The organism is Deinococcus roseus, from assembly GCF_014646895.1.
In the GTDB taxonomy this organism is placed as follows: domain Bacteria; phylum Deinococcota; class Deinococci; order Deinococcales; family Deinococcaceae; genus Deinococcus_C; species Deinococcus_C roseus.
In genome coordinates, this window is record NZ_BMOD01000001.1 from 1 (window position 1) to 57,671 (window position 57,671).

The following is a 57,671-nucleotide window of genomic DNA, read 5'->3' on the forward strand; positions in this document are numbered from 1 at the left end:
TGCACGCGTTGGGTCCAGGCTTGTTCATTTACGAGGTGCAGCAAACCAGCGACCTGACCTACCGGGTGTACGACTGGGACAGACCCGCCAGTGCTGGAAGGAAACTGCACCTGCAGGAATCTGCCGCCGTCACCCGCTCAGATTTCTCCGGTCAGGTCACCCACCAGCCCCCATTGGCAGAAACCGATTTGCAACCCGTGGTCCAGAGCGAATACTTCCTGACCGAACTGCTGCAAACCACCTCCTCTCCCCTGATTCTGGAAACCACTGGTGAAAGCTTCCATGTCATCACGGTGATTGAGGGCGAAGCAGAAGTGCAGTGTGGAACAGAAACCGTGGTTCTGAGGCAATTTGAGACGGTGCTGGTTCCAGCCCAGCCTGCCCGGTACACCGTGAAAGCCAGAACCGCTCAGGTGCGGGCACTGCGTTCCAGCTTGCCTTGAACTGGGTTTGAAACGCCTGCCAGGAGCACCCCTACATCCTCGTTTGAAATTTCTTCCATTTGGGCGAGGCCTGCCGTCTTGGGCTGTTCGAGGGACCGCATGTTGGTCCCTCGGCCCGCTCGCCCCTGCAGGTGTGGATCCAGATCTTCTGCCTTCAACCTTCTGCCTTCTTCTTGCCCTCAAGGACATCTGTCCAGCACACCTGAACCCTATAATCTCAGGATGACCCTGTTTTATGCTGCCCTGATGGGTGCCCTTGCGGTGGCTTTTGGTGCCTTTGGTGCCCATGCCCTGAAATCCATGCTTTCTCCTGATGTGCTGGCCACCTTTGAAACCGGGGTGCGTTACCAGATGTACCATGCGCTGGCTTTGCTGGCTTTAGGGGCAGCGCGCTTTCAGAGCAAGGGCATTTTGTTTTTGTTCATTGGAACCCTCATCTTCTCTGGCAGCCTGTATGTGCTGGCCCTGACCGGAATCAAGGTGCTGGGGGCCATCACACCCATTGGTGGGGTGCTGCAAATTGTGGGCTGGGTGATGGTGGCTCTGGATGCCCGCAGAGCCCGGATGTGAACCCCTTGAATGCCAATGATTTTGTGGCTGCTGTGCAAGAAAAGATGGAAGCCATGCGCGATCCTGAGCAGGCTGTTCCAATGCAAAAATACATGAAAGACAGGTTTGCTTTTCTGGGCATCAAAATGCCTGAGCGCACCGCCCTTTCCAGACCTCTGGTGCGTGCCCTTGAACCAGCAGAAGCCCTGATGGCAGCAGAAATGTTGTGGACGCTGCCTGAACGGGAACACCAGTATGTGGGGGTGGATGTGCTGGGCCAGCATGTCAAAGCTTTACAGGCCACAGACCTGCAAAGGGTGCGCTCGCTTATCCAGTTGCATTCCTGGTGGGACACCGTGGATGTGCTGGCTTCCCGGGTGGTGGGGCATCTGGTCAGACAGGATGCAGATTTGCTGCCCCAGATGGATGTGTGGAGCCAGGATCAGGATTTCTGGGTCAGAAGAACCGCCATTTTGCACCAGTTGAGTTACAAAAAGCACACCGATGAAGCGAGGCTTTTTGCATATGCCCTGCACAATGCCAGCGACACCGAATTCTTCATCCGCAAAGCCATCGGGTGGGCACTGCGGGAATACGCCAAAACCAGTCCCGAGAAGGTGCTGCAGTTCGTTCAGGCAAACCGGGCACGCTTCTCAGGGTTGACGGTCAGGGAGGCTTTAAAGCACTTTTAAGCGTTTTTTCAGGGCGCTGCAGGCTGGTCTTCTGCAGGTTGGGCTTCAGGTTGCAACACGTAAGAGATGTACACATCCGGGAAGAAAATTTTGCTGCCAGGAGCCACATCTGCCCCCACCCGGGCCAGCACCTGGTCCAGCACCTGCTGGATTTTCTCTGGTGTGATGGCCTGCACCTGCACCAGTTGTTCGGCGCTCAGACCGGGGTACATGGCTTTGAAACGCACCGGGTCCTGAAACAGGGTTTGCAACTGTCTGCCCAGGTCTGCCACCGGGTCCTTGTTCACCACAGGATTGCCATACAGGTTGACCATCTGCAGGCCTGCACTGTTCAGGCGCTCCAGCAGGGTGGCCTGCCCCTGAACCTGGAAAATCTGGGTGAAGGTCTTTGTGACCCCGTTGGCTCCGGTCACCTGGATTTCACTTTTCAGTTCTCCTTCTTTGATTTCCTGCAAGGGAATGAGGGGCTCAGAAATGCGGAAGCCCAGTGTGGAAGGTTTCAGGGCAGGGGTGAATTCTGCTGCGGAGTACACCTCTCCGTTCTGGCTGAGGGTGTATTTCACGGTCACGGGCATGGGCAACACCACCGAGCAACGCACATTGAAGTTCGCCTGCAAGAACTCGCCTTGCTTGATCTGCTGGATGGCTTCCCCTTTGACCGTGAACCAGGGCTGGTCTTTCAATTCAAAGTCACAGTGGGCCTGATCCACCCGGTCTGCGATGCCCTGGGCATTCTCCTGCTCTGATGCGCTCAGGGTCAGGGTCATGTACTGTTTGATGTTCTGGAAAGCTTTGGGGAAATTGCCCAGTTGCTCGTAAAGCACCCCGCTGTAGAAGTGGGATCTGGGATCCGGACTTTCTTCCAGGTCAGCAAGGGCCATCTGGGTGTCTTTGTAGCTTCCCAGACTGAAGGCATAATCGTAGGCCTGACGGGCACTTGCATCATTGCCCAGGGTGAAGTTGTAAAGCCCCAGGTTGTAGGCAGCAATTTCATCTTCGGGGTTGATCTGCAGGGCCTTGTTGGTGGACAGCAACGCTTTTAAAGCATCTCCTGTTTTGTATTGTGCCCAGCCCAGGTTGGTGTGGTACAGGGGTTTGTTGGGATTGATGGAAACCAGACGCTCCAGCACCGTGCGGGCTGCCTGAAAATTGTTCTGGTCAAAGGCCAGGAAACTGTATTCAGACAGGGCGTACTCAGAATGGGGCAAGAACTGGTAGAGGGCTTCACGGGTGTCTTTCACAGTCACACCGGTGTTCTTGAGGATCACGGCCTGTGCTGCAGTCAGCACACCCCTTTTCTCAGGCGGCCAGTTTTCAGGCAATTCCTGCCCACGGGTCATGGCAATCACTTCTGAGAGGGTGCGGGCATAGGGGAATTTGGATTTTGCCAGCAGATCCAGGGCTGCTGTGGTCTGTCCGTTCTGCTCCAGATACAGGGCCTGATAACTGACCAGGCTGGGGGCCTCTTTGACATCCAGATCCAGCAGTTGTTTGGGGCCCTGCAAGATGGCCTGATAGGCCACATCCAGGGTGTTTTTTGGGGCAATCAGGGTGTCAAAGAACGCCTTGACAGCGGCATCTTTGGCATCTTTGTAAGGGGCCACGGCAGAGAGCAAATCCAGTTTTTCCAGATCCTGCAGCGGTGCAGCCAGTGCTGCAGGAGCCAGTTTGGGGATCACCAGAGAGGTCTTCAGCAGTTCCGCCACTTTTTTGAGTGTGGCGGTTCTGAGGTTTTTGGGATCTGCCGTGACAGTAACTTGCTGGTCCTGGTCTCCCTGACGCAGCAGCAACACCACCTCTCCCCCTTTGACCTGACCCCCAATCACGGTCTTCACACCCAGTGCGTCTTGCAGCACCAGCAGGTGTTCTGGGAGCGTGGGTTCTGTAAAACCTTCCTGGTACAGCACATCCATGGGCAACTGGGGTCCCTGAGGGGTCAGGAGGGGGGCAGCAAACACCTGGGTCTGGTAAGGCTTCAACAGGCCAAAATTGACGGCCATATCATAAGACAACAATGCCGCTGTCTCAGCATCCTGAGGAGAACCAGGATGAAACCAGCTGACGGCTCCTCTGGACTGTGCAAAGGCGGCACCACTGAGCATCAAACTTAACATCAGGTGTTTTGCAAGCATGGTCCATGTTACCTCACCAGTTCGGTGAAAACGGTGTGCATTGCGGGATCTAAACCTTTCACAAGAAAGGCAGGCCTCTACAGCCTGCCCGTTCTGACTGAATTGAACTTTAAAGCTTCTGACAGGTGGGGCAGTAATGGGTTCCCCGCTGGGCCAGCCAGTATTTCTCCAGAGGGGTGCCGCACCGCTTGCAGGGCTTCCCATCCCTGGCGTAGGCCACATGGTCCAGCTGGAAATAACCAGGATTCCCATCCAGTTGCGCATAAGTCTGGTCTGAAAGGGTGCTGCCTCCGGCTTCAACAGCACGGGCGATCACCTGACGGATGGCGTGGTACAGACGGGTGGATTGTTCCTCTGAGAGGTTCACCGCTTCCGGGTGGATCTGGGCGTGCCAGAGCGCTTCATCGGCGTAAATGTTGCCCAGTCCAGCCACAGGTTTCTGGGACATCAGGTGGGGTTTGACCTTGCCTGCATGACGCATTTCCTTCACGAAGTCTTCCAGCTTGAAGTCATCGCTGAGGGGTTCTGGACCCATCTCATGCAGGGTGGGCAGGGCTGCATACTCCCCTTTTGGGACCACCTGCCATTTGCCAAATTTGCGGGCATCCTGGAAATACACGGTGCCTTTTGCGGTTTTCAGGGTGACCCGGGTGTGTTTGCCTTCCTGCAAACGGAAGCCTCCAGTCATGCCCAGATGGACAATCATCTCCAGGGGCTCTTCAAAGTGGGCAATGATGTACTTTCCACGGCGGGTGAGTTCCGTGATGCGTTTCCCGACCACATTGGCGAGGTCGGTGTAACGGTGGTTTTTTTCGTGGTCGATGGCCTCGATCACCTGACCGAGCACAAAGGGTTCGATCAGCTTGCGGGTGGTTTCCACTTCTGGCAACTCTGGCATAAGGGTTTTATTTTACGCCAAGAACATAGCAGAAATTGCAATCCGTGAGGGAATGGTCCCTGCTCAGGGAAAACGTGCCGTTCCCGGTTGCCAGGAACCCTGCAACCCTCCTGACCAGTGCACCTCTCCTGCAGGTCTGGCGTCCAGAATTCTGACCAGCACCTCAAGAGGGACCCGTCTGGCAAAACGGGTGCGGGCATGCCAGATGTGCAGGGCTTCCAGACGGTTGGTGGGTCTGGAGATCCTCAGGAAACCATCTGCCCGGTTGACGATGGTGTCGAAGAGACCATCCGGGGTGCTCAATTCAGCACGAACTCCTGCTGGCCCACTTCACGGATTTTGCCTTCTGCCATCCATTTCTGCAGCAACTGCTGGGCGTCCTGCTCAGAAAGAGGACTGGAATCCCGGATGTCCTGCAAGGTGATTTTTCTTTTGCGGGCCAGCAGGCGGAACAGCATGCGTTCCTGGATGTCTGCCCTGGGGGCAGCAGCAGCCTGCAATTTGTTGCCAAAAGCCTGAAACACCCACCAGCCCATCAGCAGACCAAAAAGCAGCTCCAGAGGAACCATGCGATAAGCCAGCGCTGGATCGGCAATGCCTGCATGGGGCCGGAAGTGGTTGTACACCGCTCCATAAGCCACCAGGCTGCCTGCCATCCCCACCATGGTTGTCAGAAGAACACGAACACTGCGCATTCCTTCATCTTAAAGGGTATATGGGCTCTCAATGTCCCGTACTCAATCTGTTACATTGTTGCTCATGGCTGTGAAGAAAATGGTTTTGCATCACCTCGGAGAACAGCGTTACGTGGGCATGAACGAAACAGGGCAACAGGTGCTCTTTGACAACAGTGATGTGAAGGTGGGCGTGCGACCCATGGAGGCCTTGCTGGGCGCTCTGGCCGCCTGCACCGCCGTGGATGTGGTGGAGATCATGCGCAAACGCAAGACCCCCCTCGCCACCTACCGCATCGAGGCCGAAGGCGAACGGGCCGAGGGCATCCCTGCCAGATACATCAAAGTCACCCTGAAACACATTGGCAGTGGTCCTGGGGTCACAAAAGAACAACTTGAAAAAGCTGCCCATCTTTCCCACGAAAAATACTGCTCTGTGGCCGCTTCCCTGAATTTTCCCGTGGAAGTGACTGCCGAAGTGGAAAACTGATCCACTCTGGAAAAGCAATCCAGGGCTGAAACACCCGGACATCCATTCCGGGTGTTTTTTGGTGTTTCGCTTTTCAAAATTCCACCTCCATGATCAGGACTGGCCTTTGCAACGCACCCCAGGGTCTGTTTTGTGGAACAACACCCCAGAGGGACCACCTCCTGTTCTTCTGTCAAATGCTTTACAGTGTCATCCAGAAGCAGCATTCAGGGCTGGCAGACGATCAGGTTTTTCTTCTGGAGGCAACACATGCACCGAATCAAGCTGGGCCAGACCACCCACCTTTTTGCAGACCTCAAAACCCTGCTGGCAAAAGCGTCTCCAGAGAAATCCGGGGACCATCTTGCTGGTCTGGCTGCCGTTTCCCAGACCGAACGGGTGGCAGCAAGGCACCTGCTGGACGAATTGCCCCTGACGGTGTTCCTGCAGGATTTGCTCATTCCTTACGAGGAAGATGAAGTCACCCGCCTGATTGTGAACTCCCATGATCGGGCTGCATTTCAGGAGATTGCTTCCCTGACCGTGGGCGAATTCCGTGAATTTCTGCTGGACCCCCAGACCACCACCGAAAAACTGACAGACCTCAAGTGGGCCATCACACCGGAAATGGCAGCAGCGGTGAGCAAACTGATGCGCAATCAGGACCTGATCACCGTGGCCCGCAAGTGCCGGGTGGTCACGGCTTTTCGCAGCACGGTGGGTCTGGAGGGGCACTTTTCGACACGGCTGCAACCCAACCATCCCACCGATGATCCAAAAGGCATTCTGGCTTCCATGCTGGACGGTCTGATGCTGGGCATCGGGGACGCAGTGATGGGCATCAATCCGGCACTGGATCAGGTGGATTCCGTCTGCAACCTGCTGAACCTGATGGACGACCTGAGGCTGAAGCTGGACTTGCCCACCCAGTCCTGTGTGCTGACCCATGTCACCAACCAGATTCAGGCCATCGAAAAAGGCGCACCCATGGACCTGATTTTCCAGAGCATTGCAGGCACAGAAAAAGCCAACAAGGGATTTGGCATCGATACTGGCTTGCTGCATGAAGCCCATCAGGCCGGGCTTTCCCTGAACAGGGGCACGGTGGGCAACAATATCATGTACTTCGAGACTGGACAGGGAAGCGCACTTTCTGCAGAGGCCCACCATGGCGTGGACCAGCAAACCCTGGAGGCACGGGCTTATGGTCTGGCCCGCCTGTACAATCCCCATCTGGTCAACACGGTGGTGGGATTCATTGGCCCCGAATACCTCTATGACGGCAAGCAGATCATCCGGGCAGGTCTGGAAGACCACTTCTGCGGGAAACTGCTGGGCCTTCCCATGGGTGTGGACATCTGCTACACCAACCACGCCGAGGCAGACCAGGACGACATGGACGTGTTGTTGACTTTGCTGGCGGCTTCTGGAGTGAATTTCATCATGGGGGTGCCGGGAGCAGACGACATCATGTTGCATTACCAGAGCACCTCTTTCCACGATGCCTGGTATGTGCGGGATGTGTTTGGACTGAGACCTGCCCCGGAATTTGAAGCCTGGATGGAACGCTTTCAGATCACCAATGGTGGCAAACTGGCCCCGAACATCCCTGCAAACCTGCTGAACCTGGCCCTGCCTTCAGGAGGACGGGCATGAACGACCCTCCAGAAAAACCTGCCTTCCTGGACCTCCTGAAACAGTTCACCCATGCCAGGGTGGGGCTGGAACGGGTGGGACATGCGGTCACCACAGCTGAGACCCTGAATTTCCAGCTGTCCCATGCTGCAGCCAGAGATGCCATTCACCAGCCGGCGGATTTTGTGGGCATACAGCAGCAACTGGAAGCCCAACATCTGAAAGTGCTGCAGGTGCATTCTCAGGCCTCAGACCGCACCCAGTACCTCAAAAGGCCCGATCTGGGAAGGTTGCTGCATCCTGAAGATCAAGAGAAACTGCAAAACATGCAACTGGCAACAAGAGATGTGGTGATCGTGATTGGGGATGGCCTGTCTGCCACAGCCATCAACCAGCATGCTGTCAGGATGGCCCTCAAACTGGTGCTGGCTTTGCAGCAAAACGGATTTTCAGTGGCTCCATTGGTGCTGGCTTCCCAGGCCAGGGTCGCCCTTGCCGATCCAATTGGGGAACTCCTGCAGGCCAGACTGTCCATCCTGCTGATCGGGGAAAGGCCCGGACTCTCTTCCAGCGACAGCCTGGGGGCTTACCTGACCTATGGCCCCAGACAGGGCCGCATGGATTCAGAGCGCAACTGCGTGTCCAACATCAACCCAAAAGGCCTTTCAGATGAAACCGCCATCCAGTCTCTGCTTTTTCTGGTCCGAGAGGCCCTGCGGTTGCAATTCAGTGGGGTGCAGCTCAAAGACGAATCTGGCACCCACATGCTCACAGATTGACCTGAAGCGCATGTCAAAAGAATGGATGGGCAAGGTCGGTGGAGAAGTTTACAGTTTTCAGCTTACAGTTCACAGCAAGATGGACCCTTTCCACACATCTTAAAGTGCCAATCCTTTAAAGAACGCCTTGCAACAGGCAATCCAGCCCGGGAACACTGAGAAGTTCGATGTCCACAGCCCGCACCAGAATGCCCCGGATGCCCTGCTTCTGGGGTTCAATCACATCTGCTTTGCGGTTGTCTCCCAGCATGGTCACCCGGGTGGCCTGAGGGTATTTTCGCAAGACCATCTGGTAACTTTCCGGGTGGGGTTTTTCGAATCCGGTGGTGCCACTGCTGAAGATGTGGTCAAAAACCCTGGACAGACCCAGATGCCTCACGATTTGCTCCAGTTCTGGCACATGGTTGGACAGGATCACCTGGGTGTAACCTTGCAAAGCCAGCGCTTCCAGCACAGCGAGGGTGTCCGGGTAGAGGTGCCACTTTTGAAGGTCACAGAACTGGGAGCGCACTTTCTGGCTGAGGGCAGGGGCCTGTTTCTGAAGGCCCAACGTTTCAAAAAGCTGGTGGTACACCTGTGCAATCTGGTTCCAGTAATCGTCTGGATGCTGGTTTTCATGGGGGGTTTCCCAGGTGTGCCAGGGAAAACCTGCACCCAGCATGCCGCCCGTATATGCAATTTCTGGATGGTGCTCTGCCAGAAGTTCTTTTGCTGTGGTGCTCCATGCCGTTTTGAAATCCATTTCCCGATGGCCCAGTGTTCCATCAAAATCCCAGATCAGAAGTTTCATCCATTCACCTTCATGCCTTCATTTTGACGCACAGGAAAACATGCTTCTGGACAACATCTGAACAGCACCCATGGGTGTTCATGCTTCGTTCAGGGGGTGTTCAACAGCGACTTTGTATCCTCTAAACAACAAAGAGATCTGAAGTTCCTTCCCTTCAACTTCCAGATCTCGGGCCACCCTTCTGAAGAGTTCAGGGGGGCAGAGGAGGAAGACCATGAAACAGCACATTCCAGCCTTCAGTGCACTGACCCTCACCCTCATTCTCGCATCCTGTAACAGCACCCCTCCCGTTGGGTCCACCACCGAAAACCAGATTTCCCAGCAGGCCGCCACCTACCTGGTGCGGGGCACCGACATGGGTCCCCTTTACCAGAACATTCGCGTGACCACCGGAGGCGTGGGTTACACCGGAGCCGACGTGCGGGTCAACACCATCAACATGCCCCACACCTCTGGCGGGCTGTACCAGGGCAATCTGGGCTCTGCAGTGGCTGTGGGCAACGGCATCACGCTGGCTGTGCGCACCCCGGATGGCATCGTGCAGGCCAGAGACTGGGTTCCCGGAGCACCTGTTGTGAACGCTCCGGTGGCTGCCACCACCGTGAATGCTGCTTCTCCCCTGCCCGTGGCCTGGAACAGCAGCTACGCCATCGACCCGGACCGCATCGTGGTGAGCGCCACCTGGTCCTGTGGTGTGGGATGCGGAACCGGCTGGAATTCCCCCGACCTCCCTGGCACCACCCACAACTACACCATTCCCGCTGGCACCCTGCCCGCCGACAAAGCCGTGAAAATCCGCGTTTACGCCTACAACGACGGCACCGAAACCTTCAGTGGTCCCTTTGCCAGCGGATCCAGAATGGCCATCCGCAACGGCAATGAAAAAGGCATCGACATCACCACTGCACCCGCCAACAGCACCATCTGCACCAGCTGGGGCGATCCCCACCTGACCAGCTGTGACGGTCTGGGCATTGAATTCCAGAGCACCGGTGAATTTGACCTGAGCCTCTCCACAGTGAACCCCTTCCGGGTGCAGGTGCGCCAGCGCCCCTGGGGCGGCAGCAGCACCGTCAGCGTGAACACCGCCGTCGCCACCTCCATGAACGGCTTCAAAGCAGGAATTTATGTCGGAGCCGCACCAAACCTGCACATCGGTCCTGCAGGCACCCCCACCAACATTCCGGCAGGCGGTTTGAACATGGGCGGAGGGTACATCGTCACCCAGGCAGGCAACAAGTACACCTTCAGCTACCCCACCGGCGAGAAGATGGAAGCCACCCTGAACGGCGCTTACATTGATGTGAAGCTGATCCTGCCCCCCAGTGCACAGACCCGCGTTCGTGGCCTCCTCGGCAACTTTGACGGCAACACCGCCAACGACTTCCAGCTGAGAAACGGCGTGGTGCTCCCCAACCCCATCGACTTCAACACCATGTACACCACCTACGCAGACAGCTGGCGTGTTCCTTCCCCAGCCCAGTCCCTGTTCTACTACGGTGCTGGAGAAGCCTTCGGCGGGTTCAACGTCCCCAACTTCCCCTCGGCCCTGCCTGCCATGACCTCGGTGCAGGAAACCAACGCCAAGACCCAGTGCCAGAACAATGGTGTGGTGGATCCCCTGCTGCTGCAAGCCTGCGCCATCGACCTGGTGCAAACCGGAAACCCCCAGTTCATCGACAGCGCCAAGAAAGCCGCTGCTCCCGTGATTCCCGTGAAGATCCTGCTTCCTGACCTGAAAGTGGCCGTCTCTGGACCCTCTGCAGCCCACGCTGGCGAAGACATCAGTGCCTTCGTGAAAATGACTGCCTACAACGTTGGAAACGGCACCGCCAAAGGCACCCTGACCGCCGGAGTGAACGGATACATGCTGGACCTGATCCTCTCCACGGACACCGTCACCCCCAACACCTGGGCCATCTACTCTCCAAACTACAGTGAAGATGTGCTGCTGCTGGGTGGCCGGGCCAGCAACACCGATGACCTGGGTGCCGGAGCCAGCAAGACCTACCCCATCGGCGCAGGCATCCCCAAAGACACCCCCACCGGCAACTACTACATCTGCGCCAAAGTGGACGCGGGCAACAAGATCACCGAATGGCTGGAAAACAACAACGGCAACTGCTTCAAGATCTTCATCCAGGGCAACTGATCTTCAAAATCCAACACCTTCTTCCGAGATCCCTCCACAGCCGTGGGGGGATCTCCTATACTCAAACCGTGACTGAACCTCATGTGAGTGAAGCTCCAGCTTCTCAGGGTGAAACCAACCTCAGGGTCTCCACCCTGGAACTGTTTTTTGATCTGGTTTTTGTGTTCATCATCACGCAGGTCACCCATCTGGTGGCCCATCCCCATGACGCTCTGGATTTTGCAAAGGCAGCCCTCATTCTGGGCGTCACCTGGTGGATGTACGGAGGTTACGCCTGGCTCACCAACAACGTCAGCACCGGACGCACCCTCAACCGTTTTTTGCTGCTGCTGGGCATGGGCAGTTTTCTGATGGTCGCCATTTCGGTGCCAAAGGCTTTTGATGGGGGTGGCTTTCTGTTCGGGGTGGCTTACCTGCTGATCACCTGCATTCACGCCTTCCTGTTCACCCGTGCACAGTCTGCAGCTTCTGCCAGGGCCATTTTCAGCATCGCCCCTTTCAACCTGATCAGTGCCGCTCTGGTTTTGCTGGCAGGTTTTGTTCATGCCGAATGGGACTGGTGGCTGTGGGGAGGAGCTTTCCTGATTCAGGTGCTCAGTCCCATCATCGGCAGGGTGCGAGGGTTCTCGGTCAGCAGTGCCCACTTTGTGGAGCGGCACGGACTGGTGATGATCATTGCCCTCGGTGAATCCATTGTCACCCTGGGCACAGGGGCCAGCGAAGAAACCCTGTCTGCAAACCTGATCCTGAAAGTCCTGCTGGGCCTGATGCTCACCGCTGCCCTGTGGTGGAGTTACTTTGAAACCGATGATCCCAGAGCCGAAGCGGCCATGGAATCCGTGGAAGGTCCAGCCCGCAGCGTGATGGCTGTTCGGGCCTATGGTTATGCCCACTACATCATGCTGCTGGGTGTGATTTTCAGTGCTGGCGGCCTGAACAACTTCCTGTCGCATAAAGAAGAACACGCCCTGATTGAACCCGGAATGCTGCTGGCCCTGGGGCTCTTCATTTACCTGCTGGGAGATGTGCTGTTCCGGTTCTGGCTGGGCATAGACCGCCTGAAGTTCAGATTTGTCTTCGCTGTGCTGGCGCTGGCGCTGGGTTTTGTGCTGCAGCACGTCGGAAATCTGGTGCAGCTTTCTGGATTCACCTTGCTGCTGGTTTTGATGCTGGTGCTGGAGAGCAAGTTGCAGAAGGCAGAAGGATGAAGGCTGAAGGCAAATTGCCGAGGGCCGAGAGCCAAGGGCCGAGGGCAAACGGCAGAAAGCAGAAGGCATACTGAATGATCTGGTTTTTGCAGTCAAAAGGGCCATATTGCAAAAGCTGCTGTCCAGCAAAGTTCTGAGTTCTTCTGCTTGCAACCCATCAAAACCATGGGAATGCCATGCCACCCCTGAAAAGCCTTGAGCTTTCAGCTCTCGGCCCTCGGCCCTCGGCAATTTGCCTTCTGCCCTCTGCCAAACCCACTCCCCCCCCTTTCCTGGCAAAAGTGGTACATTACCCTGTATGGTGACGCCCAACCCCTTCAAAACCGTGGTGATCGCTGGTGTGGGCCTGATTGGTGGCTCGGTCGCACTCGGACTCAAAGGCCGCTTTCTGGCAGACAAAGTCATTGGTTATGACACCAATGCCGAAACCCTGAAACTGGCCCTGGCCCTGGGCGTCATTGATGAGGGATATGTCACCCCCGGAGATTGGGTGTCCCAGGCAGATTTGATCATGCTGGCCACCCCGGTGGGATCGCTGGCCCGCATTGCCCGTGATCTGGCCGAACATGCCCGTGAAGATGCTGTTTTCACCGACGTGGGCAGTGTCAAAGGCAAAGTCACGGAACTCCTTTCCGACCTCAGAAACTTTGTGCCCGGTCATCCCATGGCGGGCAGCGAAAAGGCCGGGGTGACTGCAGCACGGGCTTCCCTGCTGGAAAACGCCATCTGGGTCCTGACCCCCACCTCCCGCACCTCTTTGCCCTTACTCAACCGGGTGAAGCAGCTGGTCAGCAAACTGGGAGCCAATCCGGTGGTGATGCCCCCCGATGCGCATGACCAGCTGATTGCCACCATTTCCCATCTGCCTTACATGACCGCCCTCGCCCTGACCCACATGGTGGCACGGGATGAGCGTCTGGCTTTGCTGGCTGCAGGGGGCTTCCGGGACATCACACGTGTGGCCAGCGGTGACCCCCGCATGAGCCGCGACATGGTGATCAACAACAAAGATGCACTGAAAGAAGCCATTTCCAGGTTCAGAAAAGAACTGGATCATCTGGAAGAGCAACTGGAAAGCCCGGAAACCCTGTTTGAATCTGCCATGGAAGGCAAGCGCACCAGAGACAGCCTGCCCATCGTGAAACGCAGCCTGATCCCTGGGCTTTTTGATCTGGTGGTGGCCATTCCTGACCGTCCCGGTGAAATTGGCCGCATCGCCAACATCCTGGGCGACAAGGGCATCAACATCAAGGACATTGAGGTGCTGGCCATCCGGGAAGAGGGCGGAGCTTTGCGTCTGGGCTTTGAAACTGGCGAATTGCTGGAAAAGGCCCATGGTGCCCTGAATGCCGTGGGCTACGAAACCCGACCCAGAGGTCTGGGGCAGTCTTCGATGTGAAGGGGTAAGGTGTTTGAGAGGGCGACCACGTGAGATCCCCCTGCCCATCGCTTTGCTCTGGGCGTTCCCCCTTAGGATTGGAGTGAAGATGAGCGTCTGGGAGCACTGAACGGCTAGATCCCCCTGCTTCTCGCATTCGCTCGAAGGTTCCCCCGTCAGCGTTGGGGAATTGGTGTAGGACAAGAGAAATTCCCCAACGCTGACGGGGGACAGGGGGATCTCACCCGCAAAAATCTCAAACGCACACCCCAACAAAACAGCAGGATCTTATCCTCGCACAATTTTAACCGCAATGGCCACCATGGCAACAGCCAGTTGCAAATAAGCAATGTTTCTCAATGTTTTTCCACTGTGGGTGCCTTTCAGGGTGGTGTTCACCAGCACCAGCAGGCCAGCAGGCACCACCACCAGCAGGGCAATCAAAACCCATAAAGCTTCATTCATGTGTTCTCCTTAAAGCAGGGGTTCTCTGTCCTGGGTGAGTTTGATGATCAGGTCGTAATCGTCGGGGGTGGGGTCGTCGAGTGCTGCTTTGTTGCGGGACACCTCGCCACACTTTTTGCATTTGTGCACGATGATCCAGCCTTTTTTGGCGTTGTGCTCTACAGCCACGGGTTCCAGCATGCCTTTGCAGGGGTTTGCACGGTCTCCGGGCTGGATGTCCACGTGCAAACTGTGCAGGCAACGGGGGCAGTGGTTGCGCACACTGCCGTTCTGCAAGGCTGGCACTTCAAAGCCGCAGTTCTGGCAGGTGAAATTCTGGTTGGTGCCCTGGACGGTAAATTTGCGTCCCATGTCAACAGAGGTGTTCAGGATTTGCAGGATTTGCAGAAGGGCCAGCGCAGGTCAGGGACCCGCCACAGCAGCCCTGGGGAACCACAGTGAAAGCCACATCCAGAAATGCTTCTTCACCTTCTGGCGCAGGATTGAAGTTGAAGTACACCTCTCTGGGAGAGCCCTCTGCACGAAGGCCCTTTCCTGGCATCAGCAGACGGATTTTTTCATAGGCTCCCATCAGGTTGCCTTCCTGCACCTGCTGGAAACTCAGGGTCACGAACATCTCCCGGTGGGCACGGTCTGATTTCAGAGAAATGCTTTCACTTTGTGGAACTGCATTTTCCACAGGAAGGCACAATTCCACGGCTCCAGCATCTTGCTCATTGACAGGCTCATGGTAAAGCACGAAAGGTGCCCCGCTGATTTCGGTCTGGTTCTGGGTGGCATGCTGGGCCAGTGTGGTGAGGCCCTGTTGCAGAAAGGCTGGCAACTCAAAAGCATTGACCACACCCTGCAGGCAGATCACCTGCTGCTCTGGGACATCTCGGTGTTGAACTCGGTACGGCAACATATCTTTTAACACTATACCGATTTTGTGCCTGCCAACAGGGACGTATTGCCCAGTTGTCCGGTCAGGTGTGGTCCTGAAACGCCACCTCAAACACAGGTTTTCCGCGCCTGCGCATCTCCTGCATCATGCTCCAGGTGCCTTTGGTTCCATGGTGCAAGCAGATCAGTGCATCTGCCTGATCTGCCATTCTGGAGTTGCGTCTGGCTGCAGCAGCTTTGCTGGAATCCAGAGGATCCCTGGCAAACACCTCCAGTGGAACCTGATGTGTTCTGGCCCACCCTGCAGCCAGTTCAGCCACACCTGTGTCACCTGTGGTCAGCACTGTAGTGATTTCGAAACAGCTGTCCGAAATGGCTTTCAGAAGGTCGCTGTCATCAAAGTGGTCATGGTCCCTGGATCCTGCCAGAATCACCCGCATGCTTCAGTTTAATCCAGGCTGTCCTGCCAGGTTGTCCTGCCTCACAACCTCCTCTTTAACAACCAAAAAAAGATAAGATGGTGTGAACCATGGGTGTGATTGTGCGGGTCACTGCGGAATTCAGGCCGGATGCTTCCAGAACAGGGCTGTATGTGTTTTCATACCTGATCTGGATTCAAAACCTGCATGCCAACCCCATCCAGGTGCTGGAAAGACACTGGATCATCCGGGATGCCCTTGGAGAAACCACTGAGGTGCAGGGCGAAGGCGTGGTGGGTTTGCAACCCATCATCGAGAGCAACACCCATTTTGAGTACAGTTCCTGGGTGCAGGTCAGAAATGTTCCAGCCCTGATGCAGGGCAAGTACCTGTGTAAGCACCAGCACGGAGAAAACTTTCATGTGGAGATCCCAGCTTTCACCCTGAGGCTTCCAGGGGAGTTGCTGAATTGAGTGGCACCAGATGAATTCCCTGCAGAAGTTAAACAAAGCTACAATTCAACATGAGGACCCCCTGTGTTATTGTGAAAATGAAAGGCCAGGGAAGCCATGAACCGCATAAACCTCACCCTCGTCATGATGCTCACCAGCAGTGCTCTGGCACTGAACCTGCAAGGCACCCTCAAGACACCCGTCAAGGCAAACGCCCGTCTGGCCGTCTTTGTGGTCAATCCTTCTGGCACCCCGCAATACGAGTGGAGCAGCACGGCCCTGTCAGGAAACGCTTTTTCACTGCAACTGCCAGATGATGCTCCTGCCAGAGGCCTCTGGTCACTGTCTGGCGACACCCTGACCTGGCCTGGTGTGGTGGGCAATGTCAAGGTCAGCAACAGCACCGCCACCACCGAACTGAAACTCTTCACCTACATTGACTCGGACAACAACAAAAAGTACTCCAGCAACGAAAAACTGCTGGACACCACCCTGATGACCGGCAAATCCAATGTGGTGATGGTGTATGTCGCAGACAACACCGTCATTTCTGGAGACAAAGGCCTGAATGTGTCCCTCAAAGCAGGCTGGAACATGGTCACCCTGGTGGGTGGAAAATCCATCACCAGTCAGGTGCTGCAAGAAATCAAAGATGCTTCACTGATGGTGCTGGAATAGCCCAAAACCCCCCTTCAACCAGAAAAAGACCCGCATTGTTTGCGGGTCTTTTTCTGGTTGAAGGGGGGTTTTGAAGGGGTGCCTTGAAATGTTTCAGGGTTTCCGGTTGAGTCGGATCTCTTTTTGCTCTGCCATGATGTCCCACTCTGGAGGCAAACCCCAGGCAGAGAGCATTTCAGAAGCAACATCCCGGAAGATGGGGGCCGCAAGCTGTGAACCGTGGTGGTTTTTCTTGGCCCCGTGCACCATCACCACCATGGTGACTTTGGGCTGGTTGCTGGGGAAGAAACCTGCGAAAACGCTGTTGTAAATTTCGCTGGAGTAGCGTCCGTTCACCACCACCTGGGCGGTTCCGGTTTTGCCTCCCAGCTGATATCCAGGAACACTGGCCGCGGTGGGAATGCCTTCCTCGATCACGTTTCTGAGCATGGTGCGCATGGTGCGGGCCGTTTCAGGGCGCAGCACTTCCCGTTCTTCCCGGATGCGGTCTGCACTGATCAGGTAGGGGGCAATGTAGCGTCCATCGTTGGCCAGCACGTTGTAGGCAGCCGCCATCTGCAGGGTGGTGGTGGTGAGGCCCTGACCAAAACCCATGTTGACTTTCTGGATCAGTTTCCAGTTCTTCCAGTTGTACAGGATGCCACCCTGGGCAGGCAAGGTCTCCAGCGGGATGTCCTGACCAATGCCGTAACCCTTGAAGTATTCGTACATCTGCTGGTCACTGTAATTTTCCACCAGGTGGCTGATCCCGATGTTGCTGGAGTAGCGCAGGATGTGCTGGGTGTCCAGTTTGGGGGGGTGAAACACCGAATCGTGGATGGTGGCTCCCCCAATCTTGCGGGCCATGGGGGTGTCATACCAGCTGTTTGGGGTGGTAAGGCCATCGTTCATCACAGCACCCACCGTGAGGGCTTTCACCACGCTGCCTGGTTCATAGGTGTCCATGAAGGGACGGTTTTGCCACTGCTTCTGGAAATCCGGGTAAGAGCGCCACTTGTTGGGGTCAAAGGGAGGCCAGGTGGCGGCCGCCAGGATTTTCCCGCTGTGCGTGTCCAGCACGATGGCACTGCCATATTCACCCATGTTTTCGGTGGCCTGGGTGTTGAGGTGGGCTTCCACAATCGCCTGCACCCAGGGGTCAATGGAGGTGATCACATCGTGCCCTGCCCGCAGTTCTTCTTCATAGAAGCGCTCAAGGCCCGAGAGGCCCTGGTCGGTGCCCATCACACCAATCAATTGTCCTGCCAGGGTTTTCTGGGGATAAATGCGTTTGAATTCACCGTATTTCGCACCTGGAATGGTCTGGGCCAGGATGGTTCCGTCTTCTGTGAGGATGCGTCCTCGCACCAGGTTGGGATTGAGGGCAGGCTGGTTGGGCATGTGCCATTCCAGCTTGGCGTAGGCATACACCAGAATCAGGAACATGAAGATGCTGAAGCCCAGCAGGACTCTAGAGCGGATTTTGATGCGTTTCAGTTCCACTGGGTCTCAACCTCCAGAGGTTTGGGTTGTGGGATGGTGAGGGTTTCCTGGGAGGGTGCTTCGAAGATGGCCTGTTCTTTTTTGGCGTTTGAGAAAGGAATCATTCCGTTTTTGACGGCCCATTCGCGGATGCGCAGCGGACTGGTGAGGGATTGCAGTTCAATGGAGAGGTTGCTGCGCTCGTTGTACAGCTGCTCTTCCTGGTCCTGCAAATCCACAATCCGGGTGGGAAGGTCGCGCTGAAAGTACCTCCAGGCCACCAGCACTGTGGCAAGAATGAAGTACACCAGCATGTAGCGCACCGCCCGGTCCTGCCAGCTCACGCCTGTCCCTCCTCGCTGCGTTCTGCCACCCGCAATTTGGCGCTGCGGGAGCGGGGGTTGATTTCCAGTTCTTCTTCGCTGGCCTCCACGGGCCTCTTGGTGAGGGGTCTGAAGCCGTGGTTGCCTTTGACAAATTGCTTCACGATGCGGTCTTCCAGGCTGTGGAAACTGATCACAGCCAGTCTGCCGCCCGGTTTGATCAGGGCTTTTGCTGCTTCCAGACCGTCTTTTAAAGCACCCAGTTCGTCGTTGACATGGATTCTGAGGGCCTGAAAACTGCGTCTGGCGGGGTGGATGCCTCTGGCATGCTGACCCGGGTAGGCCCGCTTGATGATGGCGGCCAGCTCGGTGGTGGTCTCGATGGGTTTTTTCTCTCTGGCTTCCACAATGTAACGGGCGATTCTGCGGCTGTGGCGTTCTTCTGCGTATTCATACAGGATGGCCGCAATGTCCTCAGGGTCGTATTCGTTGATGACCTCAAAGGCAGAGAGGCCTTCCTGGCTCATGCGCATGTCCAGCGGGGCTTCTTCGTGGTAGGAAAAACCCCGTGCGGAGTCGTCCAGCTGAAAACTGGAAACCCCAATGTCCAGCAGGATGCCGTCCACCTGGGTGATTCCGGTGGGCTGCATCAGTTCCAGCATGTCGCGGTAGTTGCCCTGCAAGACGGTGAGTCCGGGCAACTCAGGGGTGCGGCCAATCACGAAAGGGTCCTGATCGATTCCATACACCTGGGCGCCCTGTTCCAGCAGCAGTCGGGTGTGGCCTGCTCCGCCCAGGGTGCCATCAATGAACACCTTGCCAGGACGGGGATCAAGCCCCTCCACCACTTCTTTTGCCAATACGGGAATGTGACTGTACTCCATGATGCTCCTCAGGCGATAAAGTTGTCCAGCAGCTCGGGTTTGGGTGGCGAGGTTTGCACCTCGGAGAGCACCTGGTTCCAGCGCTCTGGATTCCACAATTCCAGACGGTTCGGCGCCCCGGCCACCACCACCGCTGTTTCCAGCTGGGCGAATTGACGCAGGGGATGCGGGATGGACAGTCTGTACTGGTTGTCCAGGCGGTTTTTGCTTGCTCCACTGTAAAAAAACCGCACGAAGGACCTGGAGGGGGCGTCTGTGAGGGGCAACTTTTCCAGTTGCTCTTCCAGGCGTTTCCAGACATCGAGCGGAAAGACGTAAAGGCAACCTTCCATGCCCCGGGTGATCACCATGCCATCTTCGATGAACTCTCTGAAGGCAGGAGGGATGACCACTCTACCTTTGTCGTCCATGGCGTAATCGTATTCTCCGAAGGGCATGTCAGCAGATCTCCACCACCCCTGTTGCATCTGAGCTTCAGGAGTAAGTTGAGTGACGTGTTATCTTTGTGTCACCTAAGCATCAAGCTACCACAATTCCCCCCCTTTTACCACAATTCCCCACCTTCTCCCCCACTTCTTCCAGATTCATGAAACTTCTTCCACTTTGTCCCCCCTGAAGGGCAAAAACCTCCCCTGAATTCCCACCCATTCCCCCAGCAGAATGGGGGTGGATGGCTCTGATTGAAACAAAAAACCAGCACTTTTCAGGAGCAGAATCGACCCAAAAAAGAACCCAGAAGCATCAAAGCCTCTGGGTTCTTTTGAAGGGGTTCTTTTGAAGGGGTTCTTTTGAAGGGGTTCTTTTGAGAACAGCTTGAAATTCTGGGTTTTACCAGGCGGCGCGAATGATCAGGCCTTTGGGGTCGCCGACTTCCAGGTAGGCGGCCTGCTGGTTCACATCGTCGTAAGCAAAACCGTAAGCCAGTTTGTTGTAGCTGTGGTCATGCCAGAACTTGGCGTAGTAGTTGGCCGGTCCAGCCAGGTAATACTGCGAGGGGGTGTTCCAGGCAGAGGGGGTCTGGTAAATGTGACGGTTCACCGCTGCACAGGCCTGGGCATTGGCTGCATTGCCATTGCACAGGAAGATTTCCTGGGTGTTGGGTTTGGTGGGGGTGGTGGTCCAGTACTGGTTCACATAGCTCGCAAAGTAGTTGGCCTGACTGCCCCCGGCTTTGAAGTTCCCGAAGATGGGGGCCACAATGCGGTAGGGAGATTGCAGGGTGCCCAGGTGTTTGAATTCGGCTGGCACCTCGTTCTGGTACTTGGTGAAGAGGCCAGAGCGGGTTTCGCTTTCCAGTTCACCCACGGTTTTGTCGTAGTTGCCTGCTTTGTTGACCAGCCTATGCTGGATGGGGAATCCGAAGCCGTCCACCCGGGTGGTGTTGCCGTGGTAACCGGTGGCGTCCACGGTGAACTCGATGAAGTCAAAGTAGATGCTGCGGTTGGGGTCGGTGGGGTTGTTGATGTCTGGGCCAGCAAAACCCGTGTCAAAGGTCTTGATGTAGCAGGGGCTTCCCACACAGAGGAACATGCGCCCGGAGGTGATTCTGGGCATGCTGACCCAGTTGGCCTCGCTGATGCGGGTGTAGATGTTGGCGTAGTTGATGTTGTTCTTGACCAGGTGGCCACTGGCATCATTCAGCGCGTTTGAGATGGGTTGCAGCACGCCATTGCGGTCCAGGTAGCTCCAGCGTCCGTTGGCAGGATTGATGCCCAGGATGCCCCAGTAGATGTTGTTGTCTGCGTAGGCTCCGTTGGTGCCGTTCAGCACCTTGAAGGTCATCACGCCGCTTCCGGTGGGGGCAGGAATGGAAGATGCAGCAATGGAGAAAATGGATCCCGAGGTCACGGGCGGGGGTGGGTTGGTGGTGCCTCCCACGGTGTAGGAGAACTGGGGGGTGTCGTAGGCAGGGGTGCCATTGTTGTAAGTGAAGTTGTAGGTGAGAACGTTTCCGCTGGCCACCGTCAGGGTTTTTTCATAGCGGGCAGTGCTGCTGTTGTAGGTCATGCGAAAATTTTGCTGGGCTCCACCGTTGACCTTGTAGTGCACATCCACCCAGGTGGTGTTCACCACAGATTTGAACCAGATGGTTGCTGTGCTGCCCGAGACCGCCACGCCCTGGGTGTAATCTGCGTTGGGAATGACTGTGCCTGCCTGAGAAGCTGAACCGGCGGGTGGGGTCGGCTGTCCACAGGCGGCCAGAGCGAGGGTCAGGGTGGCAAATAAAGCAACAGATCGAGAAATGTGCATGATGCTCCTTTCGGTGGTGCTGGCGAATGGGTCCTGCAAACTGAGTGACGTTCCCAGACCTCTCAGCACAATGGACCGCCTCGAAATCCTTCTGAAATCCCTTTGTGCGCTGCTGGTGCAAGCAGATTTCACCCCCTGCAGAAAGAACACAGCAGAGGCGACATTGCTGTATGGCAGCAACAGTACGGGGATTTTCGCGCGACCTGAAGTTCAGGCCACAGCAAGACATTGAGTTTTGATGCTTATGGTTATCAATTTACCGGTATATGAAAACGTTGTCAATAGGTGCCTTCCTCTGTGGGTTTTATGGAATCCTCACTTCCTTCCTACACACCTTTATCCTGAGGGAAATCCTTTTCTGTCCACCCTGGCCTGCTGCCCTGTTTTGCCAGGTTCACCTTCATCTGCCTGAATCCTGACAGACAGAGCCCCCGACAGAAAGATCTCAAAACTTGCGCTCCTGATGCAGCTTCTTTTAAACTGAAAGCAACTGAGGTGCAAACCTGGAGTCCAACCTCCATATGTTGGCCTGGCGGAGTCTGACGATCAGCCTCCGTTTTGGTTTTTCAGTTTCCTCAAACCTCCCCTTCTGAACAGGACACCTGCAACATGACCAGAAGCACAGCACACAACCATGCAGACCAGAAGCACAGCACCTTGCTGTTGCAACTGGTTTTGCTGGCACTGCTGGTTTTGTGGGCACCTGTGCGCTGGAAAGCAGAACTACAGCATCAGACCCTGCATCCCCAGCAAATTTCACAGGGATGGGCTGTGCATCTGGTGTACACCGTGCCCCAGCAGGGCACTCTGGCAGCGCTGCAACAGGATCGGTCAAACCCGGACCCTTCTTTTCTGCCCCTTCTGCCCTGGCAACCCACCCTTTCCAGGGTTCAGAAACTCTGGCTGCCCATGCTGATCCATTGCAAACCCGGAGTGCATTTTCAATCCCTGTGCAGGCTCCTGTTTTTTCAACGGCAACAACTGGATGCCCCCTGAAAATGCATCACACCTTATTCTGTCTCTTCTGATTTTTCAGATGGCATTTTGAAGTCCCCGTTTTTGGTCCCATCTTCGGGACAGGTGTTCTTTTTTGATCTGTTTTGATCTGGAGGTCTTTGATGATCCATGTTTCTCCCGAACTTTCCATTCTGGTGGCCGCATTGCTGCTGATTCTCAGCATTGTCACCAGCAAACTCTCAGGCCGTCTGGGTGTTCCCGGATTGTTGTTGTTTCTGATCATTGGCATGGTGGCAGGCAGCGAAGGGCCCGGAGGGATTGCCTTTGCCAATTACACCATCACCCAGTTTGTGGGCATCATCGCACTGGTGTTCATTTTGTACACAGGCGGAATGGAAACCCACTGGAAAAGCACCAAACCCATTTTAAGAAGAGGCATTGTGCTGTCCACATTCGGTGTGTTAATCACCACCGGGGTGGCAGGATATGCCGCAATGGTGCTGTTTCACCTGCCCCTGATGCAGGCCTTGCTGATGGGGGCTGTGGTGGCATCGACAGATGCCTCCGCGGTGTTCAGTGTGCTGAAAGAGCGGGCACTGGACCTCAAAGGCAGCATCAAACCCCTGCTGGAATTTGAGTCTGGCAGCAACGACCCCATGGCGGTCTTTTTGACCATCGGCCTGATTGAACTGATCAAACACCCGGACCACCCGTGGTATTCCATCATTCCAGAGTTCATTCAGGAGATGTCCATCGGGGCCATATTTGGACTGGTGCTGGGGCGCTTTGCCGTGATGCTGTTCAACCGCAGCAACCTGATGTTTGATGGACTGTACTCGGTGCTCAGCCTGGGTCTGGCTTTGCTGGTGTACGGCATCACCACGGTGGCTGGAGGAAGTGGTTTTCTGGCGGTGTATCTGGCCGCCATTGTGATTGGCAACAGTGAATTCATTCACCGCAAGAGCATCATTCACTTCCACGACGGCATTTCCTGGCTGATGAGCATTGGGATGTTCCTGATTCTGGGACTGCTGGTTTTCCCGTCCCAATTGCTTGCGGTGGCCCAGCCCGCCATGCTGCTGGCCCTGGTCCTGATGTTCCTGGCCCGGCCTCTGAGTGTTTACCTGAGCACGCTCTTTTCCAAAATGCCTTTTGCAGAGAAAACCATGGTGGCCTGGGTGGGCCTCAGGGGTGCCGTGCCCATCACGCTGGCCACCTTTCCCCTGCTGGCTGGCGTGGAACACTCCCAGACCATCTTCAATGCTGCTTTCTTCATTGTGCTTTCTTCCATTCTGATTCAGGGCACCAGTTTGCCTCTGGTGGCCCGCTGGCTCAATGTGGGCAGCAAAAGCTCCAAAGAAAAACCCATGCCTCTGGATTACACCCCGACAGGGCGCAACAAAAACGACCTGCAAGAAATCACCATCCCAGAACATTCTCCTCTGAATGGTGTGCGCATTGTGGATGCCCACCTGCCCGAAGAGGCCCTGCTGGTGCTGATCCTGCGCTCAGGTGAGTACGTGATCCCCAGGGGGTCCACAGAACTCCACACCGGAGACACCCTGCAGATCCTGGGGTCCAGGGCTGCCATCGAACTGGTCAAAACCATGCTGCAACCCATCCCCAAAAGCTGAACCCTCCCCTGAAGGCCACAAATGCCAGCAATGCTACTGAAAGATGCAGGACTTCTTCTAAGCTTCAGACAGCATGGAAGAAACCATCAAGCACTGGACCAACATTCTGGCCTTTGTGACCGAAGGGGTGGCGGGCCTGATCATTGGTTTTGCCATTGTGCAGGCTGCCTGGAAAACCCTGAGGGTGATGTTTTCCCGTCCTGGGGTTCCAGACCGCGGCCAGGAAGAAGTGCGTCTGAAGCTGGCCCGCTGGCTGGCAGTGGCCCTGGAATTTGAGCTGGCCGCCGACATTCTGCGCACCGCTGTGGCCCCCACCTGGGATGAAATTGGAAAGCTGGCCGCCATTGCAGCCCTGAGGACCCTGCTCAATTATTTTCTGGAACGGGAAATCCAGAGCCATGCCAGAGCAGAAGCAAAAGGCATTCAAAAAACCGAAGACCAGAAATTTTAAGCTTTCTGGTCTTCTTGCGTTGGGCTTTGTGGCCCTGTTTCTATTGCTCTGCTTTATTGCTCAACCGTTTCAGGTTTTTCAGCATCCTGGGTGTGGGTGGAGTGATCTGCCCAGGGGTCCAGCACGCACTTGATGCAGTTCTCGTGTTTGTGCTTGAAGATCTTGTATGCCTGCGGAGCCTCATCCAGGGGCATGCGGTGGGTGATGATCACCGAAGGGTCAATGTCCCCATCCTGGATGTGTTTGAGCAGGCGGTCCAGGTAGCGGTGAACGTGGGTCTGTCCGGTGTGCAGGGTCAGGGCCTTGTTCATCAGGGAGCCCAGGGGGATCTTGTCTCCCAGACCTCCATACACGCCAGGGACGCTGACCGTCCCTCCTTTGCGGCAGGCCATGATGGCTGCCCTGAGCGCATGGGGGCGTTCGGTTTCCAGCACGCGGGTGGTCTGCTTGACGGCATCTGCGACGCCCATCAGTCCGGTGCCGTGGGCTTCCATGCCAACTGCGTCCACCACACTGTCCGGGCCACGCCCTCCGGTCAGCATCTTCAGTTTTTCAAACACGTCTTCTTTTTCGTAATTGAGGGTCACGGCTCCAGCCTGACGGGCCAGATCCAGACGTTCCGGGAAGCGGTCAATGGCGATCACCTGCTCTGCGCCCAGCAGAAATGCACTGCGAATGGTGAATTGACCCACAGGACCACAGCCAAAAACAGCCACGGTGTCTCCAGGATGGATGTTGCAGTTCTCTGCAGCCATGTGACCCGTTGGGAAAATGTCCGTCAAGAACAGCAATTGATCATCTGAAAGGTGATCGGGGACTTTGAACAGGTTGGCATCTGCAAAAACCGTGCGGGCATACTGGGCCTGACCACCTGCATATCCACCCGTGATATGGGAGTACCCATAAATCCCTGCGGGTGAGTAACCCCACATGGTTTCTGCCAGTTTAAAATTGGGGTTGCTGTTGTCACAGAGAGAAGTCAGGCCCTGCTGACAGTACCAGCAGTGTCCACAGCTGATCGGGAAGGGCACAATCACCCGGTCACCGACCTGGATTTTTTTGACCTCGCTGCCCACCTCGACCACTTCACCCATGAATTCATGTCCGAGGATGTCTCCATGCACCATGCTGGGCACATACCCGTCCAGCAGGTGCAAATCCGAACCGCAAATGGCGGTCGAGGTGACTTTAACAATGGCATCGGTGGGTTGCAGGATCTGGGGATCGGGCACCGTTTCAATGCCCACCCGGTTCACACCCTGCCAGACCAGAGCCTTCATGAGGTTCTCCCGTTGTCAAACAGTTTCGCAAGCCCTTCGCTCAAAAGACCCTTGCGACCACTGGATTGCCCTTCGGTGGTGGGTTCCAGTCCCACTTCCAGCAGCCTTTTCAAACGTCTGAGGTCATGTTCGACCTGCTGGGCAGGCTCTTCTCCGAAAAGCCTTGCCACCCCTGCCCCCAGGGTTCCGGCAGGTGGATGGTAAATCAGGCTGACCCGCACTTCTGTTCCCCTGCCCTGGGGAGCGGCCCTGAATTCCACATAACCCTCGTTGGGAACAATGGATCCTTCCACAGACCGCCAGGCAATTCTTTCACCGGGAGCATCTTCCACAATGTCTGCATCCCAGGAAACATGGGTTCCTGCAGGGGCTTTTGCCACCCAGTGGGAGCGGGTTTGTGTTTCTTCTTTCACGGACTCCAGGTGGCTCATGAAGCGTGGAAGGTTTTCAAATTTGCGCCAGAAGGCGTACAGCTGTTCCACAGGAAGGCCAATGGTCACTGCTTTGTCAACTTTGATGTCGTTGCTCTCGGTGCGTCGAATTTTGGCAAGGGTGTTGTAAGGGCTTTTGCCCATGGCTGCACTGGACACCATGATGGCTCCGGCACTGCTGAGGAAAGCCCTGACCCTGCCCGTCCTCTGCAGGCCCAGCAGGATCAAACCTGCCCCCAGGCCTCCCACAACAATGCGTTCTGCAGGACTGGCGTTTTTGATGCTGATCCTCTGGGTGTTGGGTTTGAGTGCGGTCATAAAACCTCCTTGATCCATAGAAGATCCATAGAAAAAAGTCTGCTGCTTTGATTGGACAGACACACCGTCCAGAACAGCAATTCCAGCTTAGGGTTTGCCATGCGTCAAAGACGACACAGAAGATTGACTTTCAGGGTATCAGGAGGTTTACAGTCAAGATTGTACGAAAAGCAGAACCATCTTCATGGTTGTTCTGGAGCAAGGGCAGGATGACCAGGGCGCAATTCGAATTGATCACAATGGTGGGTGGGGAGAACACACGGCAACCTGTCAATCCCAGCCCAGACGAAAGGATATTTGGGGGATCTCAACAGGATGAGCCTATCATTTTCTGTTTCAGCGTAACAGGCGTAACCTTCAGCACTGGCCTCAAATTTTGCGCCCCACTTGCAGGTGGCACAACACACAAAATAAAAATCCTGGTTGTATTTTTCAATTTTGCTTCCTTCAATCCATTCATCTGTAAAGATCCTTGCATTATTTAGACTCATTTCAGAATTAACATAAGGATACTCCCTCAAATACTGGATTTTAAAGCAAAAAACAGATTCTTGAGGCGAATCTCTTGAAATCAGTACTGGTAAATCAAACTCAAAATATCCCTCGAAAATCCAATTGTCGCCAATCGAGATGTAATCCAGAGCGCAATCAATTTTTAAGCCAAACAACTCAAATCTAATCCAGTCAGAATAAATGGCAATGTTGAACTCTATCGTCCCATCTGTTGAAATGTACCTGCCTTTGCTTTCCCTCATGCTGCTGATTGTAGCTGAGGAGGGTCAGCGTGTCTTTACCCTCTCCCCCAGCAACCTGAGTCCCATGAACACCACAAACACCGTTCCGCCTTCGTGGGCAATGACCCCCAGAGGCAAAGGCACCTTCCCAAACACGCTGAGGATGCCGACCACCACAATGATGGCAAAGGCAAAGGTCAGGTTGAAGATCACGGTCTGGTTGGCTTTGCGGGCCAGTCTGACTGCGCCAGAAAGCCTCGTGAGGTCTCCGTTCATCAAGACCACGTCTGCACTTTCCATGGCGATGTCGGTGCCGCTGGCCAGAGAGATCCCAATGCTGGCGGCATTGAGGGCAGGGGCATCATTGACCCCATCTCCCACGTGCGCATTGGGGACGTTCAGGGCCTTGATCACATCCAGTTTGTGTTCGGGAAGCAGTTCTGCCCGGTAATCTTTGATGCCCACCTGGCGGGCAATTTCTTTTGCAACGCCTTCCCGGTCTCCGGTCAGCATGACCGGATTCACATCCAGTGCAACCAGCTCGTGAATCATTTCTCGGGCATCTTGCCTGAGGGTGTCTGCAATCCCGAGGAGCATCTGCACCTGACCCTCCACACCGTAAATGATGGTGCTCTTGCCCTGGTTTTCCCAGTTGCTCAGGGTGGCTTCCTGTTCAGGGGTCAGCACTGCGTTCATGCTGAGGGCCATTTTGCGGGTGCCTGCCCAGAAGGTGCGTTCTCCCTGTTTGCCCTGAATGCCCTGACCAGGAATGGCTTCCACATTTTGCAGATCCAGCTTTTCTGCAAATTGTTTTTCCTGAACATGCTGCATCACTGCAACTGCTACGGGATGTTCACTGTGGCTCTCCAGAGCGTCAATGCCCTTCCAGTTCTCTGTTTCTGTGCCAGAAACCTGCTGCACATCCGTGAGTCGCATTTTTCCGTGGGTCAGGGTTCCAGTTTTGTCCAGCGCAATGGTTTTGATGCGTCCCAGGATTTCCAGGGCTGCGCTGGATTTGAAAAGTACGCCTGCACGGGCACTGGCAGCCATGGCACTGAGCATCACGGCAGGGGTGCTGATCACCACGGCGCAGGGACTCGCCACCACCATGAAGGTCATGGCCCGGTACCAGGCAGCATCTATAGACAGGTTGAAGAGGTAGTGCAGCACAGCAAACACCACAGGAACACTGATCAGGACAGCAGTGGCGTAAGGGCTTTCCCATTTTTCTGCCAGGGTTTCGGTGGGACTTTTTTCGTGCTCGGCTTTTTCCACCAGTTCGATCAATCTGGCCAGCGTGCTCTCTCCGGCGGGTTTCAGCACTTCTGCCTCAATGGCCCCATTCAAATTGACGGTTCCCGAATACAGGGCACTCCCCTGCTGCTTGTCGATGGGCAGGCTTTCTCCGGTGATGGGGCTTTCGTCCACACTGGTTTGACCCCGGATCAGTCGGGCATCTGCAGCGATGCGTTCACCGGGTTTGACGATCAGGACATCTCCGGGCAGAATGTCGGACAGTTTCATCCAGCCCACTGTGCCATTTCTGCGCACGGTGGCCCCATCGGGATTCAGGTTCATCAGGGCTTCGATGGCCCGTTTGGTGCGTCCCATGGCCCAGTCCTGCAGGGTGTTGGACAGGCTGAACAGGAAGAGCAGGATGGCTCCATCTCTGGCCTCTCCGATGCTGGCGGCCCCCAGAGCAGCAAGCACCATCAGCAAATCCACGTCCAGTTTGCGTTCTTTGATGAGTTCGGTCAGGGCTTCTCTGGCTGCAGGAATGCCTCCGGTCAGGAAGGCCAGCAGGTATCCAGCGAAGGAAAGCCACTCTGTGCCCTGAAAAATCCATCCGACCAACAAACCCAGCAAGGTCAGGCCAGTCAGCATGAAACCTCTGCGGGTGCCTTCATCAAGGGCGGGTCTGGTGGGAGGGGTGGATGTGAAGGTCCGGGTGCTCTGCATGGCGAATTCCTTTCACAGTGTGCGTCTGGGAGGTGTTTGAAAAAAGGGCTTCAAATCCTACTTAACAGGAATCATTCTCAATAAGATTGTACCTTCAGGGGCGCTGCAACTCAACGCAGTAAGCCAATTTAATCAGGCGGGATACAGTGGCATCTGTCAGAAAACCCCCATCCAGAAATGTTTAAGGTCCGCTAAACTGGGGGCATACCATGACCGACTCTGTGATCCAGGCCCTGCGCACCGCCCTGCAAAACAGCCCCAGAGACGAAGCCCTGCTGGAACACCTGATCCGCCTCCTGCTGGACAGCGAACAGCAGCAGGAGGCCCTGGAGCACACCCGCCACTGGCTGGGGTTCAATCCCACCAGCACCAGAGCCCTGGTTTTCGCTGTTCAGGCCAGCGAAGCCGTGGGAGATTTGCCCACTGCCCAGAGCTACCAGACCCTGCTGAATGCCCTGAATGCTTTCCAGCCTCAGGGGGCAGCAAAAGCAGCCGTGACGGTCAGCGATTCAGGCACTGCAGAAAAACTGGTGCATGCCCAACCAGAAGCCCGAAACGCCTTTGATGACCTGTGGGACACCCAGCCCAGCAGCACCACCCTGGAAGATGTGGCCGGAATGCAGCAGGTCAAGGACCGCATCCACAGGACGCTTCTTGGTCCGTTGCGCAACCCCGGTCTGACCTCCATGTATGGCAAATCCCTCAGAGGCGGAATGCTGCTGTATGGCCCTCCTGGATGTGGAAAAACACACCTTGCCAAAGCCATTGCAGGCGAGATGCAGGCCCGCTTTCTCAGCATCTCTTTAACGGATGTGCTGGACATGTACATCGGGCAATCTGAGCACAATTTAAAAGGGCTTTTTGATTCTGCCCGCAAGCGCACCCCCTGCGTGCTGTTTTTTGACGAGATGGACGCCCTGGGCCGCAAGCGCAGCCTGGTCAGGAACAGCAATTCCAACGCCATTCACCAGCTTCTGATGGAACTGGACGGCAAGGAAAACAACGATGGATTGTTTGTGCTGGCCGCCACCAATGCCCCGTGGGATGTGGACGCTGCCCTCAGGCGTCCGGGCCGTCTGGACCGCACCATTCTGGTGTTGCCCCCAGACAGAGAGGCACGGCTTGCCATTTTGCAGATGAACTTCAGAAACAAGCCCACTGAAAATCTGGACCTGAACTGGCTGGCCTCCCAGACCGAGGATTACTCTGGTGCAGACTTGAAGCACCTCTGCGACACCGCCACCGAATATGCCCTCTCAGATTCCCTGCGTACGGGCGTGCCCAGACCCATCCGCAAACAGGATTTGCAGACGGCTTTTCAGGAGGTCAAACCCAGCACCAGAGAGTGGTTCGAGCTGTCCAAAAACTTTGCCCTGTATGCCAACGAAAACGGTCTTTACGACGAGCTGGAGAAATACCTCAAGGCACGCAAATTCATCTGAGGCCCCCATGCACCCATGACCAGCAACCATTTTCAGAGGGGCAAACAACTGATTGAACTGGGCAGGCTGGACGCTGCAAAAACCGAGTTCGCCAGCATGCTGGCAGAAGATCCCAGAAGTTCTACAGCGCACTGTTATCTGGCTTATGTGCTTTACCTGCAAAGCCAGCATGACGAGGCCATGAAACACCTGCAAACTGTGTTTGCAGAAGACCCCCACAACGCCTGGGCTTACCGGATTGCCTCTTCGGTGATGCGCAGGAAAAACCAGCTGAAAAAAGCAGAAAATTACGCCCGCACCGCCCTCTCTTATGAACCAGACGGGGTTTACGAGCACATCAACATGAGCATCGTGCATCTGGTGTACTCAGAGGACCAGACCTCCATGCTGCTCAGAAGGCAGGTTCTGGACCGATTGAAACTTGCCCGTGAACATGCCGAGAAAGCCCTTTCTCTGGATCCGGCAGAGCCAGACGCTTACCATCAGGCTGCACTGGTGGAACTGCGTCTTTCCGGTGTGGACACCCGAAAAAAAGCGCCCCATTTGCAGCAGGCACAGACCTACCTGGATGAAGGCCTGAGGCTGCAGGCAGACCACACCACCCTGCTGGTTCTGAAAAGCCAGATCCATGACGCCCAGTCCCAGCGGAACCAGTCCATTCAGGTGGCCATGGATGCCATGCGCAACGACCCGCAGAATGCACGGGCACAGGGACAGGTGCAGGCCTTGCTGGACGACATGTCGCGCCTGAATGGCTGGGCAGGTGCGGGTCTTTTTGTGGCTGTGACCGCCAAACTCACCGCCTACATGTTTGAAGAATGGGGCTGGATCAAAGCCCTGCCCCTGTGCTTGCTGGGCGGCATTCTGGGCTACAGTTCCCGGATCTGGCTGACCCAACTGGAAATCCAGCGCAGGAAAAAGCAGGGCAACATCACGGCTCCTTTTGAAACGGCTTTCAACCAGTGGAAAAAACCCTACCAGAGAGCGTTTCCCATCCTGCTGGCGTTTTACCTGCTGTTCTGGACCCTTGCCCTGCTGGCCCAGCCACACACACGCTTGATGGAACTGCAGAACCTGCTGTATGAACTGTCCAGAATCCTGCTGCTGGCAGGTCTGGTGGTGGTGCTGGGCCAGGGCTACATCAGAAACGTCAGGAACCGTGTGGTGGGCGGACAAAACCGCCTTGTGGGTTTCTTGCAGGCTTTGTGGATGCTGCGCATTGTGCTGGTGCTGGGGGCACTGGGGTTCTATCTGGTCACTTTGCTGCCTGACACGTAATTTTTCTGCGGTTAAATGTACCCCAGTTAGTGACAACAATGTTTGGATGGTTTTCAGCGCATCTCAGACAGGAAGACGTATCATAAATGAGCAAGCAAAAATGCAGGAACAAGAACCTGCACTTCTGAGAATTCCTGAGGAGGATCACATCCATGGCGAAGAACCTGTTTGGCGCTAGAGAAGTGCTCACTGAACAAAACGGTCAGAAAGTGTACTACTACCGCCTCGACAAACTGCAAGAACTCGGGCATGACATCACCCGTCTGCCTTTCTCCATCAAAGTGCTGCTGGAAAGCGTCCTGCGTGAAGCCAACGACTACGACGTGACCCAGGACGATGTCAAAAACGTCGCCAACTGGAAACCCCAGAACGAAGAGATCGAAATTCCCTTCAAACCCGCCCGTGTGATTTTGCAGGACTTCACCGGTGTGCCTGCCGTGGTGGACCTTGCCGCCATGCGCACCGCCATGGTCAAGATGGGTGGCGATCCCAAAAAGATCAACCCCCTGATCCCCGTGGACCTGGTCATCGACCACTCCGTGCAGGTGGATGAATTCGGCACCGACCTGGCACTCATTCACAACATGGAGCTCGAGTTCGAGCGCAACCAGGAGCGTTACGAGTTCCTCAGGTGGGGCCAGCAGGCCCTGGACAACTTCGGTGTGGTTCCCCCCGCCTCCGGCATCGTGCACCAGGTCAACCTGGAGTACCTCGCCAAAGGCGTGCAGGACCGCCCTGAAGATGATGGCGTGGTCGTGTTTCCCGACTCCCTGGTGGGCACCGACTCCCACACCACCATGATCAACGGCCTGGGCATCGTGGGCTGGGGCGTGGGGGGCATTGAAGCCGAAGCCGTGATGCTTGGTCAGCCCATCTACATGCTGATGCCCGAAGTGGTGGGCTTCAAGATCACCGGAGCCCTGCCCGAAGGCGCAACTGCAACTGACCTTGCCCTCACCGTCACCGAAATGCTGCGCAAAACCAACGTGGTGGGCAAATTCGTGGAGTTCTACGGCCCCGGTCTCTCCAACATGACCCTGCAGGACCGTGCCACCATCGCCAACATGGCCCCCGAATACGGTGCCACCATTGGCTTCTTCCCTGTTGATGATGAAGCCCTGCGCTTCCTGCGCCGCACCGGCCGTCTGGAAGACGAAGTGGAATTGGTGGAGAAATACCACAAAGCCCAGGGCATGTTCCGCACCGATGACCTGGAAGATCCCCTCTTCACCCAGACCATTGAACTGGAACTGAGCACCGTCAAGCCCTCCCTGGCAGGCCCCAAGCGCCCACAGGACCGGGTGAACCTTGACGACATGGCTTCTGTGTTCAACCACGCCCTGGTGGCTCCCATCAAAGAGCGCGGCTTTGAACTGCCCGCAGAGAAACTGGATGCAAAAGGCACCATCACCGGCACCGACATCCAGATCGGACACGGCGCAGTGACCCTGGCCTCCATTACGTCTTGCACCAACACCTCCAACCCCAGCGTCCTGATCGCTGCCGGTCTGGTGGCCAAGAAAGCCGCAGAGCGTGGCCTCACCAGCAAACCCTGGGTGAAAACCTCCCTGGCCCCCGGAAGCCGCGTGGTGACTGAGTACCTGGTGGCCTCTGGCCTGCAACCCTACCTGGACCTGATCGGCTTCAACACCGTGGGTTACGGCTGCATGACCTGCATCGGCAACTCCGGCCCCCTGCCTGACCGCATTGTGGACGCCATTCAGGAAGGCGATCTGGTGGCTGCCTCTGTGCTCTCTGGCAACCGCAACTTTGAGGGCCGCATCAACCCCCACATCAAGGCCAACTACCTGGCTTCCCCACCGCTCGTGGTTGCTTACGCCATCTTCGGCACCGTGGCCAAGGACATCGCCACCGAGATGCTGGGCATCGGCAAAGACGGCAACCCCGTGTACCTGAAAGACATCTGGCCCACCAGCAAAGAAATTCAGGACATCATGGACCAGACCATCAATGCCGAGATGTTCCGCAAAGTCTACGAGGGCATCGAGAAGTCCAACCAGATGTGGAACAACATCCCCATCACCGAGGGCGAACTGTTCCAGTGGGACGAGGACTCCACCTACATCCAGAACCCCCCCTTCTTTGACGGTCTGGCCGGAGAACCCGGTCCCATCAAATCCATTGAAGGGGCACGCCTGCTGCTGAAACTCGGCGACTCTGTCACCACCGACCACATCAGCCCCGCAGGTTCCTTCAAGGCCAACACCCCCGCCGGTAAATTCCTGGTGGCCAGCGGTGTGGAGCCCAAGGACTTCAACAGCTATGGTTCCCGCCGCGGCAACGACCGCGTGATGACCCGTGGCACCTTCGCCAACATCCGCCTGAAAAACCAGCTGGCTCCCGGCACCGAAGGCGGTTTCACCACCTACTTCCCCACCGGAGAAGTCACCACCGTTTACGAGGCTTCCGAGAAGTACAAAGCTGCCGGAACCCCCCTCGTGGTGATCGCAGGCAAAGACTACGGCATGGGATCCAGCCGTGACTGGGCTGCCAAAGGCACCTTCCTGCTGGGCGTGAAAGCCGTGATCGCCGACTCCTTCGAGCGCATCCACCGCAGCAACCTGGTGGGCATGGGCGTGCTGCCCCTGCAGTTCAAGAAGGGCGAAAACGCCGACACCCTGGGCATCGATGGCGATGAGATCTTCGACTTCGATGTGCCCGAGGACCTCAAGCCCCGCCAGGACATCAAGGTTCGCCTGACCGACAAAGACGGCAACAAGCGCGAGATCATCGTGACCTGCCGCATCGACACCCCTGTGGAAATTGACTACTACCGCAACGGTGGCATTCTGCAGACCGTGCTGCGCCAGCTGCTGAAATCCGGCGTCAAAGCCTGAGGTTTCACTTCCAAAACACTCCCCCGGTGCGTTGGCACCGGGGGAGTGTTCATTTCAAACCCACATCAGGGCACCTGATACACCACATTTCGGTAAATGAAATGCCACTTGCCAGCAAAATATTTGTAATTTTCCACAGGCAAATAATCGGTGATGGCGAAAGGCTGGCTGGACAGGGTGTTGCCCTCCGGGTTCAGGGAATACAGGGTGCTGCCATTCTGGATCAGCAACTGGCCTTGTGGACCCAGGGCCACAAGGCGGCTCATGCTGGTGAAAAACGTCATGCGCTGTTTGATGCCATCGGGTCGTTTCAGCCAGACCTGCAGCACGCCAGAAGCATCTGGATCGGTGTAGGCGATGTAACCGCTGTTGATCAGGTAATTGTTGCGATAAAAGGTGCCAAAATGGTTCAGTTCGGTGGAGCGGCTCTGGCCCAGGGTCTCCTCTACCCCGTTTTTGACGGACACAATGGTAAACTTCCCTGATTTCACCAGGGCAAAGACCGCGGTGGTGCCATCTGTGGTGGGTTCTGTCACCGTGCCATCGCCAGCAGCGTGGTGGGTCCACTGGTCAAAAGAACCATTGTTGTAGGCGTACAGCTGTCCATCTGCACCCACCCAGACAAACACGCCATTGGCGGCCAGGGGATCGGGGTCCACTGCAAGGGTTTCATAGGTGAACACCTTCCGCTCTGCTGGCACCTGCACCTGTACTCCAGTGCTGAGGTTCTTGCGGTACAGCACTTTGTTCACTGGATCTTCCCACAACAGGTACTCCCCGGCCACCCTGTAGTTGCTGAGGGGCCCTGTATAAAAGGGCGTGCCTGGATTTCTGCTGTCGTAAAGGTTGACCATGCCGCCTGCCGGAGCATCCCGGGCCACCACCCCAAAAGGCGTGAGCAGGGCATCGGTGTAAGGGGAAATCCCGGCAGACACCTCTCCTCCAGAATTGAAGGCCCGCACGGTCAGGACAGGCTGTAAACCTGTGCGGTTGTCATAAAGCAGGCGACCGGAATCCAGGTCCAGAATGGGTCCCGGAGTCACCTGAAACATGACATATTGCGGGTGCACCACATGCATGTTGTAAGTCGCAGCTGTCACCCTGTTGCCTGCTTTATCGGTCACCTCTATGGTGAACAGCTGGTCCTGTCCAGCCCACGGAGTGAGGTCGAGGGTGACATCCAGGGTGTTCAGAGCCACAGCCATGACCTTGGCGCCGTTGCGCAGCACCCGGATCATGCATTCTGCGGTGTTGTCGGTGCAGGTGGCAGACAGTTGCAGGGGACCACTGGTGGTGTAGTCACCCGAAGGCATGGACAGGTTGCTCACCACAGGAGCAGGATCCCGGAAATTCTGCGGAAGCCAGACGCGCTCATTCCCCAGGGCATCTTTGATTCGGATTTTCAGATGGTATTCTCCCGCTGCAGGAAGCCCGCTGTAATCTACGGTTCCCTTCCACTGGCCAGCATCCAGGGTGAACAGGCTGGTTTTTCCCGTTTCCACCATGGTCACTTCCACCTCTTTGATTTCATAGGTTGAGGTGATGGTGATGGTGGCAGGACCCTCGCGAGAAAAGGACACCACTGGATTCTTGATCAGGGTCTGGACTCCAGAATTGGCAACCACTTCCAGCCCAACTGTGGCTTTGACATTCGGTCCCTGGCTGAATTCCAGCAGCACAGGACCCGTGCTGTCCAGTGGAGCCGTGTACAACCCGGCATCGGTGATGGTTCCTCCTCCACTGACCACCCTCCAGTGGACTGGATCGGGAGATCCTGAGCCCAGTTGCAGAACCTTTGCCGCAAACTTCGCAGTGTCTCCCTGCTCGACTTTCACATTGCTGGAGGTGATGTACACCCCCGAATTGGCAATGATGTACACCTTGACGGTGGCGGTGTTGCTGGGGTCGGTGTTGGAGGTGACGCGGATGGTCGCGGTGCTGCTGGTGGGATCCAGCGGAGCCGTGTAGGTGGCCACACCTGTTCCTGCTTTGGGTTTCAGGGTTCCCCCACCCTCTTCAATGCTGAAAGTCACGTTGGTGAGGGTCTGGGCCGAAATTTCAGTGCTGCCTCCGGGGGCCAGGAAAGGCTGAATCACCCTCGGATTGATTTTGACGGCATCTGCGAGAATGTTCACCGTGACCGTCACTGGAGCACTCAGGGTGGAATTGCCAGATGTGTCAAAAGCCTGGGCTTTGTAGGTGTGAATCCCATTTTGAACCTGGGTGTAATTGAAGGTGTGCTCGTAGGGGGCTGTGGTGTCGGTGCTGATCAGGGTGTCGCCTTCATAGAAATCCACTTTCTGGATGCCCACATTGTCGGTGGCATCTGCAGTCAGTTTCACGGATTCTGCAACCGTGACATTGGTCTTGCTGGCAAAAAGCAGGACATTGGGGGTGGTGCTGTCTATGGTGTCAATGTTGACGTTCACTTTGACCGTGTTGCTGGTGCCTGTGTTGTTGGCTGCATCGAACGCTTTTGCCGTGTAGGTGTGGTCTCCATTGTTGGCTTTGGTGTAATTGAGGTTCAGCTCGTAAGGAGCGGAGGTGTCTTCCCCGAGCTTGTTGGCCCCCTCATAGAATTCGACTTTTTTGACCCCCACGTTGTCTGTGGCTGCAGCTGTGAGTTTCACAGTCCCGGGGGCAGTCACAGCTGTACTGGAAGCACTGAGGGTGACACTGGGTGGCGTTTTGTCAGGTGCAGGTCCCGGGGGGTTGCATCCTGCCAGGACCGTCATGCCCAGCAGCGCGTGAACGAACAATTGTGGCCTGTAACGCATGTTCATGGTGCCTCCTCTGCAATGCAAATCTTGATTTGAAACTGTACGTTCCATTTTAGGGGCACAGCCAGCTGAAAAATGTGCACAATTTGCATCCTGCAAACTTTCACACGTCTTCAGCAAAGTACAGACCATCGAAAACCACCTGCAAAACCACCTCTCAGCCGTCCTGCAGGTGAAAAAAGCAGCTCAGTTCATCTGGTAGATGCCATTCTGGAAGATGAAATTCCACTTGCCATCAAAGAACTTGATGCGCTCTTCCAGCAGGGTGCCAGAGAAGGGAGGATCCCGGGTAAGCAGCACTTTGCCTTCTCTGTCCAGCACCACAAACTTGAGGCTGTAAAAACCATTCTGCTGGGTCAAAACCTCTCCATTTTCATTGACCGCCAGGATTTTAACGTTGGTGTTTGCTGTTGCATTGGTGATCTTTCTTCTGATCCCATCCGGCCCCCGCAGCCACACCTGCTTGATGTTGGAAGCATCCGGGTCCAGGTATGCCAGATGCTGGTCATTGAGGGCATACTCCGCTTCTTCCCAGCTGCCCAGAGAGTTGGACACTTCAGGACTCAACACCTGCTCCTGTCCATTGCGGTTTTCAAGGGTGCTGCGCAAGTAGGAGGTGCCCAGCGTGAAAACCACGGATGTTCCATTGTTTTCCTGATGCAGCACCATGCGGTTGGCAACCTGGGTCAGTTTGTTCAAAGACTGGTCAAACTGGTAAAGCTGGCCATCTGTGCCCATCCAGGTAACCACCCCATTGGCGGCCAGATTGCGGCCATCATCGGTCATGTACCAGCTTTCGAGATTGACCTCGATCTGTGTGACTTCTCCAGTGGTCAGGTTCTTGCGAAACACCCCTGCATCGGAAGACCACAGCACAAATTGGCCCACAGCCTGAAAATAAAACACCGGGCCTGTGATGGGCTGGTCAGGAAACCGGATGTCATACAGCGCTGCAAATGATCCAGGCATGACCGCCCGGTACACGGCTCCCGTGTCGGTCAGTCTGGCATCAAAGCCTGTGTCTGCCTGATCTGTATCGGTCAGGTAAGCCCCTTCAGGGAAAGAAACTTTGATTTGCTGGCCGGTTTTGGTGTTCAGCAGGACCAGAGCTTTCCCATGCTGGTAATCTTCGTAGAGCACGCGATCTGCATCCATGTCAAACACCCGGCCACTGAACAGGTGGGTCATCTGGTAACTGGGGTTGGTCAACTGAACTTCATAATCCACAGCAGCAATGTTGCCATGAAGGTCTGTGGCTTTCACCGTCAGCAAACTGTACACTTCATGTTCACGCAGCGGGCCAGGCACCTGGACCATGGCATCCAGCGCATTGACCCCCGCAGCCAGCACTTTTCCATCCTCTGCAATCACTTCAAGCTTGCAGGGGCCAGATTCGTCTGTGCAGGTTGCAACCATGTGCATGGGACCGGAAGTGCTCAGGCGCATGGTGGGATCGTAAGACAGATGGGACAGCACAGGTTTCGGGTTGTGAAAAAGCCGGGCTTTCCAGATGCGCTGGTGCCCTGCATCATCGGTGATTTTTCCCTGCAGGTGCAGTTCTCCAGAGGGCTGATCTTTCAGGTTCACCTCTCCAGACCACACCCCTCCTTTGTATTCAAAGGGGAAAACCTTGCCTGTTTCCAGCACTTTGATTTCCACTTCCTTGATGCCAACAGTGGAAGTGATGGGCAGGGTGACTTTGTAACCGGGATGCTCCGACCAGTACAGCACGTCTTCCACAAAACGGTTCCAGTCCACGTTCATGGACTCCCGGTATCCGGAATCTGGCACGACTTCCAGTGAGACATACCCCTTGACCGTTCCACAGGTGTATTCCAGCGTCACCATCCCTGTGGCATCACCGGGAGCAGTAAAAATGCCATAAACATCAATGCTGCCCTTGCCACTGGCCACCTTCCAGGGTGAAACACAACTGTCAGGCGTCAATTGCAACAACCTGGCAAAGACACGGGTCTGGTCTTCCTGTTCCACCAGCACATTGTTGACCCTGAACACCACCCCCTGATTGGTGGTGGTGAAGACCTGCAGGGTGGAGGTGATGGAAGGTTGCTTGCGGAAAGTGGCTTTGATGGTGGCAGTGGCCGAAGTTACACCTGTTGGAGCCGTGTATTCAAATGCTCCAGGGGTTTCTGTGGCTTTCAGGGTGCCCGGACCTTCCAGCACAACATCCACATCCTGAAGGGATGAAGAAATCAGGGTGGTGGCTCCCGGAGATAAAATCACCGCCTTTGCAGTGAGCTGCAAGAAGGCATTTGCCGAAATCGTCACCTGCACCACCACTGTTGCCTGGGCAAAATTGCCTGCAGTGTCAATGGCTTTTGCCGTGTAGGTGTGTTTGCCGTTGCTGGTCTGTGTGTAATCCAGGCTCAGGGTGTACGGTGCAGTGGCATCGCTGGACAGCAGAACATCACCCTCATAAAATTCCACCTTCTGCACAGCCACATTGTCTGAGGCTTCTGCTTTGATGGTCACATTCTGCAGGGCATCAACGTAAGTGTCGGAGGCCATGACCGTGACTGCAGGAGGGGTGCTGTCCAGATCCACAATGTTGACGTTCACTTTGACGGCACCACTGTTGCCTGTGTTGCTGGAGGTGTCAAAGACCTTGGCAGTGTAAGTGTGCTCTCCGTTGTTGGCTTTGGTGAAATTGAGGTTCAGCTCATAGGGGGCTGTGGTGTCTTCCCCGAGCTTGCTGGCCCCTTCGTAAAATTCGACTTTTTGGACGCCCACATTGTCGGTGGCAACTGCGGTCAACTTGACAGGGCCTGCTGTGGTCACGGCTGTGCTGGAAGCGTTCAATGTGACACTGGGTGGCGTTTTGTCAGGTGCAGGTCCTGAAGGGGCACAGGCGTTCAGCAAAATTCCTGTACAGCACAGGGCAAACCAGCCGGGAAAAAAAGGCAATTTTTTCATTTTTTCTCCTGAGGTTCAATGGATTGCTGTTCTCTGGTGCCAGTCTATGGATTTCAGTGTGGTTTTGCTGTGCTGAATTGACCAGAAGCAGGTTCATGAAGATGATGAACTCCATTTCTGTCGATATATCGTTGACACATCTTGACAAGCATTCTATCTAGCAGTATCTTCGATATATCGAAAGGAGTGCACATGCACCGCAAAGCTTTTTTCATTCGCCAGAGATGGCACCATCAACAGGAACACCACCACAGACACCATCCCCATGCCCATGGAGGTTTTGAAGGAGGACCAGAGCGTTCTGGCTTCCGTCCAGAACACCGTGAAGGCCCTGAGCATCATGGACAACACGACCCGAGGGTGCAGCGCTGCTCCCCTTTTGGAGAGCATGGCCGCCGGGGTTTCATGGGTCATGGCAGAGGAATGGGCAGAGGGTCCGGCCCCAGGGTCAAACCCGGCAATGTCCGGGCAGCCATTCTGGCCTTGCTCTCTGAAAGCCCCTTCAACGGCTACCAGATCATTCAGGAAATTGCCCAGCGCAGCGACAACGTCTGGAAACCCAGCTCCGGCTCGGTCTACCCTGCCCTGCAACAACTGATCGATGAGGGCCTGATCCAGGAAACCGTGTCAGAAGGCAAACGTGCCTTCGCCCTCACCGAGGCAGGCAGCCTGTACTGTGCAGAACACCCCGAAGAAGTCTCTGCTCCCTGGAAAGTGGTTTCAGAAGGGGTCAGTGACGCGGTTTTTGATTTGCGTTCTGCCCTGGGTCAGCTGTTTCAGGCCACCCAGCAAATTGCCCAGGTGGGCACCCCCGAGCAGGCTGCACAAGCCAGCAAAGTGCTGGTCAGGGCCCGCAAGGCCCTGTACAAACTGCTGGCCGAAGACGACAACGAAGAATAAAATCAACCTTCTCAAGCACAAATTCAAAGCACAAAAAAAGAGCCTGACATCAGGCTCTTTTTGCTGGTTGTTGCAGGATCATGTTTCAGGCCAGTGAGGTTTTCAGGCCACCCAGCTTCTCAATTTCCAGGATTGCTTTTTCAATGCGGGCAGTGTCCTGGTGTTCTTCACGGGCGTAACTGAGCACCTGCCGGAGTTCGCTGTGGGCGGTGCTCAGCAGTTTCTGGGCCAGGGCGGGTTCACTGGCGTTGTAGAATCTGGCTTCTGCCAGCAAACGCTCTGCGGTGCGGATGGCCGTACAGGCTTCTTCAAAAGGAATTGGATTTTGCAGGGATTTCATGGGAACCTCTCCAGGGAAAACAGGGACAGCAGGTCAGGAAGGTGCATCAAATTGTGCTGGAAGTGGGCTGAACGTCAGAAGGGGCTTCTTCTGTGTGCAGTGATTCCAGTATAGCTTACAGTTGTGCAACATTTGTCCCCTCTGTCTCATTTGATTGTCCAGAATCGCTCAACACAGGTCAATCAGTAAGATGACCAGGAGCAAGAAACTCAATATACACATGATGCTTCTGATATCACTTGCAACAAAAACCATATCTTTGGCAAATTACACCATTTGCTGTTGATGATCATTTTCAGAAGGGGGTTTCAATGAAAAATGGCAAGCCCGCAGCCTGCCATCAAAGTCTTCCTTGAGGTCTTTTTTGCCTGCCGACAACCCCGATTTATTCCTGTCTGGGAGGGTATTCGTTCAGGACAAGCCAGTACATGCCCAGTTGCAGGGTGGCATCCATGAAGTGCTCAAAATCCACGGGCTTGCGGATGTAGCTGTTGGCCCCCAAATTGTAGCTGAGCACCATGTCCTCATCCTGTTTGGAGGAGGTGAGGATCACCACTGGAATCAGTTTGGTGGCGTCGCTGGAACGGATTTTTTCCAGCACCTCCAGACCGTTCATCTTGGGGAGTTTCAGGTCCAGCAGGATCAGGTGGGGCAGTTCTGTGGGGTTGCGGTGGGCATATTGCCCCTGGCAGAACAGGTAATCCACAGCTTCCACGCCATCACGGACCACAATCACTTCGTTGGCAAGGCGGCTTTTCTTGAAGGCCCTGAGGGTCAAAAGTTCATCGTCTTCGTTGTCTTCAACCAGCAATACCACTTTTTTCATGCCTGTTCTCCTGAATCTTCCTGATGTTGAGGGATGGTGAAGAAGAAAGTGGCACCTTTGCCCACTTCGCCCTGTGCCCACACTTTACCACCATGGCGGTGGATCACCCGCTGAACGCTGGCCAGACCCACCCCGGTGCCCTCAAATTCTGCGTTGCTGTGCAACCTCTGGAACACCCCGAACAGGCGGTCCAGGTTGTCCATGCTGAAACCTGCTCCATTGTCTTGCACAAAAAAGACTTCAGGTCGAGGTTCTTCTGCTGCTTCTGTTCCCGGCATCCGGCCAAATTGAATTTTCGGATGCGCTGTCCTGGAGGTGAATTTCCAGCTGTTGCCCAGCAAATTCTGCAACACCACCCTCAGCAGGGTGGGATCACCAATGGTGGCCATGTTCGGTTCGATGTCCACCTGCACATTGCGTTCTGGCTCTGCAAATTGCAGGTCTTCCAGCACGCTCTCTGCCAGCTGGGAAAGGTTGACCTTCTGGTGGCGCATTTCGGTGCGGGAAATGCGGGAGAGGTGCAGGATGTCGTCAATCAGGCGGGCCATGCGGTCGCTGCCTTTCTTGATGCGCTCCAGGTAATCCTGGCCGGTTTCATCGAGCTGGTCGTGGTAATCTTCCAGCAAGGCCTGACTGAACCCGTTGAGGCTGCGCAAAGGTGCCCGCAGATCGTGCGAGACACTGAATGCAAAAGCTTCAAGTTCCCGGTTGATGAATTCCAGCTCCTGGGCCTTCTGAATCACGTCGCGATTCAGCTCTCTTGCCCTTTCGTTCAGGGAAAGGTTGAGTTGTTTCAGTTCCTCTTCGGCCTTCTTGCGTTCGGTGATGTCCCGAACAATTCCTGTGTAGAAACGGCCTTCTGGAATGTCCCAGTGTGAGATGGAGAACTCGATGGGAAAACGGCTGCCATCTTTTCTCATGCCCACGGTTTCTGCAGTCAAACCAATTTCAGGAGCCTGTGCAGGCTGCTCTTGCTGGGGTTGTCTGAGCTCTGGTGGACTGAGGACGCTGGACGGCTGTCCCAGGATTTCTGCTTCACTGTAACCGTACATTTCAGTGGCATAACGGTTCCATCCCAGAATGGTTCCAGCTGAATTGATGATGATGATGGCATCATGGGCAGATTCGGTGAGCACCCGGTAACGCAATTCGCTGTTGACCAGTTGCTGGCTGGATTCCTGTTGCTGCAGGTCACTGCGGTGCAAAGACCAGCCCAGGTAATACACCATCAGGGTGAAGATCGCTATGACGCTCACCGTGAACAAAACAGACCCGAAATCCGTACCGAACAGGTTGTAGTAAATGGCTTCGAAACGCAACCAGGACAGCAGGGCGGGCACCGCAATTGCGGCAGGAATCAGGCGGCGCACCACGGCCCCTCCCGCGGTGCGCTGGCGCATCAGGTTCACGATGCTCCAGTCTGCCCGTGCACACCAGAACCCGAGGCACAGCAGCATGAACGTGTTGGCGGTGCTGAGGGCCATCTGGGCTTTCCAGCCCATGAAGGTCAGTCCAGTGATTCCAAACAGGTAGCTCAGGATCGAGAACAGGGACAGCAGAAACACAACGAACACCAGCACCTCTGAGGGCCACCTGCGTTCGTCGCGACGCACATCCATGATGGTGAGGGCCACCCCCAGCAGCACAAAAGACAGGGCTGTGGGCACGGCAATGTTGTTGACTTTCAGGTCTGGCATCCCGAAAAGCCACTGGAACAGCCAGTCGTCCAGTTTGAAGTCCTGTCCTGAGACCCACGAGGCACAAACCAGCAACCCCACCACCATCTGGATCAGGGCCAGCACGATCACCACAATGCGCATCTGGGTGCGTGCCCCACTCACCAGCCACAGCGCAATGGCACACAACACAAAATTCAGGGCAGTGAGGGGGTTCATCATCACTGCAGTGGATTGTCCCCACTCAGGATGGAACCTCCAGCCCACAATGATCCACAGCCCGATGCCCAGCACCGAAACAGCAGTGAAACGGGCCAGAACCTCAGCAGAAAAAGGCAAACGGTTGCTGGTGGGCGGGGTGCTGACTGCGCTCATGGTCTTTCCTCCAGGGCAGGCAAAGTGAAATATAGGGTGGCACCTTCCTGGGGTTTGCCTTCAGCCCAGATTCTTCCGCCGTGCCGCTCCACAATGCGTTTGACCACGGCAAGCCCCATGCCATTGCCCTCAAATTCCAGGTTTCCATGCAAGCGGTGAAAAGGCTGAAACATCTGTCCGGCAAACCTCATGTCGAATCCCACCCCATTGTCTCTGACGTAATACACGGTTTCTTGCTCCTGCACCAGAGACCCCACCCGAATGACCGGATGGGGCTTTCCAGCAGAGAATTTGAAGCTGTTGGTGAGCAAATGCTGCATCAGGGTGCGGATCAAAACCAGATCACCATACACCTGCATGTGCCCCTCTATCTGGAGGTCGATGTCCTGCTGTCCAGGACGCGGCAAACTGGAAGCCACCCTGGAGGTCAGGGCACTGAGATCCAGCAAATTCACCTGCATGGCAGCACGCGTGACCCGAGAGTAATCCAGCAAATCATCCAGCAAGTCTCCCAGGCGCTGGCTGGCCTTGCGGATGCGTTGCAGGTAACCACGGGCCGTGTCATCCAGGCTGTCGCCATAGTCTTCCATCAGGGCCTGGCTGAAACCGTCCAGACCCCTGAGGGGGGTGCGCAAATCGTGGGCCACACTGTGGGCGAAAGACTGCAAATCCCGGTTGGCGGCTTCAAGTTCCAGGTTGCGTTGGTGCAGGTCCAGCAGCAACTCCTCGGTTCGCACATTCAGGGCAGCGTTGAGGGTTTGCAAATCCTCTTGCCGGTCAGGCAGCATGAACTGGGAGGCCGTGATTTCACGGGTGAGTTCAGCTGTGCGGTCCTGGGCCACAAAAAGCAAGCCCACAGGCTCACCGGAATGCCCCACAATGGCTTTTCCCGTCAGGCGAATGGGTTTTTTGACCTCCTGGATGCCAATCCAGTGGTCCACATGGAGCAATTCATTGCTCTTTGCCTGATCCAGCAGGTGGATGGCCAGGGTTTTGCTGTCCGCCTGATAAATGTCCAGCTCTGAAAGGGCGGGAAAGGCCTGTTCTGGCGCAAGTCCCAGCAGTTCTCTGGCGCAACGGTTGTGCCCGATGGGCTGGCCTTGCAGATCTGTCACCCACCAGGCATCATGGCCCTGGTCTTTCAGGGCATTCAAAATCAGGGTGCTGTCTGCAGGGCTTGCCTGCTGGTCTGTTTTCTGGTCTGGAGGTACAGCAGAGCTTTGTTGCTGTGCAAAAGTGCTCTGACGGATCCACAGAACCCAGCACAGCCATCCGCCTGCCAGCATGCCTGCCACAGCGACCACCAGGGCCTCCAGCAAAGTCATGTCTTCCCTTCTGGCACATGGCTTCCCACTGCCCTTCTGTTGGTCTCAAAAACCATCAAGGGGTTGGGGGGGGCAGCAGGGTCACAGCACAATACCATCAGGGTTCCTCCAGTTTCAGGGGGCAGGCATCACAAAATAACACTTTGCAGGACATGCCACCACTGGCCTCTCAGCAAGGTTACAGCGGCTTGTATAGCAGACTGCATGTTCAAATACAATCGCTTAAGGTCCCATCCTGCATCCTGAATGTGCTGTAATCTCAGTTGAAGACCACCTGTGGAAACCCACGGGTTTCAGGTGAGCCCCCTGGGTTCAGGCTCTGCTTCATACTCGGGTCCACACTCTGGCAGCAAAAGGTTCCACAGATGACATTGAAAGTTCTGATCGTAGAGGACAATCCCGATGATTCTGAATTGCTGATCAGACGCCTGCGCCGTCTGGCCGATCACTCTTTTGAATTCACCGTCGCCCCCAGTGGACAGGATGGCTTGCATGCCCTGACCCTCAGCACCCCGGAACTTATTTTTCTGGATTTCAATCTCACAGACATGAACGCCCTGACTTTTCTGGAACGTCTGTCCAGGCTTCCCCTGAAAACCGTGGTGATCACCCTCACCGGCAACGGGGATGAAAAATCTGCTGTCAGTGCCCTCAAAGCCGGGGCCATGGATTACCTGAGCAAAAACAACCTGGATTCCGAGACCCTCAAACGCACCATCGATTCTGCCCTGGAGCGCCACCGCCTGAACGAACAACTGGTCAGCACCCAGTTGCAGATGTCCCGCATGATCCAGGAAACCCCGGTGGGCATGTGCCTGCTGGATGCAGACCTGAATTTTCTGACCGTCAACGAAAAATTTGCCCAGGTGGCCCACATTCCTCTGGAGGACATGGCAGGCCACACTTATTCCAGTGTGCCCAGTCCCCTGTTGCAACAGCTGGAATGGATGTGCAAACGGGTGCTGCTTTCAGGGCGTTCTTTCCGGGACATGGAAATCAGCACCGGCTACGGAATGGGCACCGAGTTCCATCTGGTGAGCATTTATCCCATTTCCAACCAGCCTGGCATGATCCAGTGGATTGGCATCACCGTCACGGACATCACCCGGAGCAAGCGGGATGCCCTGCTGTTGCAGGAAAGCCAGAACCAGTTGAACCTGACCCTGGAAGCCACCCGGGTGGGCACCTGGAAATGGGACCAGAGCAGTGGCGAGCTGAGCTGGCTGGGTCAGACCGCGCACATTTTTGGCTTTCAGCACTTTCCTTCGCAGCCCATGTTGCAGGACCTGCTGGACCACCTGCACAGTGAGGACCAGTCTTCTTTCGAGGCATGCTTGCATGACAGCCTGCAAAGCAACCGGGATTTTGCCCTGGAAATCCGCATTCCCCGGCCAGATGGCAGCAACCGCTGGGTGATGACCCGGGGCCGCCCGGACCTCACCGCTTCCACCCCACAGGTGCTGGGCACCCTGGTGGACATCACCGACCTGAAAGAAGCCGAGCTGGCCCTCAGGGAGATTTCGCAGGCCCAGCAGCGTTTTGTCAACGATGCCGCGCACGAACTGCGTGCCCCCTTGACGGCCATTCAGGGCAACCTGGATTTGATTCACCGCTACGCCAACATGGCAGATGAAGACAAAGAAGAAGCGCTGGCAGATGTGGCCCGCGAAGCCACCCGCCTTTCGCGTCTGGTGCAGGACATGCTGGCCCTCGCCAAGGGAGATGCGGGCACCGAACTGCGCATGGAGGAATTCTCTGTGGGAAGTGTGCTGGACGATGCTGTTCGTTCCACCAGCATGCTCACCCGTGCCCACAACCTGCAGGTTTCAGACTTCGAAGATGTGAACATCCTGGGGGATTATGACCGCCTGAAACAGGTGCTGGTGATCCTGCTGGACAACGCCTCCAAGTACACCCCGGAAGGCGGAGACATCCGGGTGCATCTGGAGGTTCAGGGGCAAAAAGTGCTGCTGCATGTCTCAGACACCGGTATGGGCATTGCAGAAGAAGACCAGCCCAGGATCTTTGAGCGCTTTTACCGGGGGCAGCTTTCCAGAGAAAAAGACCCCGGAGGGACCGGACTGGGCCTCCCCATTGCCCAGTGGATCATCGAAAAGCACGGTGGGAAGATCAGCCTGCAAAGCCAGGTGGGAAAAGGCACCACCCTGACCGTGCATTTGCCTGTTTTGAAAGAAGTGGCATCTTCTTGACCCTCAGCTTTCTGTGGGGGTGTGCTCTGTTGAGGTCACACCCCGTTCCTGCAAAGCCTTTGAGATTTTCTCAAAGCTGATCCCGTGCTGTGCAGCAATGCGTCGGGCATAACTGACCCCCTGGGGCAGCCCCTGACGGATCCGGTAGGTGGGCTGGATTTCCCCCTCTGGATCGGTTTCCACTTCTGCCACCAGACTGACCACCCGCGCTGCTCCTGACACGCTGGCATTGATCTGCTCAAAATTGCGGGCCAGTTCATGGAAGTGGGTGTTGAAAATGGCCCTGGCCCCCAGAAACCGCAGGCCCCTCACCACATCTTCAGCCAGAAACAGGCTTTCTGTCAGGTTGGTGCTGGTGAGGGATTCATTGAGCAGGATCAGACTGTGTGAGGTGGCTTTCTGAAAGACCTCCCCCAGACGGGACGCTTCCTCGCCAAAGCGTCCCGTTTCCAGATCGGGGCGCTCCTCCACCGGAAAATGGGTGTAAATGCGGTCCACCGGGCTGATTCGGGCCTGCGATCCAGGGACATACCATCCGGCCTGAAACATGGCCTGGGCCAGACTGACCGCCTGGGTGTAGGTGGTCTTCCCTCCCCGGTTGGGTCCGGTGACCAGAAAAATGCGACCTGTATCCGAAAAATCCACAGGGTTGGTCTTGATGGTGCCTTTCAGATCTGCCTGTGACACACCTGATCGGGCCAGATGACGGAGGGCCAGATTGATGTTGAAGCTGGCTTCAATCTGGCAGGTTCGCTCTTGCATGGGGGCAATCTGGGGTTTGCACATGGGCAGGCCACTTTGCTGAATTCGCCGGATGATGGAGGTCGCTCCCAGGTAAAAGTGAAATTCGGGTTCCAGACGGGCCAGCAGCTTGCCACTCAGGCTGGTGTACTGGGCCAGCCCCTTGGAAATGGGTTTTGCCACATCCCCGATGATGCGGGCCAGATCTGCAAAAAGGGGATGCAGCAGGGTGTCTTGCCGTTCATGGTGCTGAAAATGCGCTCCACCGATGTGTTCCTGTCTGAACGGGAGCACATGCAATGGGCCCATCCCATTTGAACTGCCTTCTTTTGGACGGGTCCCAAACAGCCTTCCCAGCAAGGGCGCACCCTTGAAAGGCTCACCGTGCACCGCCAGCAAAGTGGCTTCCACAGGTTTGAGCTGGGCGTCCAGGTTCACTCCAATGCTGATGCTGGCCAGACCACCAAAACGGGCCTGCATTTCAGGCAGTTCCTTTTTGAGAGAAGCAAACAGGGGATCCTGCTGGATCGCTTGCAAATGATGGTGCAGGTCCCTGAGCCCCTGGGATTTGAGGGGGACACCTTGCAAAGCCTCCAGCAACCCCTCCACGCACTGCAGGTACAGTTCCAGTTCACCCAGCCGCCAGCTCACCTCATGCAGCGGACTGAGCCTGCGGTCCCGGCTGGCCACGTAATCCGTCAGGGTGGTGATCTGGGGCAGCACCGCTTTTAAACGGATTTCCAGCTCAGGATGGAACAGCACATCTTCCAGCACCTCCTGGCGGTAACCAATCACCTGCTGATCGGTGCAGAGGTCAAGCAGGGCTTCTGCCAGCACCGCTCCAGGCTTGACCCCGCTGGAGAATTTCAGGAACTCCAGCAGCTCAGTCAGCCCCGTGTCCCTGATGCTGTTTCCAGGCCAGTTGCGGGATGCCGGGCTGGAGGGTCTGGTGTTCTCGGGCCACAACAGGCTGAGGTCCTGTCTGGGCTGCGGCTCGCTGTGAAGTTGTGGGGTCATCTGGCATCCAGCATAGACCTTATTTTTGCCCTGAACTGTTGTGAAGGGCCATTTTGCTGGCCCCTTTTCCCTGGAACTTTGTGTTCCAAAAATTCCCTGCCTATGCAAGTGTTTTTGTTGACCTGCTGCCAGACGCTGCGTTCATGCGTTGACGAGACAAACGTTTCTTTTCAGGCTGCCGGGGAATTGGTGTAAATTATACACATGTCGAAGAACCCCACTGAACTTGCTGCTTACAGGGCCCTGCAGGCCCATTATCAAAACATTCAGGGCAAACACCTGCGCGATTTCTTTGCCGAAGATGCCACCCGCGGAGAGCGCCTGACCGCCGAGGCAGACGGCCTCTTTCTGGATTACTCCAAAAACCGCATCACCGATGAAACCCTGAAACTGCTGCTGGACCTGGCCCGCGAAGCCGGACTGGAAGAGCACCGCGAGAAAATGTTTTCTGGCGAAAAAATCAACACCACCGAGAACCGTGCCGTGCTGCACACCGCCCTGCGCGCCCCCAGGGATGCAACCGTTCTGGTGGACGGTGAAAATGTGGTTCCAGAAGTGCATGAAGTGCTGGACCGCATGGCCGCGTTTGCCGAAAAAGTGCGCTCTGGAAGCTGGGTGGGCTTCACCGGCAAACCCATCAAAACCGTGGTCAACATTGGCATCGGTGGCTCTGACCTGGGTCCTGTGATGGCCTACGAGGCCCTCAAGGCCTACACCCAGCGGGACATCACCTGCAAGTTTGTGTCCAACGTGGACGGCACCGACTTTGCCGAGGCTGTGCATGGCCTGAACCCCGAAGAAACCCTCTTTGTGGTGTCCAGCAAGACCTTCACCACCATTGAAACCCTCACCAATGCCCACAGCGCCCGCTCATGGCTGCTGGCAAAGCTGCAAGACGACGACGCTGTAGCCAAACACTTTGTGGCCGTTTCCACCAATGCTGCAGAAGTCAGCAAGTTCGGCATTGACACAGCCAACATGTTCGGCTTCTGGGACTGGGTGGGGGGCCGTTACAGCATGGACTCCGCCATCGGTCTGTCCCTGATGATCGCCATTGGAGCAGCAAACTTCCTGGATTTGCTGGCGGGCTTTCACGCCATGGACCGCCACTTCCAGACAGCCCCCCTGCATGCCAACCTGCCTGTGCTGATGGGCGTGATTGGCGTGTGGTACAACAACTTCTTTGGTGCAGAGAGCGTGGCCATTCTGCCCTACGACCAGTACCTTTCCCGCTTCAGTGCCTACCTGCAACAGCTGGACATGGAAAGCAACGGCAAATACGTGCGGGTGAATGGTGAAGTGGTGAACTACCAGACCGGACCCATCGTGTGGGGACAGCCCGGAACCAACGGCCAGCACGCTTTCTACCAGCTGATCCACCAGGGCACCAAACTGATTCCTGCAGATTTCATTGGTTTTGCCCAGAGCCTCAACCCCTCTGGCCGTCACCATGACCTCCTGATGGCCAACTTCTTTGCCCAGACCGAAGCGCTGGCTTTTGGCAAAACCAGCGAAGAAGTTGCTGCAGAAGGCATCACCGGAAGCCTGGTGCAGCACAAGACCTTCGAGGGCAACCGTCCCACCAACACCCTGCTGGCCACCAGATTGACCCCTTTCGTGCTGGGTCAGCTGATCGCCCTTTACGAGCACAAGGTCTTCGTGCAGGGCGTGATCTGGGACATCAACAGCTTTGACCAGTGGGGCGTGGAACTCGGGAAGGTGCTGGCCAACCGCATCACCCCAGAACTGGAAGCCGCCCAGACCCCTGAACTGCACCATGACAGCAGCACCAACCACCTGATCCGCAGGTACCTTGCCCTGAAATAAGCCTTCCTGCTGCGTTGAGCTGTGTGGATCTGTGAAAGAGGAGGATTCCGCAGAATCCCTTTGCAAAAAGCATCAACCCGGGAAACAGCCGCTCGTTCCGTCAAATGCTCTGAACAGCAAATTCCCCTCCAGCTGGAGGGGAATTTCTTTTGTGGCTTCAAACTGGAATCACCAGATTGCACTGGAGGTCATTTGCACTGGAGGTCATTTGCACTGGAGGTCACGGGTGATGGTCTCATTTTTGACCACTGTGAAGGTGCCATCGCAGGTGAAGATGGTCTTGCCTGGCTGGTAGCCATCCCGGATCACAGCATGCACGGTGTGCACCCCAGAATCCAGGGTCTGAGAAGACAGCACATTGACCAGACTGGCCTGGAAATCAAAAACAACCGGAGATTCTACAGTGGTGCCAGAAACGGTCACTTCGGCCTGGTAGGTTCCCCTGAGTGCAGGTGGCGCAGGTGGATCGCCATTGATTTCTGCCAGGGCCTTGTCAATGCGCAAGAACTTCACATCGGGCAATCTGGGATCGCTCAGGGTGTCTCCGCTGTGCAGCAGCGCTCCCACCACCTGGTTCCAGGTGGCATCAGGTCGTTTGCTGAACAACAAACCTGCCGCTGCAGCTGCCAGAGGTGAACTGAAACTGGTGCCCGAGCTCTGGTGGTAGGTGGTCTGCAAAGAACGTGCCTCGTCGAAGCTGCCCATCAGCATCAGCAGGTCTTCGCCGGGAGCGACCAGACGCAGGTGCCCACCATAATGGGAGAACGAGCTTTTTTGCTGGTTCACATCGGTGGCTCCCACACTGAGCACATGGACACTGTTGGCTGGGTAGGCCACAAAATTTTTGCCGTTGTTTCCCGCAGACACCGTAACCACCACTCCAGCATCATGGGCTTCTTTGAGCACCTGGTCCAGCACCGGATCAGACACGATGCTGGAGCACACTCCACCACTGCTGATGCACAGGCTGAGGTTGATCACTTTGGCCCCTTTTGCAATGGCCGTGCGGATGCCTTTGGCAATGATGTCGGTGCTGGAACCCCCTTCAGGGGTGTAAATTCCGATGGGAATCACCTTGATGGGGCTTTGCTTGTTGCCATTGAAATTCAGAGAGGCCACCCCGGTGGTGTTGTTGGTGGTGGCCGCAATGAGACCCACCAGGGACATTCCATGGGATGTCCCGAAAGGTTCTTGATAATAGGGGTCATCGTTCTGCAGGGCTGGATTCAGGCAATGTTCTCCAGTGTCGGTGTTGCATCCAATGGGCTGCAAATCCAGGCTGCTCAGGCTCAGGTCTTCATGGTGGGTGTATCCATCGTCCAGCACAGCCACTCTGGTGGTGGTGGTGGTGCCTGTGTCGTTCCAGGCTCCGGTGGCCCCAATCTGGTCCAGGTACCACTGGGCACTTTGAGGATTGGAAGGCACAAAAGGGTTCTGCCAGTAAGGATCGTCTGGAACGGCCAATTTTTCATAGCGGTAATTGGGCTGAACCCTCAACACCCCAGGCAGGGCTTGCAGTTCTGTCATGCTTTTTGCCCGCATCAGGGCCTGCGTGGTGCTTTCGGAGCTGGAAACCACTGCTGTAGAGCGCAGTTTGCGCAGGGCAGCTGAACTTTCAAAGGTGACAATGTATTCGCCAGGAATGACGGCAGCCGTCTGACCCTGGGAGGTGATGCCTGCAGGAAGCACCAGATTGAGGGTGACTTTTCCCTGCCCGTCTGGCGGGACCACCAGGCAATTGCAGCCTGCCAGCAACATGCAACCCAGAAGGGACAGCTTTTGAAGGGGGTTTTTATTCATCAAGATCTTTTCGATTATATCCAAATCGTGTGAACTTGCATGAAGCCACCTCAGCTCCCTTCAGACCATGCGGGTGTGGTTTCTTCCGTTGCCTTTGACGTTCAGCAGGGCACCATCGGCCCGCCTGAACGCACTTTCGGCATTGTCCCAGGGTTGAACCCTTGTGACCCCCAGGCTGACCGTGATGCGCAATTCATTGATGAACTCATGGCCTTCCACGCTGGTCCTGAATTTTTCACACAACCGGGAGGTGTCTTCTGGGCTGATGTCTTCCAGAATCACGCAGAATTCTTCTCCTCCCCAGCGAAATGTCCGTCCTTGCTGAAAAGCCTGCTGGGCCAGTTCAGCGATTTTTTGCAGGATCAGGTCTCCCACGTCGTGCCCCTGCCGGTCATTGATGCGCTTGAAATGGTCGATGTCAAACACCACCAGGTGCGTGGAATGCTGGTGTTCCACGGCCTGCTCCAGTTCCTGCTGAAAGGCCCGGCGGTTGGGAAGGCGGGTGAGGGGATCAATCACCGCCAGTTTTTCTGCATCCCGCCTCTTGCGGCTTTCTTCCTGCATCTGACCGTACACGTTGTGAATGGCCCGGCAGATGATGATGGCCATGGCCCCCTGAATCGCCACATCCAGGGCTTTGAGGTTCTGAAAGCCATGCTGGTTGAGGATCCAGAACAGGGTCACGGTGCCCAGAAAGTAAGCAAAGCTGATCAGCAAAGAAAGCAAAGGACGGGCGTTGTACACCACGGTCCAGTGCCACACCATCACGATGCCCCAGGCAGGCAGCAGGTACAGTCCGCTGTCGGGTTTCACCTGTGGAGAGAGCCACACAAAGTTCAGGGTGATGGCCACCATCCCCAGTTGTCCCCAGGTGGAAATCCAGTCCAGCACACCCAGGTAGGCCTCACGGTTTTTCAGGTACAGGCCCAGGGAAAGCAGCATCATGCCCAGGGCCAGGGTCACCACCAGCTGTTCTGCTGGATCTTTGATGTAAAACAGGTGATGCACTGTCAGCAGAATGGCGGCTGGCAGCAGAAAGCTGTAATTGTGGTGCTTCAGGCGGGTCAGGAGGCTTTGCTGGGTGGACATGGGTTCTCCCATCAGGAGTCTTTTCAGTGTGACAGATTCGCTTGACTTTGGCCTCAGGTTCAGTTAGATGACCTGAGCACCATCCAGTCTGAATGGTGCATGGTGCAGGTTTTCCCTGTTTTTTTCGCACTTCTTCATGCCTTCCTGCACAGGTTTTGACGGATTCATTCATGAGATGTTGGTGATTCCCGGAAGGAGAATGTCCAGGCATGAAAATGATTTTCATTGCCCTAGTGCAGGGATTTCGCTCTGCAGGCTTTTGGGATTTCATTGACAAACGCTTTCAGGCTGTTGGATAATGGGCAAACGATTTCACCTGCGGGGTCCCATGCGCAGGTTCCCAGGACACAGCATGAAAAGAATGGTCACCTTGGTTGAAGTAGCACAGGAAGCAGGAGTCTCTCCCAGCACCGTCTCACGCATCCTGAGCGGCACTGCCAATGTCAGCATGCGCAAACGTCACGCCGTTGAAGAAGCCATTCGCAAACTGAATTACCAGCCCAACATCATTGCCAAGGGTCTGGTTCGGGGCCTCACCATGTCCATCGGAGTGCTGACCCAGGACATCTCCAGTCCTTTTTACAACGATGCCCTGCTGGGGGTGCAAGAAGCCCTGCAGGGCACCGATTACGTTCCGGTGTTCGTAGACGGGCACTGGCATCCCAGAGACGAAGAAACCGCTGTGCAGCGCCTGATGGGTCGGGTAGATGGCCTGATCATCATGGGGGGCAGTCTGGCAGAAGACACCCTGAACCGCCTTGCAGAAAACATTCCGATCATTGCCATTGGGCGCAAGATTCCCAACCTGGAACACCGCAGCCTGATGCTGGACAACTATTCAGCCACCCGCAAACTGATGGAATTCCTCTTCGAGCTGGGACACACCCGCATTGCCCACATTGCTGGACCCAGAGACCACCCGGATGCCATCGAGCGTTTGCACGGCTACAAAGATGCACTGGAAGCTGCCCGTCTGGAAGTCACACCAGGCCTGATTGTGGAGGGAGATTACCATGAATCTGCTGGCCTGATTGCGGTGGCCACTTTGCTGGAATCCCGCACCATGTTCACGGCGATCTTTGCAGCCAACGACCAGATGGCTTATGGGGCCAGACTCGCTCTGTATCGCCGGGGCATCCGGGTTCCTGAAGAAGTTTCCCTGGTGGGTTTTGATGATGCCAAAACCTCAGAATATTTCTCTCCTCCACTCACCACGGTCAAACAGCCCATGCATGAACTGGGAAAACAGGCTGCAGGGGCCTTGCTGCAACTGATTGATGGGGATGAAGTTCATCTGGAATCCCCGGAACTGCAACTGGTGATCCGGGAATCCACCAAACGACTGCGCTGAAACATCAGAACACACGATGAAGCCATAAAAAAGCCAGAGAAAATGTTCTGGCTTTTTTGGCTTGTGTAGCTTCCAATCCGTTTGCAATCAGGTCCAATCAAACCGGATCTGACAGCTGGGACCGCAGGAAATCCATCAGGCCATGCACCGTCTGGCGGTCAAAAACAAATTGAAGGCCTGCTGCTTCATACAGCTCGGGAACCGAACAGGAATCTCCCAGCTGAATGGCCGAAAGGTAACTCTGCAGGGTTTTCTGGGGGTCCTGCAGCGAGTGTTTCCACAGGGTGAGGGCACCCACCCAGCTGAAGGCATATTCGATGTAGTACAGGGGGGTGTTGAACATGTGGTAGTACTGCCAGACCTTGCCCAACTCCTGCTCGAACCCTGCCCAGCTGGGTTCAGGCTGGAACCTGCCCAGCAATTCCCGGCATTTCTGGTCCAGCTTTTCCACAGTGATGTCTGAAGCATCTTGCGTGTAAATCCAGTCCTGAAAAGCATCCATGAAAGCAATCCAGGGCAGGACATGCACCACCCGTGAAATCTGCGCTTCGGTGATCCGCTGGATTTCTTCTGGGGTGTAAAAAGCCTGCAAATGAGGCAAAGCCAGGCACTCCATGCCCTGAGAGGGCACCTCCACAAACTCGGTGGCGGACAATGTGTTCCAAAAAAACCGCTGGTGTTTCATGCTGGTGTAAGCGTGAAACGCATGACCGAATTCATGCAGGGTGACGGTCACATCGTTGCTCATGCCCACCACGTTCTGCAGCACAAAAGGCAACTTTTGTCGGGTCAGTGGCGCACAGTAGGCGTGGCCCATTTTGTTCTCACGGGAGCCCAGATCCATGGCCCCTTGCTGGCGGAACTGGGCAAACTGCCTCCCCAGTTCTGGACTGAGGCTGGTGAACACCTGTTCGGCTTTGGATTGCAGTTCTTCCACAGTTTTGAAGGGCTGCAGGGCAGGGCGGTTCTGGGAATCCAGCTGGGAACGCCAGTAAAAATCCCAGGGTTTCAGTTCTGCCACCCCAAGACCCTGGCGGTGCTTTTCCAGCAGTTTTCGGGCCAGGGGCACCACTTCCTGTTCAATGGATTGATGAAATTGCAGGCAATCTTGCGGGGTGTAGTCGTACCGATGCAGGTTTTTCCACTGGTAAGCCTGAAAATGGGAGAAGCCTGCATTGTGGGCAAGCTGCTGGCGCAATCTGAGTTGCTTCAAAAACACCCCGTCCAGCTTTGCAGCAATGCTCAATCGGGCCTTTTGCCAGGCTTTCCAGACGCCTTCACGTTCCTGGCGGTCTGGAGAAAGCAGCAGTTGTTCCACCCTGGAAACTGTGAGTTGTTCTCCCTGGAAATCCACCAGCATGCTTCCGGTGAGCTGGCTGTACTGCTGGCTCAGTTCTGCCAGTTCCGTGAACAGGGGCAGGTTTTCCTCTCGAAAAATCTGCTGTTCAGTTTGAAAGCGCTTGAGAATCAAGCGGGCATCTTCCGGGGGTTCGTAGCCTTCGAGTTGCACGATCCGGGTTTTCAG

48 protein-coding genes and 1 pseudogene (1 of these 49 running past the window's edge) are annotated in these 57,671 nt (G+C 55.8%); 21 read left to right on the forward strand and 28 right to left on the reverse strand.

Annotated elements, in window-relative coordinates; translation table 11 throughout:
• From IEY52_RS00005 to IEY52_RS00015, 3 genes and pseudogenes are all read left to right on the forward strand, one after another.
• Window positions 1-443, forward strand: a pseudogene (locus tag IEY52_RS00005) (type I phosphomannose isomerase catalytic subunit); the annotation flags it as partial.
• A 222-nt stretch (window positions 444-665) separates the two neighbouring features.
• Window positions 666-1,013: a DUF423 domain-containing protein gene (locus IEY52_RS00010; RefSeq protein ID WP_188997932.1), complete on the forward strand. Its 348-nt coding sequence runs from the start codon at window positions 666-668 to the stop codon at window positions 1,011-1,013.
• 5 nt (window positions 1,014-1,018) lie between these two features.
• A complete protein-coding gene (locus tag IEY52_RS00015) occupies window positions 1,019-1,684 on the forward strand; it encodes a DNA alkylation repair protein (protein WP_229684582.1) in 666 nt (221 codons plus the stop codon).
• Window positions 1,685-1,692: 8 nt separating this feature from the next.
• On the opposite strand, the gene IEY52_RS00020 is transcribed toward IEY52_RS00015, so the two are convergent.
• From IEY52_RS00020 to IEY52_RS00035, 4 genes are all read right to left on the reverse strand, one after another.
• A complete protein-coding gene (locus IEY52_RS00020) occupies window positions 1,693-3,816 on the reverse strand; it encodes a tetratricopeptide repeat protein (protein WP_188997935.1) in 2,124 nt (707 codons plus the stop codon).
• 109 nt (window positions 3,817-3,925) lie between these two features.
• Entirely contained in the window at window positions 3,926-4,714 is a 789-nt protein-coding gene (gene mutM, locus IEY52_RS00025; protein WP_188997938.1) for a bifunctional DNA-formamidopyrimidine glycosylase/DNA-(apurinic or apyrimidinic site) lyase, read from the reverse strand.
• Window positions 4,715-4,777: 63 nt separating this feature from the next.
• Window positions 4,778-5,017, reverse strand: coding sequence for a hypothetical protein (locus IEY52_RS00030; RefSeq protein WP_188997940.1), 240 nt, complete (start codon window positions 5,015-5,017; stop codon window positions 4,778-4,780).
• Window positions 5,014-5,409: a hypothetical protein gene (locus tag IEY52_RS00035; protein ID WP_188997943.1), complete on the reverse strand. Its 396-nt coding sequence runs from the start codon at window positions 5,407-5,409 to the stop codon at window positions 5,014-5,016. The genes IEY52_RS00030 and IEY52_RS00035 overlap by 4 nt, the downstream gene beginning before the upstream one ends.
• Window positions 5,410-5,473: 64 nt before the next feature.
• Here IEY52_RS00035 and IEY52_RS00040 point away from each other — a divergent pair, with 64 nt between their 5' ends.
• The 3 genes from IEY52_RS00040 (at window position 5,474) to eutC (ending at window position 8,271) form a co-directional block, all read left to right on the forward strand.
• Window positions 5,474-5,878: an OsmC family protein gene (locus IEY52_RS00040; protein WP_188997946.1), complete on the forward strand. Its 405-nt coding sequence runs from the start codon at window positions 5,474-5,476 to the stop codon at window positions 5,876-5,878.
• A gap of 249 nt (window positions 5,879-6,127) precedes the next feature.
• Window positions 6,128-7,513 (forward strand): ethanolamine ammonia-lyase subunit EutB, encoded by a 1,386-nt coding sequence (locus IEY52_RS00045; RefSeq protein ID WP_188997948.1) that lies wholly within the window; start codon window positions 6,128-6,130, stop codon window positions 7,511-7,513.
• On the forward strand, window positions 7,510-8,271 hold the full coding sequence (gene eutC / locus IEY52_RS00050) for an ethanolamine ammonia-lyase subunit EutC (protein WP_188997951.1): 762 nt from the start codon (window positions 7,510-7,512) through the stop codon (window positions 8,269-8,271). The genes IEY52_RS00045 and eutC overlap by 4 nt, the downstream gene beginning before the upstream one ends.
• A 115-nt stretch (window positions 8,272-8,386) precedes the next feature.
• Here the strand turns inward: eutC and IEY52_RS00055 are convergent, their stop codons facing one another.
• On the reverse strand, window positions 8,387-9,061 hold the full coding sequence (locus tag IEY52_RS00055; RefSeq protein WP_188997953.1) for an HAD family hydrolase: 675 nt from the start codon (window positions 9,059-9,061) through the stop codon (window positions 8,387-8,389).
• 214 nt (window positions 9,062-9,275) lie between these two features.
• On the opposite strand from IEY52_RS00055, the gene IEY52_RS00060 reads away from it, so the two are divergent.
• The 3 genes from IEY52_RS00060 to IEY52_RS00070 all read left to right on the forward strand — a co-directional run bounded on the left by IEY52_RS00060 (window position 9,276) and on the right by IEY52_RS00070 (window position 13,820).
• The gene (locus tag IEY52_RS00060; RefSeq protein WP_188997956.1) at window positions 9,276-11,213 is read left to right on the forward strand and encodes a VWD domain-containing protein; all 1,938 of its coding nucleotides are present in this window, start codon (window positions 9,276-9,278) and stop codon (window positions 11,211-11,213) included.
• Between the two features lie 68 nt (window positions 11,214-11,281).
• Window positions 11,282-12,421, forward strand: a complete 1,140-nt coding sequence (locus IEY52_RS00065; RefSeq protein ID WP_188997959.1) for a low temperature requirement protein A — start codon at window positions 11,282-11,284, stop codon at window positions 12,419-12,421.
• A gap of 298 nt (window positions 12,422-12,719) precedes the next feature.
• Entirely contained in the window at window positions 12,720-13,820 is a 1,101-nt protein-coding gene (locus tag IEY52_RS00070; RefSeq protein WP_188997962.1) for a prephenate dehydrogenase, read from the forward strand.
• A gap of 267 nt (window positions 13,821-14,087) precedes the next feature.
• Here the strand turns inward: IEY52_RS00070 and IEY52_RS00075 are convergent, their stop codons facing one another.
• The 4 genes from IEY52_RS00075 to IEY52_RS00090 all read right to left on the reverse strand — a co-directional run bounded on the left by IEY52_RS00075 (window position 14,088) and on the right by IEY52_RS00090 (window position 15,586).
• On the reverse strand, window positions 14,088-14,264 hold the full coding sequence (locus IEY52_RS00075; RefSeq protein ID WP_188997964.1) for a hypothetical protein: 177 nt from the start codon (window positions 14,262-14,264) through the stop codon (window positions 14,088-14,090).
• Between the two features lie 9 nt (window positions 14,265-14,273).
• Window positions 14,274-14,615: an RNHCP domain-containing protein gene (locus IEY52_RS00080; RefSeq protein ID WP_188997967.1), complete on the reverse strand. Its 342-nt coding sequence runs from the start codon at window positions 14,613-14,615 to the stop codon at window positions 14,274-14,276.
• Window position 14,616: 1 nt separating this feature from the next.
• Complete coding sequence (locus IEY52_RS00085) at window positions 14,617-15,168, reverse strand: GyrI-like domain-containing protein (protein ID WP_188997970.1); 552 nt, start codon at window positions 15,166-15,168, stop codon at window positions 14,617-14,619.
• 61 nt (window positions 15,169-15,229) lie between these two features.
• Complete coding sequence (locus IEY52_RS00090; protein WP_188997973.1) at window positions 15,230-15,586, reverse strand: hypothetical protein; 357 nt, start codon at window positions 15,584-15,586, stop codon at window positions 15,230-15,232.
• Window positions 15,587-15,675: 89 nt separating this feature from the next.
• Between IEY52_RS00090 and apaG the strand changes: the two genes are divergently transcribed.
• Window positions 15,676-16,038, forward strand: a complete 363-nt coding sequence (gene apaG, locus IEY52_RS00095; protein ID WP_188997975.1) for a Co2+/Mg2+ efflux facilitator ApaG/CorD — start codon at window positions 15,676-15,678, stop codon at window positions 16,036-16,038.
• A 96-nt stretch (window positions 16,039-16,134) separates the two neighbouring features.
• Complete coding sequence (locus IEY52_RS00100; RefSeq protein ID WP_188997978.1) at window positions 16,135-16,695, forward strand: hypothetical protein; 561 nt, start codon at window positions 16,135-16,137, stop codon at window positions 16,693-16,695.
• Between the two features lie 93 nt (window positions 16,696-16,788).
• On the opposite strand, the gene IEY52_RS00105 is transcribed toward IEY52_RS00100, so the two are convergent.
• The 5 genes from IEY52_RS00105 to IEY52_RS00125 form a co-directional block, all read right to left on the reverse strand.
• Window positions 16,789-18,177: a peptidoglycan D,D-transpeptidase FtsI family protein gene (locus IEY52_RS00105; protein ID WP_188997981.1), complete on the reverse strand. Its 1,389-nt coding sequence runs from the start codon at window positions 18,175-18,177 to the stop codon at window positions 16,789-16,791.
• Window positions 18,168-18,500 (reverse strand): cell division protein FtsL, encoded by a 333-nt coding sequence (locus IEY52_RS00110; RefSeq protein WP_188997984.1) that lies wholly within the window; start codon window positions 18,498-18,500, stop codon window positions 18,168-18,170. Before IEY52_RS00110 ends, IEY52_RS00105 begins: the two co-directional genes overlap by 10 nt.
• Window positions 18,497-19,363 carry a 16S rRNA (cytosine(1402)-N(4))-methyltransferase RsmH gene (gene rsmH / locus IEY52_RS00115; RefSeq protein WP_188997987.1) on the reverse strand — a complete coding sequence of 289 codons (867 nt, stop codon included), beginning with the start codon at window positions 19,361-19,363 and terminating at the stop codon, window positions 18,497-18,499. The genes IEY52_RS00110 and rsmH overlap by 4 nt, the downstream gene beginning before the upstream one ends.
• Before the next feature lie 8 nt (window positions 19,364-19,371).
• Window positions 19,372-19,800 carry a division/cell wall cluster transcriptional repressor MraZ gene (gene mraZ / locus IEY52_RS00120; RefSeq protein ID WP_188997991.1) on the reverse strand — a complete coding sequence of 143 codons (429 nt, stop codon included), beginning with the start codon at window positions 19,798-19,800 and terminating at the stop codon, window positions 19,372-19,374.
• A gap of 391 nt (window positions 19,801-20,191) precedes the next feature.
• On the reverse strand, window positions 20,192-21,613 hold the full coding sequence (locus IEY52_RS00125) for a glycoside hydrolase family 64 protein (RefSeq protein WP_188997994.1): 1,422 nt from the start codon (window positions 21,611-21,613) through the stop codon (window positions 20,192-20,194).
• Window positions 21,614-22,222: 609 nt separating this feature from the next.
• Here IEY52_RS00125 and IEY52_RS00130 point away from each other — a divergent pair.
• From IEY52_RS00130 to IEY52_RS00140, 3 genes are all read left to right on the forward strand, one after another.
• Entirely contained in the window at window positions 22,223-22,609 is a 387-nt protein-coding gene (locus IEY52_RS00130; RefSeq protein WP_188997997.1) for a hypothetical protein, read from the forward strand.
• A 122-nt stretch (window positions 22,610-22,731) separates the two neighbouring features.
• Window positions 22,732-24,204: a potassium/proton antiporter gene (locus IEY52_RS00135; RefSeq protein ID WP_188998002.1), complete on the forward strand. Its 1,473-nt coding sequence runs from the start codon at window positions 22,732-22,734 to the stop codon at window positions 24,202-24,204.
• Window positions 24,205-24,277: 73 nt separating this feature from the next.
• Complete coding sequence (locus IEY52_RS00140) at window positions 24,278-24,655, forward strand: DUF1622 domain-containing protein (protein WP_188998005.1); 378 nt, start codon at window positions 24,278-24,280, stop codon at window positions 24,653-24,655.
• 53 nt (window positions 24,656-24,708) lie between these two features.
• Here the strand turns inward: IEY52_RS00140 and IEY52_RS00145 are convergent, their stop codons facing one another.
• From IEY52_RS00145 to IEY52_RS00160, 4 genes are all read right to left on the reverse strand, one after another.
• Complete coding sequence (locus IEY52_RS00145) at window positions 24,709-25,935, reverse strand: zinc-dependent alcohol dehydrogenase (protein ID WP_188998008.1); 1,227 nt, start codon at window positions 25,933-25,935, stop codon at window positions 24,709-24,711.
• The gene (locus IEY52_RS00150; RefSeq protein WP_188998011.1) at window positions 25,932-26,684 is read right to left on the reverse strand and encodes an SRPBCC family protein; all 753 of its coding nucleotides are present in this window, start codon (window positions 26,682-26,684) and stop codon (window positions 25,932-25,934) included. Before IEY52_RS00150 ends, IEY52_RS00145 begins: the two co-directional genes overlap by 4 nt.
• 182 nt (window positions 26,685-26,866) lie before the next feature.
• Entirely contained in the window at window positions 26,867-27,439 is a 573-nt protein-coding gene (locus IEY52_RS00155; RefSeq protein WP_188998015.1) for a hypothetical protein, read from the reverse strand.
• A gap of 24 nt (window positions 27,440-27,463) precedes the next feature.
• Entirely contained in the window at window positions 27,464-29,377 is a 1,914-nt protein-coding gene (locus IEY52_RS00160) for a heavy metal translocating P-type ATPase (RefSeq protein ID WP_188998018.1), read from the reverse strand.
• 209 nt (window positions 29,378-29,586) lie between these two features.
• Here IEY52_RS00160 and IEY52_RS00165 point away from each other — a divergent pair, with 209 nt between their 5' ends.
• The 3 genes from IEY52_RS00165 (at window position 29,587) to acnA (ending at window position 34,955) form a co-directional block, all read left to right on the forward strand.
• Window positions 29,587-30,819 (forward strand): ATP-binding protein, encoded by a 1,233-nt coding sequence (locus IEY52_RS00165; RefSeq protein WP_188998022.1) that lies wholly within the window; start codon window positions 29,587-29,589, stop codon window positions 30,817-30,819.
• A gap of 15 nt (window positions 30,820-30,834) precedes the next feature.
• Complete coding sequence (locus tag IEY52_RS00170; RefSeq protein ID WP_188998025.1) at window positions 30,835-32,097, forward strand: tetratricopeptide repeat protein; 1,263 nt, start codon at window positions 30,835-30,837, stop codon at window positions 32,095-32,097.
• A 152-nt stretch (window positions 32,098-32,249) separates the two neighbouring features.
• Window positions 32,250-34,955, forward strand: coding sequence for an aconitate hydratase AcnA (acnA, locus tag IEY52_RS00175; RefSeq protein ID WP_308424985.1), 2,706 nt, complete (start codon window positions 32,250-32,252; stop codon window positions 34,953-34,955).
• A gap of 65 nt (window positions 34,956-35,020) precedes the next feature.
• Here acnA and IEY52_RS00180 read toward each other — a convergent pair whose 3' ends face one another.
• Both IEY52_RS00180 and IEY52_RS00185 read right to left on the reverse strand, forming a co-directional pair.
• A complete protein-coding gene (locus tag IEY52_RS00180; protein ID WP_188998029.1) occupies window positions 35,021-37,738 on the reverse strand; it encodes an Ig-like domain-containing protein in 2,718 nt (905 codons plus the stop codon).
• A 183-nt stretch (window positions 37,739-37,921) separates the two neighbouring features.
• A complete protein-coding gene (locus IEY52_RS00185) occupies window positions 37,922-40,669 on the reverse strand; it encodes an Ig-like domain-containing protein (protein WP_188998032.1) in 2,748 nt (915 codons plus the stop codon).
• A 192-nt stretch (window positions 40,670-40,861) separates the two neighbouring features.
• On the opposite strand from IEY52_RS00185, the gene IEY52_RS00190 reads away from it, so the two are divergent.
• Window positions 40,862-41,569, forward strand: coding sequence for a PadR family transcriptional regulator (locus tag IEY52_RS00190; protein ID WP_188998035.1), 708 nt, complete (start codon window positions 40,862-40,864; stop codon window positions 41,567-41,569).
• 85 nt (window positions 41,570-41,654) lie between these two features.
• On the opposite strand, the gene IEY52_RS00195 is transcribed toward IEY52_RS00190, so the two are convergent.
• From IEY52_RS00195 to IEY52_RS00210, 4 genes are all read right to left on the reverse strand, one after another.
• Complete coding sequence (locus tag IEY52_RS00195; protein ID WP_188998038.1) at window positions 41,655-41,909, reverse strand: hypothetical protein; 255 nt, start codon at window positions 41,907-41,909, stop codon at window positions 41,655-41,657.
• A gap of 385 nt (window positions 41,910-42,294) precedes the next feature.
• On the reverse strand, window positions 42,295-42,735 hold the full coding sequence (locus IEY52_RS00200) for a response regulator (RefSeq protein ID WP_188998041.1): 441 nt from the start codon (window positions 42,733-42,735) through the stop codon (window positions 42,295-42,297).
• On the reverse strand, window positions 42,732-44,786 hold the full coding sequence (locus IEY52_RS00205) for a sensor histidine kinase (protein ID WP_188998044.1): 2,055 nt from the start codon (window positions 44,784-44,786) through the stop codon (window positions 42,732-42,734). Before IEY52_RS00205 ends, IEY52_RS00200 begins: the two co-directional genes overlap by 4 nt.
• Window positions 44,783-46,111: a sensor histidine kinase gene (locus IEY52_RS00210; RefSeq protein WP_188998047.1), complete on the reverse strand. Its 1,329-nt coding sequence runs from the start codon at window positions 46,109-46,111 to the stop codon at window positions 44,783-44,785. Before IEY52_RS00210 ends, IEY52_RS00205 begins: the two co-directional genes overlap by 4 nt.
• Window positions 46,112-46,476: 365 nt before the next feature.
• Between IEY52_RS00210 and IEY52_RS00215 the strand changes: the two genes are divergently transcribed.
• Window positions 46,477-48,321: an ATP-binding protein gene (locus IEY52_RS00215; protein ID WP_188998050.1), complete on the forward strand. Its 1,845-nt coding sequence runs from the start codon at window positions 46,477-46,479 to the stop codon at window positions 48,319-48,321.
• A 3-nt stretch (window positions 48,322-48,324) separates the two neighbouring features.
• Here IEY52_RS00215 and IEY52_RS00220 read toward each other — a convergent pair whose 3' ends face one another.
• Entirely contained in the window at window positions 48,325-50,079 is a 1,755-nt protein-coding gene (locus IEY52_RS00220; RefSeq protein ID WP_188998053.1) for a MutS-related protein, read from the reverse strand.
• A gap of 204 nt (window positions 50,080-50,283) precedes the next feature.
• Here IEY52_RS00220 and pgi point away from each other — a divergent pair, with 204 nt between their 5' ends.
• Window positions 50,284-51,906, forward strand: a complete 1,623-nt coding sequence (gene pgi / locus IEY52_RS00225) for a glucose-6-phosphate isomerase (RefSeq protein WP_188998055.1) — start codon at window positions 50,284-50,286, stop codon at window positions 51,904-51,906.
• Window positions 51,907-52,110: 204 nt separating this feature from the next.
• Here the strand turns inward: pgi and IEY52_RS00230 are convergent, their stop codons facing one another.
• Together IEY52_RS00230 and IEY52_RS00235 are read right to left on the reverse strand one after the other, a co-directional pair.
• Complete coding sequence (locus IEY52_RS00230) at window positions 52,111-53,706, reverse strand: S8 family serine peptidase (protein WP_188998058.1); 1,596 nt, start codon at window positions 53,704-53,706, stop codon at window positions 52,111-52,113.
• A 60-nt stretch (window positions 53,707-53,766) separates the two neighbouring features.
• Window positions 53,767-54,795 carry a GGDEF domain-containing protein gene (locus IEY52_RS00235; protein ID WP_188998061.1) on the reverse strand — a complete coding sequence of 343 codons (1,029 nt, stop codon included), beginning with the start codon at window positions 54,793-54,795 and terminating at the stop codon, window positions 53,767-53,769.
• A 352-nt stretch (window positions 54,796-55,147) separates the two neighbouring features.
• Between IEY52_RS00235 and IEY52_RS00240 the strand changes: the two genes are divergently transcribed.
• A complete protein-coding gene (locus IEY52_RS00240) occupies window positions 55,148-56,146 on the forward strand; it encodes a LacI family DNA-binding transcriptional regulator (protein ID WP_188998063.1) in 999 nt (332 codons plus the stop codon).
• 97 nt (window positions 56,147-56,243) lie between these two features.
• Here IEY52_RS00240 and IEY52_RS00245 read toward each other — a convergent pair whose 3' ends face one another.
• On the reverse strand, window positions 56,244-57,671 hold the 3' portion of the coding sequence (locus IEY52_RS00245; protein WP_188998067.1) for a M3 family oligoendopeptidase. 282 nt of this gene lie beyond the right edge of the window; 1,428 of the gene's 1,710 nt are visible here — the last part of the coding sequence; the start codon falls outside the window, past its right edge; the stop codon is at window positions 56,244-56,246.

Excerpts from the sequence above, each read along its gene's own strand:
- IEY52_RS00205 (WP_188998044.1), bottom strand. The coding sequence starts at position 44,786 with ATGAGCGCAGTCAGCACCCCGCCCACCAGCAACCGTTTGCCTTTTTCT.
- IEY52_RS00100 (WP_188997978.1), top strand. The coding sequence starts at position 16,135 with ATGAACCGCATAAACCTCACCCTCGTCATGATGCTCACCAGCAGTGCT.
- IEY52_RS00220 (WP_188998053.1), bottom strand. The coding sequence starts at position 50,079 with ATGACCCCACAACTTCACAGCGAGCCGCAGCCCAGACAGGACCTCAGC.
- IEY52_RS00150 (WP_188998011.1), bottom strand. The coding sequence starts at position 26,684 with ATGACCGCACTCAAACCCAACACCCAGAGGATCAGCATCAAAAACGCC.
- IEY52_RS00235 (WP_188998061.1), bottom strand. The coding sequence starts at position 54,795 with ATGTCCACCCAGCAAAGCCTCCTGACCCGCCTGAAGCACCACAATTAC.
- IEY52_RS00215 (WP_188998050.1), top strand. The coding sequence starts at position 46,477 with ATGACATTGAAAGTTCTGATCGTAGAGGACAATCCCGATGATTCTGAA.
- mraZ (WP_188997991.1), bottom strand. The coding sequence starts at position 19,800 with ATGCCCTTCGGAGAATACGATTACGCCATGGACGACAAAGGTAGAGTG.
- IEY52_RS00010 (WP_188997932.1), top strand. The coding sequence starts at position 666 with ATGACCCTGTTTTATGCTGCCCTGATGGGTGCCCTTGCGGTGGCTTTT.
- IEY52_RS00180 (WP_188998029.1), bottom strand. The coding sequence starts at position 37,738 with ATGAACATGCGTTACAGGCCACAATTGTTCGTTCACGCGCTGCTGGGC.
- acnA (WP_308424985.1), top strand. The coding sequence starts at position 32,250 with ATGGCGAAGAACCTGTTTGGCGCTAGAGAAGTGCTCACTGAACAAAAC.
- IEY52_RS00045 (WP_188997948.1), top strand. The coding sequence starts at position 6,128 with ATGCACCGAATCAAGCTGGGCCAGACCACCCACCTTTTTGCAGACCTC.
- IEY52_RS00165 (WP_188998022.1), top strand. The coding sequence starts at position 29,587 with ATGACCGACTCTGTGATCCAGGCCCTGCGCACCGCCCTGCAAAACAGC.
- IEY52_RS00020 (WP_188997935.1), bottom strand. The coding sequence starts at position 3,816 with ATGCTTGCAAAACACCTGATGTTAAGTTTGATGCTCAGTGGTGCCGCC.
- IEY52_RS00230 (WP_188998058.1), bottom strand. The coding sequence starts at position 53,706 with ATGAATAAAAACCCCCTTCAAAAGCTGTCCCTTCTGGGTTGCATGTTG.
- IEY52_RS00090 (WP_188997973.1), bottom strand. The coding sequence starts at position 15,586 with ATGCGGGTGATTCTGGCAGGATCCAGGGACCATGACCACTTTGATGAC.
- IEY52_RS00170 (WP_188998025.1), top strand. The coding sequence starts at position 30,835 with ATGACCAGCAACCATTTTCAGAGGGGCAAACAACTGATTGAACTGGGC.
- IEY52_RS00190 (WP_188998035.1), top strand. The coding sequence starts at position 40,862 with ATGCACCGCAAAGCTTTTTTCATTCGCCAGAGATGGCACCATCAACAG.
- IEY52_RS00195 (WP_188998038.1), bottom strand. The coding sequence starts at position 41,909 with ATGAAATCCCTGCAAAATCCAATTCCTTTTGAAGAAGCCTGTACGGCC.
- IEY52_RS00135 (WP_188998002.1), top strand. The coding sequence starts at position 22,732 with ATGATCCATGTTTCTCCCGAACTTTCCATTCTGGTGGCCGCATTGCTG.
- IEY52_RS00080 (WP_188997967.1), bottom strand. The coding sequence starts at position 14,615 with ATGGGACGCAAATTTACCGTCCAGGGCACCAACCAGAATTTCACCTGC.
- IEY52_RS00185 (WP_188998032.1), bottom strand. The coding sequence starts at position 40,669 with ATGAAAAAATTGCCTTTTTTTCCCGGCTGGTTTGCCCTGTGCTGTACA.
- IEY52_RS00210 (WP_188998047.1), bottom strand. The coding sequence starts at position 46,111 with ATGACTTTGCTGGAGGCCCTGGTGGTCGCTGTGGCAGGCATGCTGGCA.
- IEY52_RS00130 (WP_188997997.1), top strand. The coding sequence starts at position 22,223 with ATGACCAGAAGCACAGCACACAACCATGCAGACCAGAAGCACAGCACC.
- IEY52_RS00060 (WP_188997956.1), top strand. The coding sequence starts at position 9,276 with ATGAAACAGCACATTCCAGCCTTCAGTGCACTGACCCTCACCCTCATT.
- IEY52_RS00200 (WP_188998041.1), bottom strand. The coding sequence starts at position 42,735 with ATGAAAAAAGTGGTATTGCTGGTTGAAGACAACGAAGACGATGAACTT.
- IEY52_RS00125 (WP_188997994.1), bottom strand. The coding sequence starts at position 21,613 with ATGCACATTTCTCGATCTGTTGCTTTATTTGCCACCCTGACCCTCGCT.
- IEY52_RS00155 (WP_188998015.1), bottom strand. The coding sequence starts at position 27,439 with ATGAGGGAAAGCAAAGGCAGGTACATTTCAACAGATGGGACGATAGAG.
- IEY52_RS00085 (WP_188997970.1), bottom strand. The coding sequence starts at position 15,168 with ATGTTGCCGTACCGAGTTCAACACCGAGATGTCCCAGAGCAGCAGGTG.
- IEY52_RS00240 (WP_188998063.1), top strand. The coding sequence starts at position 55,148 with ATGAAAAGAATGGTCACCTTGGTTGAAGTAGCACAGGAAGCAGGAGTC.
- rsmH (WP_188997987.1), bottom strand. The coding sequence starts at position 19,363 with ATGGAGTACAGTCACATTCCCGTATTGGCAAAAGAAGTGGTGGAGGGG.
- IEY52_RS00055 (WP_188997953.1), bottom strand. The coding sequence starts at position 9,061 with ATGAAACTTCTGATCTGGGATTTTGATGGAACACTGGGCCATCGGGAA.
- IEY52_RS00145 (WP_188998008.1), bottom strand. The coding sequence starts at position 25,935 with ATGAAGGCTCTGGTCTGGCAGGGTGTGAACCGGGTGGGCATTGAAACG.
- apaG (WP_188997975.1), top strand. The coding sequence starts at position 15,676 with ATGGGTGTGATTGTGCGGGTCACTGCGGAATTCAGGCCGGATGCTTCC.
- eutC (WP_188997951.1), top strand. The coding sequence starts at position 7,510 with ATGAACGACCCTCCAGAAAAACCTGCCTTCCTGGACCTCCTGAAACAG.
- IEY52_RS00070 (WP_188997962.1), top strand. The coding sequence starts at position 12,720 with ATGGTGACGCCCAACCCCTTCAAAACCGTGGTGATCGCTGGTGTGGGC.
- IEY52_RS00160 (WP_188998018.1), bottom strand. The coding sequence starts at position 29,377 with ATGCAGAGCACCCGGACCTTCACATCCACCCCTCCCACCAGACCCGCC.
- IEY52_RS00140 (WP_188998005.1), top strand. The coding sequence starts at position 24,278 with ATGGAAGAAACCATCAAGCACTGGACCAACATTCTGGCCTTTGTGACC.
- IEY52_RS00040 (WP_188997946.1), top strand. The coding sequence starts at position 5,474 with ATGGCTGTGAAGAAAATGGTTTTGCATCACCTCGGAGAACAGCGTTAC.
- IEY52_RS00075 (WP_188997964.1), bottom strand. The coding sequence starts at position 14,264 with ATGAATGAAGCTTTATGGGTTTTGATTGCCCTGCTGGTGGTGGTGCCT.
- mutM (WP_188997938.1), bottom strand. The coding sequence starts at position 4,714 with ATGCCAGAGTTGCCAGAAGTGGAAACCACCCGCAAGCTGATCGAACCC.
- pgi (WP_188998055.1), top strand. The coding sequence starts at position 50,284 with ATGTCGAAGAACCCCACTGAACTTGCTGCTTACAGGGCCCTGCAGGCC.
- IEY52_RS00035 (WP_188997943.1), bottom strand. The coding sequence starts at position 5,409 with ATGCGCAGTGTTCGTGTTCTTCTGACAACCATGGTGGGGATGGCAGGC.